Source organism: Thiomicrorhabdus sp. (genome assembly GCF_041583835.1).
Taxonomy (GTDB): Bacteria; Pseudomonadota; Gammaproteobacteria; order Thiomicrospirales; family Thiomicrospiraceae; genus Thiomicrorhabdus.
On the sequence record NZ_JBFHFC010000015.1, the window covers coordinates 1 to 52,792 of the forward strand.

Annotated in this window: 53 protein-coding genes and 2 tRNA genes; 48 read left to right on the forward strand and 7 right to left on the reverse strand. The window is 46.8% G+C overall.

What is annotated here, in order from left to right:
* Positions 1-460 precede the first annotated feature (460 nt).
* From ABY044_RS08320 to ABY044_RS08365, 10 genes are all read left to right on the forward strand, one after another.
* The gene (locus ABY044_RS08320; RefSeq protein WP_373019822.1) at positions 461-871 is read left to right on the forward strand and encodes a hypothetical protein; all 411 of its coding nucleotides are present in this window, start codon (positions 461-463) and stop codon (positions 869-871) included.
* Between the two features lie 169 nt (positions 872-1,040).
* Positions 1,041-3,083, forward strand: coding sequence for a copper resistance system multicopper oxidase (locus ABY044_RS08325; protein WP_373019823.1), 2,043 nt, complete (start codon positions 1,041-1,043; stop codon positions 3,081-3,083).
* A gap of 39 nt (positions 3,084-3,122) precedes the next feature.
* Positions 3,123-3,827 (forward strand): copper resistance protein B, encoded by a 705-nt coding sequence (locus ABY044_RS08330; protein WP_373019824.1) that lies wholly within the window; start codon positions 3,123-3,125, stop codon positions 3,825-3,827.
* A gap of 21 nt (positions 3,828-3,848) precedes the next feature.
* The gene (locus ABY044_RS08335; RefSeq protein ID WP_373019825.1) at positions 3,849-4,082 is read left to right on the forward strand and encodes an SHOCT domain-containing protein; all 234 of its coding nucleotides are present in this window, start codon (positions 3,849-3,851) and stop codon (positions 4,080-4,082) included.
* A gap of 61 nt (positions 4,083-4,143) precedes the next feature.
* The gene (locus ABY044_RS08340; RefSeq protein ID WP_373019827.1) at positions 4,144-4,527 is read left to right on the forward strand and encodes a DUF302 domain-containing protein; all 384 of its coding nucleotides are present in this window, start codon (positions 4,144-4,146) and stop codon (positions 4,525-4,527) included.
* Positions 4,528-4,584: 57 nt separating this feature from the next.
* Positions 4,585-6,612, forward strand: coding sequence for a copper-translocating P-type ATPase (locus tag ABY044_RS08345; RefSeq protein WP_373019829.1), 2,028 nt, complete (start codon positions 4,585-4,587; stop codon positions 6,610-6,612).
* Between the two features lie 619 nt (positions 6,613-7,231).
* Positions 7,232-7,597 (forward strand): bifunctional precorrin-2 dehydrogenase/sirohydrochlorin ferrochelatase, encoded by a 366-nt coding sequence (locus ABY044_RS08350; RefSeq protein WP_373019831.1) that lies wholly within the window; start codon positions 7,232-7,234, stop codon positions 7,595-7,597.
* 202 nt (positions 7,598-7,799) lie between these two features.
* Positions 7,800-8,744, forward strand: coding sequence for a PilZ domain-containing protein (locus ABY044_RS08355; protein ID WP_373019833.1), 945 nt, complete (start codon positions 7,800-7,802; stop codon positions 8,742-8,744).
* 1 nt (position 8,745) lies between these two features.
* Positions 8,746-8,961 carry a (2Fe-2S)-binding protein gene (locus tag ABY044_RS08360; RefSeq protein WP_373019835.1) on the forward strand — a complete coding sequence of 72 codons (216 nt, stop codon included), beginning with the start codon at positions 8,746-8,748 and terminating at the stop codon, positions 8,959-8,961.
* Between the two features lie 93 nt (positions 8,962-9,054).
* The gene (locus ABY044_RS08365; protein ID WP_373019906.1) at positions 9,055-9,903 is read left to right on the forward strand and encodes a Cof-type HAD-IIB family hydrolase; all 849 of its coding nucleotides are present in this window, start codon (positions 9,055-9,057) and stop codon (positions 9,901-9,903) included.
* A 35-nt stretch (positions 9,904-9,938) separates the two neighbouring features.
* On the opposite strand, the gene ABY044_RS08370 is transcribed toward ABY044_RS08365, so the two are convergent.
* The 6 genes from ABY044_RS08370 to queE all read right to left on the reverse strand — a co-directional run bounded on the left by ABY044_RS08370 (position 9,939) and on the right by queE (position 16,296).
* Complete coding sequence (locus ABY044_RS08370; RefSeq protein WP_373019836.1) at positions 9,939-10,829, reverse strand: metal ABC transporter permease; 891 nt, start codon at positions 10,827-10,829, stop codon at positions 9,939-9,941.
* Complete coding sequence (locus ABY044_RS08375; protein WP_373019837.1) at positions 10,826-12,169, reverse strand: iron chelate uptake ABC transporter family permease subunit; 1,344 nt, start codon at positions 12,167-12,169, stop codon at positions 10,826-10,828. Before ABY044_RS08375 ends, ABY044_RS08370 begins: the two co-directional genes overlap by 4 nt.
* A gap of 28 nt (positions 12,170-12,197) precedes the next feature.
* Positions 12,198-12,992 carry a metal ABC transporter ATP-binding protein gene (locus ABY044_RS08380; protein ID WP_373019839.1) on the reverse strand — a complete coding sequence of 265 codons (795 nt, stop codon included), beginning with the start codon at positions 12,990-12,992 and terminating at the stop codon, positions 12,198-12,200.
* A 94-nt stretch (positions 12,993-13,086) separates the two neighbouring features.
* Entirely contained in the window at positions 13,087-13,992 is a 906-nt protein-coding gene (locus tag ABY044_RS08385; RefSeq protein WP_373019841.1) for a metal ABC transporter solute-binding protein, Zn/Mn family, read from the reverse strand.
* 334 nt (positions 13,993-14,326) lie between these two features.
* Positions 14,327-15,571 (reverse strand): 23S rRNA (uracil(1939)-C(5))-methyltransferase RlmD, encoded by a 1,245-nt coding sequence (gene rlmD / locus ABY044_RS08390; protein WP_373019843.1) that lies wholly within the window; start codon positions 15,569-15,571, stop codon positions 14,327-14,329.
* Between the two features lie 80 nt (positions 15,572-15,651).
* Positions 15,652-16,296 (reverse strand): 7-carboxy-7-deazaguanine synthase, encoded by a 645-nt coding sequence (gene queE / locus ABY044_RS08395; protein WP_373019845.1) that lies wholly within the window; start codon positions 16,294-16,296, stop codon positions 15,652-15,654.
* A 112-nt stretch (positions 16,297-16,408) separates the two neighbouring features.
* On the opposite strand from queE, the gene leuC reads away from it, so the two are divergent.
* The 15 genes from leuC (at position 16,409) to ABY044_RS08470 (ending at position 31,209) form a co-directional block, all read left to right on the forward strand.
* A complete protein-coding gene (gene leuC / locus ABY044_RS08400; protein ID WP_373019846.1) occupies positions 16,409-17,824 on the forward strand; it encodes a 3-isopropylmalate dehydratase large subunit in 1,416 nt (471 codons plus the stop codon).
* Positions 17,825-17,845: 21 nt separating this feature from the next.
* On the forward strand, positions 17,846-18,487 hold the full coding sequence (gene leuD / locus ABY044_RS08405; RefSeq protein ID WP_373019847.1) for a 3-isopropylmalate dehydratase small subunit: 642 nt from the start codon (positions 17,846-17,848) through the stop codon (positions 18,485-18,487).
* A gap of 54 nt (positions 18,488-18,541) precedes the next feature.
* A complete protein-coding gene (gene leuB / locus ABY044_RS08410; RefSeq protein ID WP_373019849.1) occupies positions 18,542-19,615 on the forward strand; it encodes a 3-isopropylmalate dehydrogenase in 1,074 nt (357 codons plus the stop codon).
* A 153-nt stretch (positions 19,616-19,768) separates the two neighbouring features.
* The gene (locus ABY044_RS08415) at positions 19,769-20,620 is read left to right on the forward strand and encodes a M23 family metallopeptidase (RefSeq protein ID WP_373019851.1); all 852 of its coding nucleotides are present in this window, start codon (positions 19,769-19,771) and stop codon (positions 20,618-20,620) included.
* Positions 20,521-20,979, forward strand: coding sequence for a polymer-forming cytoskeletal protein (locus ABY044_RS08420; RefSeq protein WP_373019853.1), 459 nt, complete (start codon positions 20,521-20,523; stop codon positions 20,977-20,979). The genes ABY044_RS08415 and ABY044_RS08420 overlap by 100 nt, the downstream gene beginning before the upstream one ends.
* Before the next feature lie 126 nt (positions 20,980-21,105).
* Positions 21,106-22,128, forward strand: a complete 1,023-nt coding sequence (locus ABY044_RS08425; protein ID WP_373019855.1) for an aspartate-semialdehyde dehydrogenase — start codon at positions 21,106-21,108, stop codon at positions 22,126-22,128.
* A gap of 38 nt (positions 22,129-22,166) precedes the next feature.
* Positions 22,167-22,955 (forward strand): tRNA pseudouridine(38-40) synthase TruA, encoded by a 789-nt coding sequence (truA, locus tag ABY044_RS08430; RefSeq protein ID WP_373019856.1) that lies wholly within the window; start codon positions 22,167-22,169, stop codon positions 22,953-22,955.
* Entirely contained in the window at positions 22,946-23,587 is a 642-nt protein-coding gene (locus ABY044_RS08435; RefSeq protein WP_373019858.1) for a phosphoribosylanthranilate isomerase, read from the forward strand. The genes truA and ABY044_RS08435 overlap by 10 nt, the downstream gene beginning before the upstream one ends.
* A complete protein-coding gene (gene trpB, locus ABY044_RS08440) occupies positions 23,584-24,789 on the forward strand; it encodes a tryptophan synthase subunit beta (protein ID WP_373019860.1) in 1,206 nt (401 codons plus the stop codon). Before ABY044_RS08435 ends, trpB begins: the two co-directional genes overlap by 4 nt.
* 9 nt (positions 24,790-24,798) lie before the next feature.
* Positions 24,799-25,629, forward strand: a complete 831-nt coding sequence (gene trpA, locus ABY044_RS08445) for a tryptophan synthase subunit alpha (RefSeq protein ID WP_373019862.1) — start codon at positions 24,799-24,801, stop codon at positions 25,627-25,629.
* Positions 25,630-25,634: 5 nt separating this feature from the next.
* Entirely contained in the window at positions 25,635-26,489 is an 855-nt protein-coding gene (accD, locus tag ABY044_RS08450; RefSeq protein WP_373019863.1) for an acetyl-CoA carboxylase, carboxyltransferase subunit beta, read from the forward strand.
* The gene (gene folC / locus ABY044_RS08455) at positions 26,489-27,829 is read left to right on the forward strand and encodes a bifunctional tetrahydrofolate synthase/dihydrofolate synthase (RefSeq protein WP_373019864.1); all 1,341 of its coding nucleotides are present in this window, start codon (positions 26,489-26,491) and stop codon (positions 27,827-27,829) included. Before accD ends, folC begins: the two co-directional genes overlap by 1 nt.
* A gap of 7 nt (positions 27,830-27,836) precedes the next feature.
* Complete coding sequence (locus ABY044_RS08460) at positions 27,837-28,403, forward strand: SPOR domain-containing protein (protein ID WP_373019866.1); 567 nt, start codon at positions 27,837-27,839, stop codon at positions 28,401-28,403.
* Between the two features lie 79 nt (positions 28,404-28,482).
* On the forward strand, positions 28,483-30,000 hold the full coding sequence (purF, locus tag ABY044_RS08465) for an amidophosphoribosyltransferase (protein WP_373019868.1): 1,518 nt from the start codon (positions 28,483-28,485) through the stop codon (positions 29,998-30,000).
* 30 nt (positions 30,001-30,030) lie between these two features.
* Positions 30,031-31,209 (forward strand): O-succinylhomoserine sulfhydrylase, encoded by a 1,179-nt coding sequence (locus ABY044_RS08470; protein ID WP_373019870.1) that lies wholly within the window; start codon positions 30,031-30,033, stop codon positions 31,207-31,209.
* A 40-nt stretch (positions 31,210-31,249) separates the two neighbouring features.
* Here the strand turns inward: ABY044_RS08470 and yhbY are convergent, their stop codons facing one another.
* Complete coding sequence (yhbY, locus tag ABY044_RS08475; RefSeq protein ID WP_373019871.1) at positions 31,250-31,558, reverse strand: ribosome assembly RNA-binding protein YhbY; 309 nt, start codon at positions 31,556-31,558, stop codon at positions 31,250-31,252.
* Positions 31,559-31,622: 64 nt separating this feature from the next.
* Between yhbY and rlmE the strand changes: the two genes are divergently transcribed.
* The 23 genes from rlmE to ABY044_RS08590 all read left to right on the forward strand — a co-directional run bounded on the left by rlmE (position 31,623) and on the right by ABY044_RS08590 (position 52,696).
* On the forward strand, positions 31,623-32,240 hold the full coding sequence (rlmE, locus tag ABY044_RS08480) for a 23S rRNA (uridine(2552)-2'-O)-methyltransferase RlmE (RefSeq protein ID WP_373019872.1): 618 nt from the start codon (positions 31,623-31,625) through the stop codon (positions 32,238-32,240).
* A gap of 109 nt (positions 32,241-32,349) precedes the next feature.
* A complete protein-coding gene (ftsH, locus tag ABY044_RS08485; protein WP_373019873.1) occupies positions 32,350-34,314 on the forward strand; it encodes an ATP-dependent zinc metalloprotease FtsH in 1,965 nt (654 codons plus the stop codon).
* Between the two features lie 63 nt (positions 34,315-34,377).
* Positions 34,378-35,217, forward strand: coding sequence for a dihydropteroate synthase (gene folP, locus ABY044_RS08490; RefSeq protein WP_373019874.1), 840 nt, complete (start codon positions 34,378-34,380; stop codon positions 35,215-35,217).
* A 43-nt stretch (positions 35,218-35,260) separates the two neighbouring features.
* Positions 35,261-36,586: a phosphoglucosamine mutase gene (glmM, locus tag ABY044_RS08495; protein ID WP_373019876.1), complete on the forward strand. Its 1,326-nt coding sequence runs from the start codon at positions 35,261-35,263 to the stop codon at positions 36,584-36,586.
* A gap of 68 nt (positions 36,587-36,654) precedes the next feature.
* Complete coding sequence (gene tpiA / locus ABY044_RS08500) at positions 36,655-37,410, forward strand: triose-phosphate isomerase (RefSeq protein WP_373019878.1); 756 nt, start codon at positions 36,655-36,657, stop codon at positions 37,408-37,410.
* A 2-nt stretch (positions 37,411-37,412) separates the two neighbouring features.
* The gene (gene secG, locus ABY044_RS08505; RefSeq protein ID WP_373019880.1) at positions 37,413-37,733 is read left to right on the forward strand and encodes a preprotein translocase subunit SecG; all 321 of its coding nucleotides are present in this window, start codon (positions 37,413-37,415) and stop codon (positions 37,731-37,733) included.
* 11 nt (positions 37,734-37,744) lie between these two features.
* Positions 37,745-37,829 (forward strand) — tRNA-Leu (locus ABY044_RS08510).
* Positions 37,830-37,893: 64 nt separating this feature from the next.
* A complete protein-coding gene (locus tag ABY044_RS08515) occupies positions 37,894-38,250 on the forward strand; it encodes an NADH-quinone oxidoreductase subunit A (RefSeq protein ID WP_373019882.1) in 357 nt (118 codons plus the stop codon).
* Entirely contained in the window at positions 38,241-38,717 is a 477-nt protein-coding gene (locus ABY044_RS08520) for an NADH-quinone oxidoreductase subunit B family protein (RefSeq protein ID WP_178861732.1), read from the forward strand. The genes ABY044_RS08515 and ABY044_RS08520 overlap by 10 nt, the downstream gene beginning before the upstream one ends.
* 19 nt (positions 38,718-38,736) lie before the next feature.
* A complete protein-coding gene (locus ABY044_RS08525; protein ID WP_373019884.1) occupies positions 38,737-39,411 on the forward strand; it encodes an NADH-quinone oxidoreductase subunit C in 675 nt (224 codons plus the stop codon).
* Between the two features lie 14 nt (positions 39,412-39,425).
* The gene (locus ABY044_RS08530; RefSeq protein WP_373019886.1) at positions 39,426-40,679 is read left to right on the forward strand and encodes an NADH-quinone oxidoreductase subunit D; all 1,254 of its coding nucleotides are present in this window, start codon (positions 39,426-39,428) and stop codon (positions 40,677-40,679) included.
* A complete protein-coding gene (nuoE, locus tag ABY044_RS08535) occupies positions 40,676-41,176 on the forward strand; it encodes an NADH-quinone oxidoreductase subunit NuoE (protein ID WP_373019887.1) in 501 nt (166 codons plus the stop codon). Before ABY044_RS08530 ends, nuoE begins: the two co-directional genes overlap by 4 nt.
* A 5-nt stretch (positions 41,177-41,181) precedes the next feature.
* The gene (gene nuoF, locus ABY044_RS08540) at positions 41,182-42,462 is read left to right on the forward strand and encodes an NADH-quinone oxidoreductase subunit NuoF (RefSeq protein ID WP_373019888.1); all 1,281 of its coding nucleotides are present in this window, start codon (positions 41,182-41,184) and stop codon (positions 42,460-42,462) included.
* A 46-nt stretch (positions 42,463-42,508) separates the two neighbouring features.
* Complete coding sequence (gene nuoG, locus ABY044_RS08545) at positions 42,509-44,620, forward strand: NADH-quinone oxidoreductase subunit NuoG (RefSeq protein ID WP_373019890.1); 2,112 nt, start codon at positions 42,509-42,511, stop codon at positions 44,618-44,620.
* 5 nt (positions 44,621-44,625) lie between these two features.
* Positions 44,626-45,687: an NADH-quinone oxidoreductase subunit NuoH gene (nuoH, locus tag ABY044_RS08550; protein ID WP_373019892.1), complete on the forward strand. Its 1,062-nt coding sequence runs from the start codon at positions 44,626-44,628 to the stop codon at positions 45,685-45,687.
* Positions 45,688-45,699: 12 nt separating this feature from the next.
* Positions 45,700-46,191 carry an NADH-quinone oxidoreductase subunit NuoI gene (nuoI, locus tag ABY044_RS08555; RefSeq protein ID WP_373019894.1) on the forward strand — a complete coding sequence of 164 codons (492 nt, stop codon included), beginning with the start codon at positions 45,700-45,702 and terminating at the stop codon, positions 46,189-46,191.
* 16 nt (positions 46,192-46,207) lie between these two features.
* Positions 46,208-46,849 carry an NADH-quinone oxidoreductase subunit J gene (locus ABY044_RS08560; RefSeq protein ID WP_373019895.1) on the forward strand — a complete coding sequence of 214 codons (642 nt, stop codon included), beginning with the start codon at positions 46,208-46,210 and terminating at the stop codon, positions 46,847-46,849.
* Positions 46,846-47,151, forward strand: coding sequence for an NADH-quinone oxidoreductase subunit NuoK (nuoK, locus tag ABY044_RS08565; RefSeq protein ID WP_373019896.1), 306 nt, complete (start codon positions 46,846-46,848; stop codon positions 47,149-47,151). Before ABY044_RS08560 ends, nuoK begins: the two co-directional genes overlap by 4 nt.
* 6 nt (positions 47,152-47,157) lie before the next feature.
* Positions 47,158-49,131 (forward strand): NADH-quinone oxidoreductase subunit L, encoded by a 1,974-nt coding sequence (nuoL, locus tag ABY044_RS08570; RefSeq protein ID WP_373019898.1) that lies wholly within the window; start codon positions 47,158-47,160, stop codon positions 49,129-49,131.
* Between the two features lie 34 nt (positions 49,132-49,165).
* Positions 49,166-50,680 (forward strand): NADH-quinone oxidoreductase subunit M, encoded by a 1,515-nt coding sequence (locus ABY044_RS08575; RefSeq protein WP_373019900.1) that lies wholly within the window; start codon positions 49,166-49,168, stop codon positions 50,678-50,680.
* 23 nt (positions 50,681-50,703) lie between these two features.
* The gene (gene nuoN, locus ABY044_RS08580; RefSeq protein WP_373019902.1) at positions 50,704-52,149 is read left to right on the forward strand and encodes an NADH-quinone oxidoreductase subunit NuoN; all 1,446 of its coding nucleotides are present in this window, start codon (positions 50,704-50,706) and stop codon (positions 52,147-52,149) included.
* Positions 52,150-52,212: 63 nt separating this feature from the next.
* A complete protein-coding gene (locus tag ABY044_RS08585; RefSeq protein ID WP_373019904.1) occupies positions 52,213-52,533 on the forward strand; it encodes a DUF2818 family protein in 321 nt (106 codons plus the stop codon).
* Between the two features lie 86 nt (positions 52,534-52,619).
* A tRNA-Met gene (locus ABY044_RS08590) sits at positions 52,620-52,696 on the forward strand.
* Positions 52,697-52,792: the final 96 nt, after the last annotated feature.

The window sequence follows — 52,792 nt, forward strand, 5'->3', positions numbered from 1 at the left end:
CCGGTCCGTAGCCGCCCATCATGCCAGGCCCGTAACCACCCATCATGCCTGGTCCATAGCCCATCATTGGAGGGTAATCATCATCTGCTTGAGCCGCGGTTAAGGGCATGATTAATGTTGCAGAAAGTAGTAATGCTTTTATTCCTGTTTTCATTTTGAGTACCTCTCTTCTTTCTAAAGTTGAATAGATGAAAATAACTTACCTTGTTGGCTAACCTCCCTTTGCCGCATGTGAAATAAAAACTAAAGAATATGTAATTGCGTTCTTAATGGACCTCATCTAGTGATGGGTTGTTTCAGAACTTAGTCATTGATTCTGAAACTTTTTTTGGATCAAGTCAAAAAGATTATGTTCTATCAAACATTTAGTCATACTTCGTTTTTTATATATTTCTTTTTTTTATATAAAAAAAGAGTAGAATTTTTAAATTAGAGAATATTGCTTATAGAGATGCGGCACATGTTTAAAAAGCTATTTCTAATTTTGTTCCTTTTTCAAACCTTGTCTTCGGCAGCATGGGGAGCGATGAGTGTGCCTTTCTATAGTTCATCAGAACAGATTGAAATGAAGATTATGCATCAGATGATGCATATGGATTCGAACTCCATGGCAGGTGAGAACCTAGCATCGGTAAATATGAGTGAGTGTAATGATAATCAGGAAATTATGTCCTGCGATCAGTGCGATTCTCCGCAGTGTCATAGTCTCCTATGCGCGTCAGTACATGTTGCACCAGTCTTTGGGTTAACAGATTCTTTTCAATTGGATATACAACCACTCGTAACAGCGCCTTTTGTTACTTATGCAGAAGTGCTAGTAACAACTCCTGCACAGCCAGAACTTCCTCCTCCAACCTCAGCATCAATTTAACGAATGTTAAATTGATGCCTCCTTTTTTAATGGTATTCGTAGTATTTGCAGCTTCATTGCGTGACCGTTATTACAATTAGAACATTCGTTAGTTTCACTCCCAAAAAACACTAAAAAGTATTTTTTTAGAAATTATTCGACCGGTAAAAGGGTCACTAGGAGTTCAAAGATGAAAGCTAACTCACAAAATAATTCTCATATGAATCGCAGACATTTTGTAAAAGGCATGGCCTTAAGCAGTTTGTCAGCAGCGATCGCAACACACTTGCCCTTAGCTCATGCCGGATATATGGCAATGGGTTCAATGGATTCTTCAGAACAAAACAGAATGCCCGAAACGGCATCAGGACGTCCACTTCTATCAGGAACGGAATTTGATTTAACCATCTCGGAAAAAACCGTAAATATTACCGGAACCCCCTCTAAAGCAACACTCGTAAACGGTTCATTGCCTGCTCCCACCCTTGTTTGGCGTGAAGGGGATGATATTACCATTCGCGTAAAGAACGAGATGGATGTAGACACTTCCATCCATTGGCACGGAATTGTTTTGCCGACCGGGATGGACGGCGTTCCGGAGTTGAGTTATCCCGGTATTAAACCTGGTGAAACCTTCGAGTATCGTTTTACCGTCAAACAACATGGCACCTATTGGTATCACAGTCATTCCGGCTTTCAAGAGCAGACCGGATTATACGGCGTCATCGTAATTCTTCCAAAAGTCGCAGATCCGGTGGAATACGAACATGACTATGTTGTCCAGCTGTCAGACTGGTCCGATACAAATCCTGAAACCATCTATAGGAACCTGAGAAAAATGGGGGACTACTACAATTACAACAAGCGTACGGTCGGCGACTTCCTTTCCGAAGTTAAAAAGTATGGCTTCATGAATGCATGGAACAAGCGCAAGATGTGGAATGAGATGGTTATGAGTGACCGAGACTTATCTGATGTAACCGGAGCGGACTATACCTTTTTGATGAATGGCATGTCTCCGAATGCACACTGGAGAATTGTTACCGAGCCGAACAAAAAAATACGTCTAAGAATTGTTAATAGCTCGTCTATGACTTTCTTTGACGTACGTATTCCCGGGTTAAAAATGACCGTAATCACCGCTGATGGGAATTTGGTGCAACCAGTGACCGTTGATGAGTTTCGCATAGGCGTTGCAGAGACTTACGACATCATTGTCGAGCCGGATGGAAAACAGCCTGCTTATGCCATTTTTGCACAGGCGATAGATCGCTCCGGTTATGCAATCGGATCTATTACCAGTGATCCTGAAGTGTTGGCCAGTGCTCCAGAAATGGACCCTCTTCCGGTTCTCAGTATGACGGATATGGGTATGTCCATGAATATGTCGGGCATGGACATGGGGTCAGGGTCAAGCACGAACGGTATGGATATGAGCACCAACAATAATGGTTCCAATATGAACATGGGATCGGATTCAGGAACTATGAATATGGACTCAAGCAGTTCCAGCGTGGATATGAACTCAAATAGTTCTAGCATGGATATGAGTTCAAGTAGCTCTAGCGTGGATATGAATTCAAGCAGTACCGGCACGAATATGAGTTCCCCGAAAACGGCAATGGATATGGCATCTAAATCCAGTATGCAAGGTGGGATGGGCTCTGGTAATCAGGTCATTCCGATGGATATGAATCCCGAATTGCCGCAGATGCATGTGCCTTCCAAGGATGGCCCTCAAATTGAGATGAGGGCGCAAGAGCCTAAGTACCGGCTTGATGACCCTGGGGTTGGCTTACGAAATAACGGCCGCAAAGTTTTGACCTATGCGGATCTGAAAAACAGATTTCCCACCATGAAAGAACCTAAACCCACCAAGGAAGTGGTTCTTCACCTTACCGGTAATATGGAACGGTACATGTGGTCAATTAACGGTATTCCTTATCCGGATGCAGAGCCATTGCGGTTTGAATATGGAGAGCGAGTACGTATTACTTTCATTAACGACACTATGATGAATCATCCAATGCATTTACATGGCATGTGGAGCGATTTGGAAACAGGGGATGAAAACCACATCCCAAGAAAGCACACGGTGATCGTCCAACCCGGCGCCAAAATCAGTTATCGCGTCACGATGGACGCCGAAGGAAACTGGGCTTATCACTGTCATATGCTTTACCACATGCTGGGTATGTTCAGAAAAGTCGAAGTACGCAAAACAATGGCGTGATTTTATTGACGAAACTGAACCATCATAGGAGAAAAGAAAATGAAACGTTTTAATCAGAAAATTAAATTGCCTCTATTTTTGTTGTTGTCTACTCCTGGAATGGCATTGGCCAGCGGCACTTACGATCCGGTTATTTCCTCGCTTTGGGTAGATCAGCTCGAATTTTCGACTCAATCGGAAACACCCCTATCATGGGATGCTCAGGCATGGGTTGGGACTAACTGGAACAAGGTGTATATCAATACAGAAGGTGAAAGTGCCTCCGGAAATACTGAATCGGAAAACCAGTTGCTTTACAGCCGACCGGTATCAAGGCTGTGGGATATTCAAGTAGGTGCAGGCTATGACCAGAACCCGGACAACTCTCAGGGGTGGGGAGTGATAGGCCTCCAAGGGCTTGCTCCATATTTCTTTGAAGTGCGAGCTTTCTTAATGGCCAATGACCATAACGTCGGAGCTCGTTTAGATGCGGAGTACGATGCGTTGATTACGCAAAAACTCATTCTTGTGCCCAGCATTAAGCTCAACGCATATACCAGCGATGATGAAAAAATGGGGCAAGGAAGTGGCATATCGTCCACAGAGCTGGGCTTGAGGCTGAGGTATGAAATAAGTCGCAAGCTTACACCCTACATCGGCGTCAAATGGAATGAAACCTATGGCAAAACTGCTGACTATATCAAAGCTGAAGGCGGCCAACGTTCCGAGTTAAGCGCGGTTGCCGGTTTGCGTTTTTGGTTTTGATTTTCAAAAAGGAGAAGTGAAATGAACTGGGATTATATGGGAATGCATGGATACTATGGAGGCGGGTTTATGTGGCTCTGGTTTTTCATAATCATATTGGTGGTGGCCCTGGTGCTCGTACCTTTTTTTAAGAACAGCACGACCCAAGCACGACCCAAGGAAAGTGCGTTGGAAATCTTAGAAAAAAGATTTGCTCGAGGTGAAATCAATGAAGATGAATACAAACGCATGAAACAGACTTTAGAGAACGACTAGATTGAATGTCACTTTAGCTTCAAGGCTAAAGTGACATCCCCTTAAAGAAAGGAATAAGGAAATGTATTATCAAGTAGAAAGTAATAAACCATTTGATCAAGCGGTTATGGACCTTGACACATCTGTAAAAACTCATGGATTTGGTGTGTTACATATTCATGATTTGGGTGTTACCTTGCGAAGCAAAGGGATGGATTTCGATGAAGAATGTAAAATTTTTGAAGTTTGTAACCCTGCGAAAGCCGCAAAGGTCCTGGCATCAGATATGCGATTAAATATGGCATTACCGTGTCGAATTTCAGTTTACACGGAAAAAGGTCAAACGAAGATCGGCATGATTGAACCTGCAAAGATGTTAGGCCTCTTATCAGAAGATGAATCACTGAAAGAGACTGCACATGAAGTCGAAACAAAAACGATGAAAATGATTGACGATGCCAAATAAGATTAAAGCCTAGCTAAGAAGACGCTTCAATTAGCTACTAGCTACAAGGAGTTGGACATGGATGTAATAAAACATGCTTCACATCATTCTCATGGTGCAATGGCTTCTAAAGGAGGTATGCATCATGATCATCATAATCACCACCAACATATGATTGAAGATTTTAGAAAGCGATTTTGGATATCCTTATTTCTTACATTACCGATTCTAGTTTTATCTCCAATGCTTCAAACGATTCTGGGGTTAGAAAAGTCTTTAAGTTTTGAGGGGGATAAATATCTACTACTAATTTTCTCAACTGCCATTTATCTATATGGAGGTGCTCCATTTTTAAAAGGGTTTTGGAGTGAATTAAGCAATAAAATGCCAGGCATGATGACCCTGATTGCTGTAGCGATTAGTACCGCATATTTTTATAGTTCAGTCGTTGTTCTGGGTCTGCCCGGTAAAATATTCTTTTGGGAGTTGGCTACATTGATTGATTTAATGTTGCTCGGCCACTGGATAGAAATGAAATCTGTGGTCGGTGCATCTCAAGCACTTCAAAAGTTAGCGGCTCTCATGCCTAGCACGGCACATAAAATTTCCGAAGGAAATAACTTGGTTGAAGTCGAGCTCGCCGACTTAAAGCCTGGGGATTTGGTTATGGTAAAACCAGGCGAAAAAATACCCTCTGACGGTATTGTTATTGACGGCGGAAGTTCTGTTAATCAAGCAATGCTAACGGGTGAAAGCCAGCCCATTTCAAAACAGTTAAACGATTCAGTGATTGGTGGAACAGTCAATGGTGAAGGTTCGCTTACAATAAAAGTTCAGAAGACAGGAAAAGATTCCTTTTTGTCTCAAGTCATACAATTAGTCGAACAAGCTCAAGAAAGCAAATCCAAAACTCAGAATTTAGCTAACCGAGCTGCCATGTGGTTAACGATTATTGCTTTATCTGGAGGGGTAATTACCTTCTTTGCATGGTCGGTCATCATGTCTCATGATATTGCGTTTGCTTTGGAAAGAACTGTAACTGTTATGGTGATTACTTGTCCTCACGCGTTAGGCCTAGCCATCCCTCTTGTTGTTGCTGTTTCCACCGCACTCGCTGCACGTAACGGGTTAATGATTAGAAATCGAACGGCATTTGAAAATGCCAGAAATCTTCAAGCGGTGGTATTTGATAAGACCGGAACTCTAACTAAAGGTGAATTCGGTATTACCGATATAATCAGTTTGGATGATTCACTAGATAATGCAACATTATTAAAATTTGCGGCTTCCATAGAGCAAAATTCTGAGCACCCAATTGCAAAATCTATTGCGAACGCATCGGGTGAATTCTTTAAGGTCAGTAATTTTAGAGCTATTCCCGGTAAGGGGGCTGAAGGTCAGATTGAGCAGAAGTTTGTTCAGGTCGTCAGTCCGGGATATTTAACTGATAAAGGTATTTCATTCCAGTCTGATCAGGTCGACCATGCATTTAAGTCAGGAAAAACGGTTGTGTTTATTCTGATTGAGAATGAACTTAAAGGAGCAATTGCTTTAGCTGATATGGTTAGAGAAGAGTCCATTCAAAGTATCAAAGAACTACAAGCAATGGGCATTAAGTGCATGATGCTTACAGGAGATAACAGACAAGTAGCCAAAGCTGTAGCAGAAGAAATTGGTTTGGATGATTATTTTGCAGAAGTTTTACCGCAAGAAAAGGCCCAGAAAATACAAGAAGTTCAAAATCGTGGCTTCCTAGTAAGTATGGTCGGGGACGGTGTTAATGATGCGCCCGCACTAGCACAGGCCAATGTTGGAATTGCAATAGGAGCTGGAACAGAAGTTGCCATAGAGTCCGCTGATATTATTTTGGTTCATAATGATCCAAGGGATGTGGTCGCCACTATTGGGCTTGCAAAGGCAACCTATGCAAAAATGATACAAAATCTGTGGTGGGCTGCTGGTTATAACATCATTGCTTTGCCTTTGGCAGCCGGCGTTCTGTACAGCGCTGGTATTTTGCTTAGTCCAGCTGTCGGTGCAGTGCTAATGTCATTGAGCACAATTGTTGTAGCACTTAATGCTCAATTATTAAGATATAGAAAGTAAGCCTTAGTGCACAATACATGATAAGTGATGGGGAGAATGAAATGACAACAACTGGGGAAGTTGGTGTGGCAATATTATGGTTCTTTGAACAGTAATACTCACAGGATCGATGTTTCCAAGTATTGATGGCGTATGTGAAGAATTAAGAGAGTTAAATTTTTGAAAGAATGTGATTGGTTTTGGTGCGATTCTCATAAAAATCAATGGCTTAATTTAGATGGCATTAAAGTCTTTTTAAACTAAATTGTTGAAATTATTAGCTAAATTGTTTTTGGACTGATCTAGGCTTATAAGTAAATACAATTAGAATAATCAGAGTGGAGAGGCCCGCCCGGTCGTGATGACCGGGTGGGCTTTTTTTATTTTCACTTTGGAAGCTTGCACGTTTTAGAGGGCAAGTGAGAGAGATCAAGTTTATAGATGATTTGGTTTCAAAAAGCAGCAAGTCTCAGGGTATGGACTTTGCACCAAATTGATTCCATATTAAGGCATTATCTCGGTCAATAAATCCCTAGTATTTTACTAAGGTAATGATTTTAAAGCTTTATTGGTTTGTGGTTCTGGGTTTGTTCTATTGTCTGTTAAATAACCAAATTTAAGTGGTTAATGGGGAGGCAAAGTGGAGCATTTACCGGTATCGATCAACATCAAAGACAAACACTGCCTGGTCATCGGAGGGGGGGAGATAGCCGCGCGCAAGGCGGGGCTGTTTATTAAAGCGGGTGCGATTGTGACCGTAATCGCCCCTAAAATTGAAGCCGAAATGAAGCATCACCTGTCACACTGTAATGTGGTTTGGGATGTTGATACCTTTTCTGCCGAGGCGATGTCTCATATTCCCACTCCTAAGTATGTTGTGTCTGCGGCGGGTGACGATGCGGTCAATCAGGCGGTTTACCGTTATTGTCAGCAGCACAATATCCCCGTGAATGTGGTCGAACGGACTGAAACCGAATACGGCGATTTTATATTCTCCGATTTGTGATTTTCGAAAACCGATTGTGCTTTCTTTCGACGGAATTAATTCTGGGATTCAAACGATTACGAATAGACCTTGAGAAACGTGTGTTGGGGCGTGCTAATACGTTGGTTCTTGTGCGTTGTAGCGCTTTCTCGTATAGTAACTGCAAACATTCAATGTCTTAATGATTGTTATCGCTGTTGCTAACGTCGCCAGGAGGTTTGGTTTGGAGCAGAATAAACGCGAGTTTTTTCGTATCAATGTCGAATTGCCGATCTATATTCACCCTTTGGATGAAACGGTCGGCGGCGAGCATGTTTCTAAATCTTTTATTTTGCCAGCGACACAGCTTCAACGAGTCGAACAGGCTGATAGCGAAATTCAACGTTTGTTTACCGATCCACACCATATCGAAAACGGTGCGGTAGAACTGTTCAGTGAAATCAACCAACGTATCAATTTTTTGGCTTACATGCTCGATGAATTGATGGAAGGGCGCGATCCGCGTCACCACGAAGATTTTTACGTGCGTTTGGATAATGACCATCGAATTTGTCCTCCCGAAACGTTTCATACATCCAAAGTCTTTCCGTTAATTGAAGCGTTTTATCAACGTATCGACGAGATTGTGCGCGAGTTGTTGGAGATGATGAACCGCAGTGCCGAAGGCGAAATCGTTTTCTATTCCGCATCGACACGCGGCTTGTTCAGCGGCGAAGAATATTTGCATAACCTTTCCGCTTTAGCCGAACAGGGCAACTGGTTGGCGTTGGTGTTTGTCGATCTGATCGCCAAGTTGAATGTGTACGAAAGTGCTTACGCCAATCTTAAAGCGGTGAGTCACGTGGTGCCGCATCCGGACGATTGGTTGGTGCTTCCGGTCAATTTGAGCGCGGGCGGGATTGCACTTGAATCAACTCAACCGTTTAGCATAAACGACAGGGTGTGTGTGTTGATGAAGATCGAAAATACCGTTCTTTACGCTTATGCCGATGTCGTCAATATTAAGCCGGCCAATTTGCTGGATGCCGCGAACCAAGAGATTCCTTACCTTCAAGTCCAACGGGTTTCGTTTAAATTCGAACATCTCGGTGCGGACGATGCCGCTTTGATTACCCGCTTCGTCACCGCCCAAGAGTTGGCGTGCGCCCATCCCGACGAGTACCTTTGATTTGTCCGACACTGTGAATTCATCCGAAAACCAGGCCGAAGAAATGCAGCAGCAGGTTTGCAGCTGTTATGACGTGATGCGTTGGGAGATCGTCGAAGCGATTCAACAGGGTGCGGATTCGGTCGAAAAAGTCAGTGACATCACTTATGCTTGTCAGGGGTGTGGAGGTTGTCGTCCGAAAATCGAATCTTTGATCGAGAAGTCATCCCAAGATTGATAAGTCTTCGTTTTCAGGTACAATCCGGCATAGATTCGATAAATCAAGTGACGGATTCGCGGAAACTCAACGGAGTTTTCCGCCTTGAATATTATGAAAAATCAAAAGCCTAACACCTCGAAACCTCACGGTGCGCCTCGCATTAAATTGGTCGTTTCCGATCTGGACGGCACCTTGTTGAATCCCGACCATAAAGTCACGCCCAGAACCGTTTCCGCCGTTCGTAAGTTGTTGGAAAACGGCATTCAATTCATGATCGCCAGCGGTCGCCACTACCAGGACGTATATCTAATTGCTCAGCAATTGGGAGTGGAGATGGATTTGATCACTTCCAACGGCGCGCGCGTTCACGACCGCCACGGACATATTCTTTATGAAAACCATATTCCGCCGGAATTGGTCAAACAGGTACTGGCCTTGTCCGAAGGGTTTGAAATCCATCGTAACCTTTATCAGCAGGATTTGTGGCTTGTGGAAGAACCGCATGAGGAATTGTTGGCGATACATGACGAATCGGGTTTTGAATATCAATTGACCGAGTTTTCCGAGATCGATTTAAACCACATCGATAAAATCTACTTCACTGCCGATCACGAGATTCTGGTGCCGCTGGAAAAGGCGTTGACGGCCAGGTTTTCGCAACAGCTGAGCATTACGTTCACCTCGCCGGAATATTTGGAAATCATGAATTTCGGGGTTTCCAAAGGGCAGGCGTTACAGATGATATTGGCACAAAAAGGAATTTTACCCGAGGAGACTGTTGCCTTTGGAGACGGCATGAACGATAGGGAGATGTTGCAGCTCGTCGGTCATGGCGTGGTGATGGAGAATGCGGCGGAAACGGTTAAAGCCGCGATTCCCGAGGCTGTGTTTGCTGACGCCAATTCCGAAGAGGGTGTCGCTAAATACATCGAAGAACGGATTCTGCCGAGTTTGGCTTGAATCCGAAAGCGGCCAATCTATCCTGTCGATTCAGTCTATTGAACTTCAACCGTTTGTTGAGGCATCTTGTGGTTTCTTTTGCGAATTTCCAGCGCGACGACGGTGAGCAATAACAACACGCCGGAACTGACGGCGATGGAGGCGGAAATCGAACTGTCCAATTTGTAGGAGACTGCATAGCCGATCAATACCGAAGCCTGACCGTATGCCGCTGCCAGCCACAACATCGACTTTAACGATTTAGCGATAAGATAGGCGCTACTTGCCGGAATCACCAGCAAAGCAACCACTAGAATCGCGCCCACTGCATCAAACGAAGCCACCGTCGTCAGCGACACCAATGTCATTAAGAAGTAGTGCCAGAAGACGACGTTAATTCCTAAAGAGACCGCCAGACTTGGATGAAAGGCAACCGTTTGCAGACGATTGAATCCGATGAGAATACTGACCAACACCACAATGAAGACAGTGCCGATAGCCCACAGTGCGCGCGGCCCGAGATCGATTCCGGTATCGGGGCCGCCCCAGATGATCGTATCGAACGGTACGAATGCGATTTCCCCGTAGAGAACGCATTCCTGATCCAGATCGATTTGTCCGGCAAACAGTGAAATCAGTATCACACCCAGTGCGAAAAACAGGGTGAAGACAATTCCGATGCTGGCGTCGCTTTGCAGTTTACCGAACTTGTGCAGACTGTCGCTTAACCAGGCCGTTAAAAGTCCGATCATGACTGCACCGCTTAACATCACCGGCAAAGAGCGCGACTCGGTTGCCAAAAAGGCGATGACGATGCCCAGCAAGACTGAATGGCTGATGGCGTCGCCCATTAGCGATTGGCGGCGAAGAATCAGGAACGATCCGACCAGAGCGCATGAAATCGCCACTAAAGAGGCGGTTGCTAAAATCCATAGGTCATTGATCATTTTGTACTTTCTCCTTGCGACTCAGGAATGGGTTTGCCGTGTGGATCGGAACTTAGATTGCTCAATTCCGCTTCAAGTTGCAGTTCCTGTTCTTCACTGAGAATGTGTTCGATGCGTTCCGCTTGTGCGTGCACCTGGTCGGGAGTGAGATCCACTTGTTCGTTTAGGTAACTCTCCCATAGGCGGTGGCGTCGAGTGAGTTGCGTCGCTTGTTCTAATCCGCTTTCGGTGAGTCGGTAGCCTTTGGCCGATTCGACCACCGAACCTTTGTTACCGAGGTTGTGCAAGGTTATTTTTAGAGTGTCGATCGGGATGACGCGTAATGCCTGAATGTCCGCCAAGTTAAAATATGCGTGCTTGAAGCCGGTTTGTTCGCACAGTTTGTAGAGTGTGCGTAGGACGTTTTCTTCGCTGACTTTCCGACGCAGGCGTTTTTGTTCCAAATAACGCTTAAGAAGCCCTTTGTTGGGGGCGAACAGCATCGATAGGAAAAACAGACTGGCGAGGCTGACAACCATCCACGGCCCGGTCGGCATAGCGGGTGCCAAATAGGAAATTTGTGTGCTGATGACCGCGCTGAGTGCGCCCAAGGTGCCGGCAATCATGAGAATGCGGGAAAGTTGGTCGCTCCAGAAACGCGCGGCCGCAACCGGCGTCAGCAGTACCGCCGCCATCAATACCACACCGACTAATTGCAGGCCGACCACGACCGACATGACGATGAGCAAAGCCAACAACAGTTCATAGAATTTGACCGGAATGCCGAGGCTACGGGCATAGTTGGTGTTGAAGGCGATTAGGCGTAGTTTTTGGAAAAACAGCAGCACGCTGATCAATACAAACAGGGTGACGTAGGTCAGTAAAGTAATGTCTTGTTGGGTCATGGCCGCCGACTGTCCGAACAGGATTTTATCCAGACCGCTTTTGTTCTCGACCTGTAAGCCTTGAATATAGGAAAGCAGCATTAACCCCAAGGCAAAGAAAAAGGAGAGGGTGATCGCCAGTGCGGCATCCGGTTTGATTTTGGTGTTTTTCGGTAACCAGTCGATAATGAAAAAGCCGAGAAAACTGCTGGTTAAGGCGCCGAAGAACATCACCACGGGATCACGGGTTTCAAATAGAAGAAAGGCGACCATGACACCGGGCAGGGCGGCATGCGCCAGAGCGTCGCCGACCAATGAGCGTTTGCGAAGAAAGGCAAAACCGCCGATCACCGAAGCGCTGATGCCCAGTAAAATGCTGCCCATCAATACCCATAGCGCATTCATGTCTTCAAAGCGCCAAAATTCAAGTAACAATTCCCAGCTTGAGGGTTGTGTCACGACGGTCCAATCTTGCATAGTTGCGTGCTGCCTTATTCCTAATTCTTTAGTCGTTTTCGTGCGCTTGGTTCAAGCGGGTGCGGTACATGGTTTCCGTCAGGTCGTTTAATAACGACAGGCGGCCGCCGTACGTTTTATTGAGGTTCTCTTTGGTCAGTACGGATTCAACCGGGCCGGCGGCAACCAGGCGTGCGTTGATGAAGATGATCCAGTCAAAATATTCGCCGACGGTGTTCAAGTCATGGTGCACGCAGACAATGGTTTTGCCTTGAGACTTCAGGGTTTTGAACAGTTCGATAATCGCTTTTTCGGTGGCGACGTCGACACCGGCGAACGGTTCGTCCATTAGATAGAGGCTGGCCTGCTGCGCCAACGCCCGTGCCAGAAACACACGCTGTTGCTGTCCGCCGGAAAGCTGACTGATCTGGCGATCTTTAAAGTCCCACATTTGCAGATCTTTAAGCGCCTGCTCGGCGATTTCGTAATCCAGTTTACTCGGTCTTTGCCACAGCTTCAGCTGGCCGTGGCGCCCCATCAGGACGACGTCCATAACGTCGATCGGAAAGTCCCAATCAATCTCTTCGCGTTGAGGAACGTAGGCGGTGGCAAGACGTTTTTTGGCCAAAGGTTCGCCGAAGAACTTCACTTCACCTTCGATCAGCGGTTCCAATCCCATGATGCCTTTAAGCAGGGTGGATTTACCCGCACCGTTCGGCCCGACGATGGCAATGGTTTTGCCTTCCGGGATTTCGAAACTGACATCGGTCAGCACCGGCTTATATTGGTAGCGCATATTAAGGTTGTTGACCGTAATCGGGGATTTGCGCGAGTCTGATTTCATATGTTGTTTCCTGGTTGCTCTTTTGTGCTTTATGTACGTTATGTGTCTATGCGGTGTTTTTACGTTGTTTATGCACTGTTTATGCGCTTTTGTTTTATAGCCCTTTCAAGGCGTGAGTAATGGTTTCCACATTGTGTTTGACCATGCCCAGATAATCGCCTTCCGGCGTGTCGGGCAGTCCCATGGCATCGGAAAACAATTCGCCGCCGATGTGCAGTTGATGGCCTTCCGCTTCAACGCCTTTGACCAAGGATTCGATAAAGCGAGGCGATACGCTGGATTCGACAAACACCGCCTTGATGCCATTGGCGACAATGATTTGTTTGAGTTGCTTGATGTCTTGCAGGCCGAATTCGGAAGCGGTACTGATGCCTTGCAAGCCCATTACCTTAATGCCATAGGCTTGACCGAAGTAACCGAAAGCGTCGTGTGCGGTAATCAACACGCGTTGTGCCTGCGGGATGCTCTGAATCTGTTGCTTAATCCAATCGTCGAGTTGGCGAAGTTGTGCGAAATAACGTTGTGCATTAGCTTGGAAAAGGGCTTTTTGCTCAGGTGCGGTTTCGTTTAATACTTTGAGTACGTATTCGCCGGCGTGCAGCCAAAGTTCGACGTCAAACCAGATATGTGGATCGGGATGTTGATGGTGTTGGATAATTCGATTCTGCGGCAATTCGGCGGATACGGCGTAAACCGCTTTTTTACGCGCCATCTTTTCAAAGATGTCCTGCATCTTTCCTTCCAGATGCAGTCCGTTATAGAAAATTACGTCGGCTCTTAAGAGCTTGCGAAGATCGCCTTGAGTGGCTTTATATAGATGGGGATCAACCCCCGAGCCCATTAGCGGCGTGACTTTGACCTGATCTCCGCCGATGTTTTTCACTAGATCGGCGATCATTCCCGTCGTGGTGACGACATTGAGCTGGGCGTGTGCATTCAAACTGCCTAACGTCAGTATTAAAGTCATTAGAAAGCGTTTTAAAAGAGAATTTATCTTCATGTTCTTATTCTGTTTTTGGTTTGTATGAAGTCTTGTCTAGGTTAGGCTAATTTAAAAATTAGTCATGGCTAAAAATATATTTAGATTGAACTATATCATTGATGTGACGGTTTTAAAATAGCGGGAAGGGTGTGACGGTAAATTAAAAGAAAGGCAGTCGGCTGATAAACGCTTGGAAAGTCGATATTAATGATTGATTTGGTTGGTCTGTTTGAGCGGAATTGGTGATTGGCCGGGGTTGTAATCACCGCTTAAGGTGGCTTATTCGAGTTTAATTCGTATCCAGTTCTTAAGCGGCAATTTATCGTTGTGCTGCCGGAGTAGCTTAGGTTGTTTAAAACTTGAACGGAGCGCGTTTTTTCGGCTGGCCTTTGCTCTGTTTGAACTTTTTGAGTTGCACCATTACTTCGGTGTGCGTGGTGTGCGGAAACATGTCGATCAGGTTGGCTTTGGTCAAACGATAGCCCTGTTTTTCCAGTTCCTTAATGTCGCGGATCAAAGTTGCGGCATTGCAGGAGACATAAACGATCACATCCGCTTTAAGTTCGTGCAGGACTTTGCTGATTTCAAAAGCGCCTTGGCGGCCCGGGTCGAGTAACAGGCGATGATATTTCTGTTTTTTAAACCAGGTTGCATCGGTGCAGTCCTCAAACAGGTTGGCCTTTTGGAATGAAACATTGTCCAATTGGTTTTTAAGGGCATTCGCGTTGGCGGTTTCAACCAGTTCCGCTAAGCCCTCGATGCCGATGACCTGTTTGGCTTTTTGGGCGATCGGTAAGGTAAAGTTACCAACTCCGCAAAATAGGTCGAGCACCTTGTGCTTTTCTTCAAGTTCAAGCCAGTCGATCGCTTGGCGAACCATTTTCTGGTTTAGTTCCGAATTCACCTGAATGAAGCCGTCCTGAGGGAATTCCAGATTCAGGTTCTCCAGCGAGTAGTAGGGCGTTTCCTGCGATGGCTCCGGTGATTCTTTCAGACCGAAGATGCCGTTATCGGCTTCTACGACCGTCAGTTCCTTATATGCTCGGCTAGCTTTTTCCAGTAGAGCCGGGCGGTGTTTTTCAATTGCTTCATTCAGGCCGTCGGTCAAAACCGGACAGTATTCGATGTCGACCAGTTCGTTGGATTCTTTCTGTCTGAAACCGAGTTTAGCCACCTTGTCTTTTTTCCCGATCGCCAATCCGAAACGGGCGCGACGGCGATATCCTCGGTCGTTGCCGGTAATGGCTTCGTGAATCTGGCAGTTGTCCGAATTGACCGCCTGGGTCAAGCGGGTCAGAAAGTTTTCGGTTTTCCAGAAACGTTGCGCCGTGATTGATAGGTGTTGTAACTGACAGCCGCCGCACTCTTCATATTTAGGGCAGAACGGTTCGACACGGTCGGTAGACGGGGTTTCGATTTCAAGCAGCTTTGCCTCATCGAATTTGGCTTGTTGTAGGGTGATTTTGGCGGTAACGATGTCGCCGGGAACGCTGTCGGCGATAAAAATTGCCTTGCCGTCGACGCGGGCAACGCCGCGCCCGTCATGGGTTAAGCCTTCGATTTTCAGTTGGGTAAGAATGTTTGCGTTCGTTGTCATAAGCTACTTTTGGAATTTAGGCAGGCCTGTTCGGTTTTCAGGTGCTGATGTTAGGTCTTGTTTCGAATTGGGTTTTCTATTTAGTCGATTCCGAGCAGTTTGTGTGTCTGTAAGCTGAGCTTCCACTGCGGATGTCGCAAGCAGTATTGAACGGCTTGTTTGATATTGGCTTCGGTGACTTTCGGGTCGGCATCATCCATCGGTTGCAGGTAGAAATGCTCGAAATTTAATTCCGCTACTTTTTCCGGCATCAAGTCCGGTTGAGGATAGACCAGTTTGAGTTCGTTGCCGCTGTCTAAAATCAATGGTGCATTGGCCTTTGGGCTGACGCAGATCCAGTCGATTTCTTCCGGTGCGGATTTTGTGCCGTTGGTTTCGATGGCGATTTCGAAATTATGGCGGTGTAGGGCATCGACCAGCTGTTGGTCTACTTGCAGCAACGGTTCGCCGCCGGTCAGTACTACAAAAGGCGGTTCCAGACTGTCTTGCGGCCAGAATTCCAAAAGATGCCGACAGAGTGCTTCCGCGTTTTCAAATCGTCCTCCGTTCTGGCCGTCGGTGCCGATGAAGTCGGTATCGCAAAATTGGCAGACGGCATCGGCGCGGTCTTGCTCGCGTCCGGTCCATAAGTTGCATTTGCTCATGCGGCAGAAGATGGAAGGTCTTCCGCTGTGGAAACCTTCGCCCTGGAGAGAGTAAAAAACCTCTTTGACGGAATAGCTCATAGTGTCTGGCTTTGTTGGTGAATCTTGCGTGTATTTTACTCTTTAGTAAGTGCTATGAAATGATATAATTCATAACTATTTCTTAAATTTTACGTGAGTTGGATAAAAAGCGATGTCAGGAAAGACTTTATACGACAAATTGTGGGATGCGCATGTGGTGCGTCAGGAAGAGGACGGCACGGCGTTAATTTATATTGACCGTCAGTTACTTCACGAAGTAACTTCGCCTCAGGCATTTGAAGGTCTGCGTTTGGCAAACCGTAAGCCGTGGCGAATTGATGCCAATCTGGCGACACCCGACCACAATGTTCCGACCACCGACTTGAGTGGTGGTGTGGATTCGATTGTCGATCCTATTTCGCGTATCCAGGTTCAGACTTTGGGGATGAATACCAAAGAGTTCGGTATCACCGAATTCGGTATGGGAGATCCTCGTCAGGGTATCGTGCATGTCGTCGGTCCGGAAGAAGGGGCGACCTTGCCGGGCATGACCGTTGTTTGCGGTGATTCGCACACGGCGACTCACGGTGCTTTGGGTGCTTTGGCTCACGGGATCGGAACATCGGAAGTCGAGCACGTGATGGCAACTCAGTGTTTGATTCAGAAAAAGATGAAAAACATGTTGGTTAAGGTCGATGGCGAATTGCAGCCTGGCGTTGGCCCTAAGGATGTCGTTTTGGCGATTATCGGCGTGATCGGTACGGCGGGCGGTAACGGCTGTGCGATCGAGTTCGGCGGCCAGGTTTTCCGCGATATGTCGGTCGAAGGTCGTATGACGGTTTGTAATATGGCGATCGAAGCCGGAGCGCGTGTCGGTTTGGTTGCGGTTGACGAGAAGACCATCGAGTACGTTAAGGGGCGTCCGTTTGCACCTAAGGAAGATCAGTGGGAAGCGGCGGTTGCGGCTTGGCAGGACTTGAAGTCGGATGACGACGCCGAGTTCGATAAGGTGGTTGAAATCGACGGTTCTAAAATTCTGCCTCAGGTTTCTTGGGGAACGTCGCCGGAAATGGTGTTGGACGTGAACGGCAAAGTGCCTAATCCTGCGAATGAGTCTGATCCTGTTAAGGCCGGCGGTATCGAGCGTGCATTGAAATACATGGGCTTGGAAGCGGATATGCCGGTTTCGGAAATTCCTGTGGATTATGTGTTTATCGGTTCTTGTACCAACTCGCGTATTGAAGATTTTAGAGCGGCGGCCGAAGTGTTGAAGGGCAAGAAAGTTGCCCCGACGGTTGAGCAGGCTTTAGCGGTTCCTGGCTCCGGTTTGGTTAAGTTGCAGGCCGAGAAAGAAGGGTTGGATAAAATCTTCATCGAAGCCGGTTTCGAGTGGCGTAATCCGGGTTGTTCGATGTGTTTGGCGATGAATGCCGATAAATTACCGGCTGGTAAACACTGTGCATCGACTTCGAACCGTAATTTCGAAGGGCGTCAAGGTGCCGGCGGACGTACTCACTTGGTGAGCCCGCAAATGGCGGCTGCGGCGGCTGTGGCTGGTCATTTTGTTGATGTGCGCGACTATTTGTAAGCGCGGGAGTGGAGAATAAAGATGGATAAGTTTATTAAAATGACCGCGATTGTTGCACCGATGGATCGTGCCAACGTGGATACCGATGCGATTATTCCTAAGCAGTTTTTGAAGTCGATCAAGCGTAGCGGGTTCGGTCCGAACCTGTTTGACGAGTGGCGTTACGAAGATGTGGGTGAGCCGGGTCAGGATTGTACTAACCGTCCTTTGCGCAAGGAATTCGTTTTGAATCAGTCGCGTTATCAGGGCGCTAAAATCCTGTTGGCGCGTGAGAACTTCGGTTGTGGTTCGAGTCGCGAACACGCACCGTGGGCGTTGAAAGATTACGGTTTTGATGTGGTAATCGCTCCGAGTTTTGCGGATATCTTTTTCAATAACTCGTTCAAGAACGGAATTTTACCGATCGTTTTGGACGAGAAGACGGTTGATGATCTATTCAAAGAGGTGTTTGCGGAAGAAGGTTATGAATTGACCGTTGATTTGGAAGCGCAGAAGCTGGTCAAACCAAACGGCGAGAGTATCGATTTCGAAGTGGATAGTTTTAGACGTCACTGCCTATTGAACGGGTTGGACGATATCGGTCTGACATTACAACATGAAGATGAAATTAAGGCGTATGAAGCGAACCGCAAGAAAACCGCGCCTTGGTTGTTTGGCGCTTAATGCCCGCCGACTATTAAACAGATTATTCAAGATTAAAAAGTAGAGAACAGAAAAATGACAAAACAAGTATTGGTATTGCCAGGTGATGGAATTGGTCCGGAAATTACAGCTGAAGCGGTTAAGGTGTTAGAAACGCTGAAAAAAACGGACGGTCTGGATATTAATATGACTGAAGACCTTGTGGGTGGTGCGGCTTATGACGTTCACGGTGTACCTTTAGCGGATGAAACCATGGCTGCGGCTAAAGCGGCTGATGCGGTTTTGTTGGGTGCTGTTGGTGGTTATAAGTGGGAATCTTTGGATATTTCCGTACGCCCTGAAAAAGGTCTGTTGCGTTTGCGTTCTGAAATGGAATTGTTCGCTAACCTGCGTCCTGCTTTCCTTTACCCTCAGTTGGCGTCTGCTTCGACTTTGAAGCCTGAAGTGGTTGCCGGTTTGGATATTTTGATCGTACGCGAGTTGACGGGCGGTATTTACTTCGGTCAGCCTCGTGGTATCCGTACTTTGGAAAACGGTGAGCGCCAAGGTTTTAACACTTATGTTTATTCTGAATCGGAGATCAAGCGTATCGCTCACGTGGCTTTCCAGGCTGCAATGAAACGTAACAAGAAGTTGACTTCGGTGGATAAGGCGAACGTATTGGAAGTAACCGAATTATGGCGTGAAATCGTTGATGACGTTGCTAAAGAGTACCCGGAAGTCGAAGTGAAGCACATGTATGTGGATAACGCCGCAATGCAGCTGGTATTGAATCCTAAGCAGTTTGACGTCATGGTGACCGGTAACATGTTCGGTGATATTTTGTCTGACGAAGCGTCCATGTTGACCGGTTCTATCGGAATGTTGGCTTCGGCTTCTTTGGATGCCAATAATAAAGGTATGTACGAGCCGAGCCACGGTTCTGCACCGGATATCGCCGGACAAAACAAAGCAAACCCATTGGCGACGATCCTGTCTGCGGCAATGATGTTGCGTTATTCTTTAGGGCGTGAAGACTTGGCCGAGAAGATCGAAGATGCGGTCGGTAAAGTATTGGATCAGGGGCTGCGTACCGGCGACATCTATTCTGAGGGTTGTCAGCTTGTTACCTGTAGCGAAATGGGAGATGCTGTCGTTGCAGCGCTTTAAGCTGTAACTTGCTGTTTCGCCGGGATGAGAAATCACTTTACGATTACCGTTAGTGATGTGCATGGAGCACGTGATTATTCGTTTAAACAGATTTTTAAGCGATTCGCGTGGTTTTTCCTGCTCGTTTTTTTGTTGATTTGGGTGGGTGGCGCTTTGACTATTTGGTGGTTGAGCGATCAAGCCGATCGAATTGAAAGTCAGCATATGCAAGCGGTTCAAAGCTACGAAAAAGTGTTGAATGAGCAAAAAAACGATTTCATTCATGTCGCTTCGGAAAAACGCTTGCTGGAATCTGAGTTGTCCGAAAAGACCAAGCAGGCCGAACTGCTGGATCAAACCTTGCAAGGCTTGGAGGAGTTGATTGGTACCAGCACCAGTGCCGAAGAACCGGAAAAACCGGTCGAGGAACGGGTCAAGCTGGTACAGTTGAACACCTTAGGTAAAAGCATGATGCTGGAAATGATTCCAAACGGGCGTCCGGTTGCGAATTTCGTCGGTGTGAGCAGTTCTTACGGTTGGCGAATTCATCCGGTTAGCGGGAAAAAACAGTTTCATCACGGTATCGATTATCGTGGCGAAAAAGGCGCTTCGGTAATTGCGACCGCGGACGGTGTCGTGGAATATGCGGGTTATCATAAGAACAGCGGTTTCGGAAAGTTGATTATTCTTTCCCATGCGAATGGCTTTAAGACGCATTACGGACATTTGAGTCGATTGGATGTGAAAACCGGTCAGTTCATCCATCAAGGAGATGTGATCGGCGGTATCGGTTCAACCGGATTATCGTCTGGTAACCATTTGCATTATGAGGTTTCTTTTGTGCAGCGTAAACTCGATCCGGCAGCGTTTGTCGAGTGGAGTTTGCAGAATTACGACAGCATTTTCCAAGAGGTGAAAGGGGTACCATGGGGATCTTTAAGTCAAGCCGTAAACGAGCGCGTGGAGAAGGTGGAAAAACAATTATTGCACCGGGGTGTGTCCTTAGCGGAGAATTCAGCGCACTAGGCGGCCCCCTCCACGTTGACGGTCGTATCGACGGTGTCATTCAAAGTGATTTTGACGTGTCGATCGGTGTTCAGGGTGAAGTGAAAGGCTTTATCAAAGCGCGTTCAATCGTGTTGAGCGGTGTGTTTGAAGGCAAGGTGGCTTGCGAGCGGATTGATATCCTCAGTACCGGAAAATTCATCGGTGAGTTGATTAGCGGTGAAGTCACGATTGAAGCCGGCGGGAAATTCATTGGTGAAAGCCGTGAATTGACCGAGGGCGGTATGATTGTTAGTTTACCGGAAGAAATGAAACATTCGGGCGTTCCAGCTTCATTGAGCGACTTGTTGGAAAAAGAGAAGATTGAAGACAAGGTTTAAACAGATTAAATGTCGGGTTTAGCTAGGTTGGCAATAAGTCAGGTAAATAGAAGCTGTCAGTCAAATTTTTAGTATTGAGCGGGGCGAGTAAAGAGTCCCTAAATTAATAAGGAAAAAAGAAAGATCATGACTAAATTGTATGATATTGCGGTTGTCGGTGCTACTGGTGCAGTAGGTGAAACCATTTTGAAAGTATTGGAAGAGCGTGATTTTCCGGTAGGTAAGATTTATCCGTTGGCAAGTAGCCGTTCTGCGGGTAAAAAATTGCAATTCAAAGGCGGCTGGATCGAAGTTCAAGACTTGGAGACGTTCGATTTTTCTAAAGTTCAAATCGGATTATTCTCTCCTGGAGCGAGTGTTTCGGCTATTTACGCACCTAAAGCGGCGGAAGCGGGTTGTATTGTTGTGGATAACACATCCCAGTTCCGTTATGACGACGACATTCCGCTAGTTGTACCGGAAGTAAATCCGGAAGCGGTTGCTGGCTATAAAAACCGTGGCATCATCGCCAACCCGAACTGCTCAACTATCCAGATGCTGGTGGCTTTGAAGCCTATCTATGATGCAGTAGGGATCAAGCGTATTAACGTCGCGACTTATCAGGCGGTTTCCGGTACAGGGAAAGAAGCGATTGAAGAGTTAGCTCAGCAGACCGCCGACTTGTTGAACATGAAGCCGGTCAAGGCAAAAGTCTATCCTAAGCAGATTGCGTTTAACTGTATTCCGCAGATCGACGTCTTCATGGATAACGGTTACACCAAAGAAGAGATGAAGATGGTTTGGGAAACCAAGAAAATCATGGGTGACGAGAACATCCTGGTGAACCCGACCGCCGTTCGTGTTCCTGTGTTCTACGGACACAGTGAAGCGGTACATATCGAAACCGAGAAGAAGATCACGGCCGAAGAAGCCAAAAAACTTTACGAGGACATGGAAGGTGTCGTATTGGTTGACGAGCATGTTGACGGTGGTTATCCGACCGCTGTGACTGAAGCGGCGGATACTAATCCGGTATACGTTGGCCGTATCCGTGAGGACATCACGATCGAAAACGGTTTGAACTTGTGGGTAGTTGCGGATAACGTCCGTAAAGGTGCCGCGACCAATACGGTTCAGATCGCAGAATTGTTGATCGAAAAATATATTTAAAGCCGGGTTTGAATCGTTGATCTTGCAGGCCAAAAGTTTTGCATAGCCGAATAGCACTGGGTGTCGAATACCAAGGAACCCGCTATTGCGGTTGGCAGCGCCAATCGCATTGCGAATCCGTGCAGGGCTTAGTCGAACAAGCCTTGACGCAGATTGCCGACGAAACGATTGATTTGCATTGTGCGGGGCGTACCGACACCGGCGTTCATGCGGTCGGTCAGGTGGTGCATTTCGAAACCCGATCCGAACGTCCGCTTAAAGCGTGGGTTCAGGGTGCGAATACGAAATTACCCGGCGACATTCGAATTGCTTGGGCGAAACCGGTCGATACGGAATTTCATGCGCGGTTTTCCGCGTTTGCCCGTCAGTATCGTTATGTGATTTTTAATCGTAACGTGCATTCGGCGGTTTTGGCCGACAGAGTGACCTGGGAAGACCGTAAGTTGGACGAAGAAAAAATGCATCGAGCCGCTCAGGCGTTGATCGGTGAACAGGATTTTTCTTCTTTTCGGGCGGCGGCTTGTCAAGCGTCGCATGCGATGCGGGAAGTGCAATCGGTTGCCGTGAGTCGTAGAGGCGATTTTGTTTTTATTGATATTCAGGCGAATGCGTTTTTGCATCATATGGTGCGGAATATCAGCGGCACCTTGATGCAGATCGGTCGTGGCGATAAGCCGGAAAGCTGGGTAAAAGAAGTTCTTGAATTAAAAGATCGTACCCAGGCGGCGGCAACGGCTCCGGCAAGCGGATTGTATTTTGTGAATGCATTTTATCCGGAAGAGTATCAAATTCCCCGAGTCGAATTGAACGAGGTATTGTGGCAGTGAGTTCGGTATTGAGAACGCGTGTTAAAATTTGCGGGATTACCTCGGTTGAAAACGGTTTGATGGTGGCCGACGCAGGCGTTGATTCGATCGGTTTGGTTTTTTATGAACCGAGTCCGCGTCATGTGGAAATTGATCAGGCCCGCCTGATTGCCAAAGCGATGCCGGCGTTCGTGACCAAGACCGCTTTGTTCGTCGACCCTTCGGTCGAATATGTTCAGGCGGTTTTGAACCGGGTTCAAATTGATCTTCTGCAATTTCATGGTGATGAATCCGCGGAATTTTGCGAGCAGTTCGGCTTGCCTTATATGAAGGCCGTACGGATGCGCGAAGAGACCGATTTACACGATCTGTCCGAACAGTATGTTTCTGCCTGCGGTCTTTTGTTGGACGCATACAAGCCGGGAGTTCCGGGCGGTACCGGTGAGCAGTTCAATTGGGATTTGGTTCCGAAATCGTTTTCTAAGCCGATTATTCTTGCAGGCGGTTTGAATGCGGAGAACGTCGCGCGTGCGATTCATACGGTTCGTCCCTGGGCGGTAGACGTCAGCGGTGGGGTGGAAGCCAGTAAAGGAGTGAAATCTCCCGATTCGGTTAAATTATTTATGCAACAAGTAATGAGTACAGTTGAATGACAGTAGATTTTTCAAAGTTCCCTGATGAACACGGCCATTTTGGACCTTACGGGGGAATCTTTGCCCCCGAGACCCTGATGGCGGCACTTGAGCAGTTGAATGCCGAGTATCAAAGTCTTAAAAACGATCCGGCTTTTTTAAGCGAATTGAGCGACGACCTAAGAGATTATGTCGGTCGTCCTACTCCGCTTTATTATGCGGAACGTTGGTCGGAAAGTTTGGGTGGAGCAAAAATCTATTTGAAACGTGAAGATTTGAACCATACCGGCGCCCATAAGGTTAACAATACCATCGGCCAGGCTTTGCTTGCGAAACGCCTTGGTAAAACGCGCATTATCGCGGAAACCGGTGCGGGTCAGCACGGGGTAGCCAGTGCGACGGTTGCGGCGCGCCTGGGACTGGAGTGTGTGGTTTACATGGGTGCGGATGACGTAGTGCGTCAGGCGCCGAACGTTGCACGTATGAAGATGTTGGGTGCAACCGTAGTGGCTGTCGAATCCGGTACTCGTACATTGAAAGATGCCTTGAACGAAGCGATGCGTGATTGGGTAACCAATGTCGACGATACGTTTTATATCATCGGTACGGCGGCCGGTCCGCATCCTTATCCGGCGATGGTGCGCGATTTTCAGGCGGTGATCGGCCGTGAAGCCCGCGAACAGGTTTTGGAAAAAGAAGGCAAGTTACCGGATGCCTTGGTTGCCTGTGTGGGCGGCGGATCAAACGCAATCGGCTTGTTCCATGAGTTTTTACCGGATGAAGGTGTGGCGATTTACGGTGTGGAAGCGGCTGGACACGGTTTGGAAAGTGGCGAGCATGCGGCACCGTTGTGTGCAGGTACGCCGGGTGTGTTGCACGGCAACCGTACTTATTTGATGCAGGATAAAAACGGTCAGATCATCGGCACCCATTCGATTTCGGCTGGTCTGGATTATCCGGGCGTCGGTCCCGAACACGCATGGTTAAAAGACATTGGCCGTGCCAATTACGTGGCGATTGACGACGAAGAAGCTTTGCAAGGTTTTAGGGACTTGACTAAATACGAAGGGATCATCCCGGCATTGGAATCGAGTCACGCGATTGCTTATGCAACCAAGTTGGCACCAACCATGAATAAGGATCAAGTGATTATCGTGAATCTTTCCGGTCGCGGCGATAAGGATATGAATACCATCGCACAGATCGAAGGTTTCGAGTTTTAGGAAGAAATGATGAGTAGAATTCAACAGAAACTTGAGGCTTTAAAGGCTCAAGGAAAAACAGCCTTAATTCCTTATATCACAGCTGGTGATCCTAATCCTAATGCTACGGTTGCTCTAATGCACCTTATGGTTTCCAAGGGTGCGGACATGTTGGAATTGGGTGTGCCTTTTTCCGATCCGATGGCGGACGGTCCGGTCATTCAGAAAGCGGTTGAGCGAGCTTTAAGTCACAACGTCAGTTTGGATGACGTCTTGGAATATGTTCGCGTTTTCCGTGAGCAGGATAACGAGACTCCAATTATTTTGATGGGGTATTTGAACCCGATCGAAGCCGAAGGTTACGAGGCGTTTGCCGCAGCCGCTAGTTCGGTGGGTGTGGACGCGGTTCTTACCGTGGATATGCCGCCGGAAGAAAGTTTTGGTTATTTGGATGCGTTGAGTGCAGCCGGACTTGACCGTATTTTCTTAGTATCGCCGACTACGCCTGAATCGCGCTTGGCTGCAGTCAATCAAAAAGGCAGCGGGTTTGCCTATTACGTTTCTCTGAAAGGGGTCACGGGTTCTAAAGAATTGGATATTGCCGATGTGACGGCGCAGATTAACCGTCTACGCGGACAGTTGTCATTGCCGATCGGGATCGGTTTTGGGATTAGAGACGGTCAGATGGCCTATGAGATGGCGCAATTAGGCGATGCGGTCATTGTCGGTTCCGCACTGGTCAGTCTGATTGAAGCAAACGCCCATCATGACTTGTATGATATTGAACTTGCCATTGGCGAGAAGATGACAGAATTCCGCTCTGCGATTGATCGCGCAGATGCACTAAAAGGTCAGGAGTAATTGATATGAACTGGTTTGAAAAAATCCTTCCGAGCATTAAGCAAGTAACCGAACGTAAAAGTTCGGTGCCAGAAGGGCTTTGGACCAAGTGTCCTAAGTGTGAAAGTACTTTATACCGTTCCGAAGTAAAGCGTAATCAAGAGGTGTGTCCTAAATGTGACCATCACATGCGTTTGACCGGACGTGAGCGTTTGCATGTGTTTTTTGACGAAGGCTCTTCACGCGAGATTTCCGCGAATATTTCTCCGGTTGACCGTTTGAAATTCAGAGATTTGAAAAAATATAAAGACCGCATTACTCAGGCTCAGAAAGCGACGGGTGAAAAGGATGCGTTAATTACCGAAGTCGGTACCATTAACGGTCTGGAAGTGGTTGCGGCTGCTTTCGAATTCAAGTTTATGGGTGGTTCCATGGGATCGGTTGTCGGCGAAAAATTCGTGCGTGCCGTCAACGAAGCAATTGAACGCGAATGTCCGTTTATCTGTTTCTCAGCCAGTGGTGGTGCACGTATGCAGGAAGCGTTGTTCTCGTTGATGCAGATGGCTAAGACCAGTGCGGCTTTAGGACGTTTGCGTGCGAAAGGCTTACCTTATATTTCGGTGTTGACGGATCCGACTATGGGTGGGGTTTCAGCCAGTTTCGCGATGTTGGGGGATTTAAACGTGGCCGAGCCGAAAGCCTTAATCGGTTTTGCAGGTCCTCGTGTTATCGAACAGACGGTACGTGAAAAATTACCGGAAGGTTTCCAGCGAAGTGAGTTCTTACTAGAGCATGGTGCGATTGATCGCATTATTCATCGTCATGAATTAAGAAACGAGTTATCCAGCGTTTGTAAAATGCTGATGAACAAACCTGCTTAATGTCTGTAACTGCATCAAAAACGGGAATGGCGACGAAGTCTTTGCCTGCGCCTGACAGTGAATCCACTCTTCAGGAGTGGATCGATTGGCTGTTGGGGATGCACGCCCAGGAGATTGACTTAGGATTAGAGCGCGTCGCTTTGGTGGCCCAGCATCTCGGTGTCGCTAAACCCGCTCCGTTTGTCATTAGTGTCGCCGGCACTAACGGGAAGGGTTCGAGTGTCGCCATGCTGTCGACTATTCTCGATGCGCAAGGGTATCGAGTCGGCACCTATACCTCTCCGCATATTTTGCGTTTTAATGAGCGTATCCAATTAAACGGGCAGATGGTCGACGATCGCCAGATTATCGAGGCTTTCGTTCAAATCGAAGCGGGGCGCGGTGAAACCAAGTTGACGTACTTTGAGTTCTCTACCTTGGCCGCTTTGTTGATCTTTAAAAATAGCGCTGTCGATGTGGCTGTTTTAGAAGTGGGGCTGGGCGGACGTTTGGATGCCGTTAACCTGGTGGATGCGGATGCCGCTTTGATTACGGCGATTGATGTTGATCATGTCGATTGGCTGGGTGATGACCGTTCGGTGATTGCGACGGAAAAGGCGGGGATTATGCGTCCGCACTGTCCGGCGGTGTGCTCTGATCCTAATCCGCCTCAAAGCCTGTTTGATTACGCCGAAATGCATCGGGTTCCATTAACCGGTCTGGGGCGGGACTTCAATGTTTCCCAAACTGAATTGGGTTGGTCAATGTCCGGTTTGAGTGCTTTGGATTGTGGCGATTTACCGATTCCTGCATTGAAAGGTCAATTCCAAATACAGAATGCGGCCGGGGTGGTGGCATTATTGTCACGAATCCAGTCAGATCTTCCCGTCGGTTGCGATGCGATTAGCAAGGGATTGCATCAGGTGAAACATCCGGGTCGTTTACAAACCTTTAAGGTTGGATCACAGGATTGGTTGCTTGATGTTGCTCATAATCCCCAGTCTTCACAGGCTTTGGCCGACTATCTTGGGCTTTTGCCTGACTCCCCGCGCTTTACCGCGCTGTTTTCGGTTTTGAATGATAAAGACAGTCTGCCGATGGTCAAACTTCTCTCGCCTTGGGTGAAACGTTGGGTGATCGCCGATTTGGCGATTCCGAGATCGACCACTTTGCCGAAATTGCATCAATTATTATTGGATGCGGGGATTGCAGAGAGTGCGATACAGCAAGTCGACGCTATGAGCGAGGCGGTTGAGTTAGCTTGTGGTCAATCTCAGGATTCGATTTTAGTATGGGGTTCTTTCTTTACGGTATCTCAAGTGCTTGAGACGCTGGTAGCGACAAAACGTATGGAAGGTTAGAGTGGTAATGGATGAGGTAAGTAAGCATCGATTAATTGGCGCAGCTATTTGGTTGACGTTACTGGTGATTATCGTACCCGGTTGGTATAGCCAGCCGGTGAATTTCAAACCGGGCGGTGCGGATCAATCTGAAGTACAAAATTCCGGCCCGCTTGTGCACCAGGCCTATGTCTTGCCTTCTTCGACTTCCCAGCAGCCGGTTAGTTCTGTCGAAGCAGCGGAGAGTCAAGCTAAAGCGGCTGTTGCAGAGAATAACAACGCTTCCGTTGGCGATCAGAAAGCGGTTACGTCCACCCGCGAGAAACAAAGCGTTTCAACGCCGCCGCACACGGCTCAAAAGTCAATGGTCGGGCAGTGGTTGGTAAAAGTGGCGGCTTTTAAAGAGTTAAATGACGCCAAGCGGGTTGAGAGTTTGTTGGATAGTGACTATAAAGCGTGGATAAAAGAATTTCCCGCGAGTAAGACATTTTCTGTAAGAACCGGTCCTTATGCGACGAAGGAAGCGGCCGAGCGGGATAAGAAAAAAATAGATAAAGCTTTGCGTACCCAATCGCAAATAGTACAGGTAAAATAGTGGGATATTCACTGCGATTTTTATCTTAAGAATTTTGTTCATTTAAACGTTTAACTTTGATTAGAAAGAGAGTAACCCTATGTGTGGTATTGTTGGGATAGTTTCTGTTGGTGAGACAGCTGTTTGCCAAGAGATTTATGACGCCTTAACCATTTTGCAGCATCGCGGCCAAGATGCTGCCGGGATCGTGACGTGTGAGAACGGTCGCTTTTTCCAGCGTAAAGATAATGGAATGGTCAAGGATGTGTTTCGTACCCGCCATATGCGTGATTTGCACGGAAAAATGGGGATCGGACACGTACGCTATCCTACAGCGGGTTCTTCTTCTAGTGCAGAAGCGCAGCCGTTTTACGTAAACTCTCCGTACGGAATTGCCATGGGGCATAACGGTAACCTGACCAATACCGAACAGTTAAGTCAGGAAATCTACCGTCAGGATTTGCGTCACTTGAATACCAATTCGGATTCCGAGGTATTGTTGAACGTTTTTGCGCATGAGTTGATGCAGCAAAAGAAGCTGTTTATCGATCATGAGGATGTATTTAACGCAATCCGTAACGTGCACAAACGTGCACGAGGTGGTTATGCCGCCGTCGGTATGATTTCGAATATCGGTGTGTTCGCTTTCCGCGATCCGTTTGCTTTGCGTCCGGTCGTCGTCGGTAAGCGTGAAACTGCAGCGGGTACGGACTATATTGTTGCATCGGAATCCGTTGCTCTGGATGGTCTGGGGTTTGAATTGATGAGAGACTTGGCACCGGGCGAAGCGGTTGTAATCACAGAAGACGGCAATATTTTCTTCCAGCAGTGTGCTGAAAATCCACAGTATTCACCATGTATTTTCGAGTTTGTTTATTTTGCCCGTCCGGACTCTATGATCGACGATATTTCCGTATACAAATCCCGTTTACGTATGGGTGAAAAGTTGGCGGATAAAATTTTGCGTGAATGGCCGGAGCACGATATTGATGTGGTGATGCCGATTCCGGATACCAGCCGTACTTCGGCATTGGAATTGGCCGCGAAATTAGGCAAGCCGTATCGCGAAGGGTTCATCAAAAACCGTTATATCGGCCGTACTTTCATTATGCCGGGTCAGCAGTTACGTAAGAAATCGGTACGTCACAAATTGAATCCGATCGATTTGGAATTTGAAGGTAAGAATGTGTTGTTGGTGGACGATTCGATCGTCCGCGGTACGACTTCCGGGCAGATTGTCGAGATGGCGCGTGAAGCCGGTGCGAAAAAAGTATATTTCGCTTCCGCCGCACCCGCGGTACGTTTTCCTTACGTTTACGGAATTGATATGCCTTCGGCTTCCGAGTTGGTTGCAAATAACCGTACCACCGAAGAAATTGCGGAATTCATCGGGGCCGATAAATTGATTTATCAGGACTTGGATGATTTGATTGAAGCGGTTGGAGTGGGTAACGAACAGATCAAGCTGTTCGATACGTCTTGTTTTAGTGGCGAATATGTCACTGGCGATATTACGCCGGAGTATTTGCAGTCAATCGACGTGGCCCGTAACGATAGCGCTCAAACTTCTAAGCAAGCGACCGGACAAGAACCGGTAGGCATCTATAACGGAAGTTGATGGCCGAAAGAAGAATTTTAGAGGATTAAGATGCAAGAATTTGATATTGAAACATTGGCGGTTCGCGCCGGCTATGACCAGACTGCAGAGCAGGAAAACAGTGAAGCCATGTTTCTGACTTCAAGTTTCCGTTACGAGTCTGCGGCTCAGGCGGCGGCTCGTTTCGGGGGGCAGGAAAAGGGCAATATTTATTCGCGCTTTACGAACCCGACCGTGCGTACTTTCGAACGTCGTTTGGCGTTGATGGAAGGTGGTGAGTCCTGTGTTGGTACGGCATCCGGTATGTCGGCGATCCTGTCGACGTTCATGGGATTGTTTGAAGCCGGTGATCATGTCATTTCTTCTCAAAGCGTTTTCGGAACCACTAAAGTTTTATTCAATAAATACTTGGCTAAGTTCGGTTTGGAAGTCAGTTTTGTGTCTCAGACGGATATTTCCGAATGGCAGGCGGCGATTAAGCCGAACACCAAAGCGTTTTTTCTGGAAACGCCGTCCAATCCTTTGACTGAGATTGCCGACTTGAGTGCTATTTCCGCTTTGGCAAAAGCGAACGATTGTTTGTTGATTGTGGATAACTGCTTTTGTACGCCAGTACTTCAGCGTCCGTTGGAGCAGGGTGCCGATATTGTTATCCATTCGGCGACTAAGTTTTTGGACGGGCAGGGTCGAGGAATCGGCGGTGCAGTAGTTGGCTCTGCCGAGTTGATCGAAGAGCCTGTTCGCGGGTTTATGCGTACGGCCGGTCCGTCGATGAGTCCGTTTAATGCGTGGATGTTTTTGAAAGGTTTGGAAACCCTGCCGGTAAGAATGGCGGCGCATTGTAATAATGCAATGCAACTGGCACAGTGGTTGTCGGAACATCCGGCTGTGGAGCAGGTGTTTTATCCCGGCTTGGCGTCGCATCCCCAGTATGAGCTTGCGGTTAAGCAACAGGATGCCGGCGGCGGCTTGGTGAGTTTCCGAGTTAAGGGCGATCAGCAGGATGCCTGGTCTGTGATCGATGCTACGAAAATGCTGTCAATTACCGCTAATTTGGGTGACGTGAAAACCAGTATTACGCATCCAGCGACAACGACACACTGCCGTGTGAGTCCGGAAGATCGTTTAAAAGCCGGGATTACGGATAATTTAGTGCGGGTTTCGGTTGGTCTTGAATCGATAGACGATATCAAAAAAGATCTGGCGAGAGGGTTGGACGCCTTAATCTAATCGGTAGGTCGATTAGATTAAGAAGGCATCAAAAGCCTAATTATTTTTTAGGCAGAGGAAGTTGCGTTTCTTCGTTTTGACGGTAGATCACGCAAATCTTTCCGATGCTCTGAACCAGCAAAGCGCCGGTTTCTTTGATGATGTAATCAACGATTTTAGCCCGATCTTCGCGATCGCCGGCGGCAATCTTGATTTTTAGGATTTCATGATGGCTAAGTGTGCTTTCCAACTCAGCCATCAAACTTTCCGTTACGCCGTTCGCGCCGATGATAATCATCGGGTTTAGACCATGCGCGATGCCGCGAAGGTATTTTTTCTGGTTGATCGATAATTTTTCCGGTTGGCTCATTGAAAATTCCAGTATTCGTTATTATTTAAAAATTAATTCACATATTGTAGTAGATATTTCATAGATGGCGAGAAGTAAATCAAGTTCGGGTTGGCTAAAAGAGCACTTTGATGATCATTATGTGCTCAAAGCTAAACAAGAGGGGTGGCGTTCTCGCGCGGTTTACAAGCTGCAAGAGATTGATGAAAAGGATCATTTGTTCAAGCCGGGCATGTGTGTCGTCGACTTAGGTGCGGCGCCGGGAGGCTGGTCTCAATGGACAACGCATAAGGTCGGTGGTCAAGGTGAAGTGTTCGCCCTTGATATTCTGCCGGTGGAACCTTTTGCAGGTGTGACTTTCATTCAGGGCGACTTTCAGGAAGAGGCCGTCTATGATGCGTTGTTGAATGCTTTGGCGGGACGCGATGTGGATGTGGTTATGTCCGATATGGCGCCGAATATGAGCGGCAATAAGGCGATGGATATCCCAAGGGCGATGTATTTGGTTGAACTCTCGGTTGAGTTGGCCGATCAAGTGTTAAAGCCGGGCGGCGATTTGTTGATGAAAGTGTTTCAGGGCGAGGGTTACGATCAATTGATTAGAACCCTTAAGGATAAGTATCAAAAAGTGATTACCAGAAAGCCAAAAGCGTCTCGACCTAGAAGTAAGGAAATTTACTTGTTGGCGCGAGGCAAGAAATAAAAAACTAATTAACTTGATTAATAACATCAATCGATCATAAGTTAAGTTTATGAAGTTTTGTGTTAAAGTAGTCGGATTCGTAAAGTTTTGTGAGTCCTAAGGGTAGACCATGAAGAATGATATGTTAAAAAATGTGTTGGTTTGGACGATCGTTGCGATGATCATGATGACGGTGTTCAACCACTTCAAAGATCAGTCGCAAACCAGCTCGAGCCGTTTGGATTATTCTGATTTCATTGAACAGGTTCATCAAGGACAGGTCAGTAAGGTTTCTATTGAAGGTGCGACCATTCGTGGTGTTTATATGAGTGGCGACAGCTTCACGACTTATAATCCGGGCGATCCTGGGTTGATGGGCGACCTGTTGGATAATCACGTTAAAATCAGTGCGCATCCTCCTGAAGAGCAAAGCGTGTTGATGCAAATCTTTATCTCATGGTTCCCGATGCTGCTGTTGATTGCAGTGTGGATTTTCTTTATGCGTTCCGTCGGTGGCGGCATGGGCGGCAAGGGCGGTCCGATGTCTTTCGGTAAGAGTAAGGCGCGCATGCTGACAAGCGATCAGGTCAAAGTGACTTTGGATGACGTTGCGGGTGCAGACGAAGCAAAACAAGAAGTTGGCGAGATTGTAGATTTCTTAAGAGATCCTACTAAGTATCAGAATTTAGGTGGAAATATTCCGCGCGGTGTCTTGATGGTTGGGCCTCCGGGTACCGGTAAGACCTTGTTGGCGAAAGCCATCGCCGGTGAAGCCAAGGTACCTTTCTTTACGATTTCGGGTTCCGACTTTGTAGAAATGTTTGTCGGTGTCGGTGCTTCGCGTGTCCGTGATATGTTCGAGCAGGCCAAGGCGCATGCACCTTGTATTATCTTTATTGACGAAATCGATGCGGTCGGGCGTAGTCGCGGAACCGGTATGGGCGGCGGAAACGACGAACGCGAGCAGACTTTGAACCAGATGCTGGTTGAGATGGACGGTTTCGAAGGTAATGAGGGAATTATCGTTATCGCAGCGACTAACCGTGCGGATGTATTGGATCCTGCATTGTTGCGTCCGGGTCGATTCGACCGTCAGGTTACCGTTGGATTGCCGGATATTCGCGGCCGTGAACAGATTCTTAAAGTGCATATGCGTAAGGTGCCGTTGGCGGATGACGTTAATGCGGCGGTTATTGCCCGCGGTACGCCAGGTTTCTCTGGAGCAGATTTGGCGAATTTGGTTAACGAAGCCGCTTTGTTTGCAGCTCGCAATAACGATCGTTTGGTCAATCAAACTCATTTTGAGAAAGCCAAAGATAAGATATTGATGGGTGTTGAGCGTAAGAGCATGGTGATGAGCGAAAAAGAACGCAGAATGACCGCTTATCATGAAGCTGGACACGCCATTGTCGGTTATTTGGTGCCGGAGCACGATCCTGTTTATAAGGTGAGTATCATGCCGCGTGGACGCGCTTTGGGTGTGACGATGTACCTGCCGGAAGAAGACAGTTACAGCTACAGTAAGCGTAAGCTTGAAAGCCAGTTGTCGAGTTTGTACGGCGGACGTATTGCCGAAGAGCAGATTTACGGACCGGATGCGGTTACTACGGGCGCCAGTAACGATATCGAGCGAGCGACTATGTTGGCTCGTAATATGGTCACCAAGTGGGGCTTGTCCGACAAGTTAGGGCCGTTGATGTATGAAGAAGACGATAACGGCAGCTTTATGGGGACTTCCCGTAATGCTAATGTTTCCGGTGAGATTTCGAAAGAAATCGACATGGAGATTCGTGCCATTATCGACCGAAACTATCAGCGTGCACAGCAGATACTGAAAGATAATGCAGATAAGTTGGAAGTTATGACGGAAGCTCTGATGCATTATGAAACGATCGATTCCGAGCAGATCAAGAATATTATGGAAGGCCGTCCGGCAGGAGAGCCGAAAGGATGGACTTCCGGTGATGACGGATCGGATAATACGTCGGATGAACAGTCTGCGAAATCATCGGATGATCATGAATCTGAGGTTGTCTCCGATGATTTGAGTGGCGACACCAATGTGCCAGATAGTAGTGAGCCTAAATTGCATTGATTGCGAATAGGCTTGAGACAAAACCCCTTTAATGGGGTTTTTTTATGTCGGTAGGATGAAGTAATGAATAAATTGCGACAGTTGCTTGATGTCTGGAAGTCCGAAGAACGTTCCGTTCCTTTGGTGATGGGGATTTTAAATGTGACGCCCGATTCTTTTTCGGACGGCGGTCGTTTTTCGACAAAAGATGCAATTCAGCATCAGATTGAAGAGATGGTTTGTAGCGGGGTGAATATCATTGATATCGGCGGTGAATCAACTCGTCCCGGAGCGGCTTTTGTTTCGGTTGACGAAGAGTTGGACCGGGTTATGCCTGCGATCGAGTTGGTCAGGGCGAATAGTGATGTTGCCATATCGATTGATACTTATAAAACCGAAGTTATGGCTGAGGTTATTAATCGTCGAGTCGATTTGATTAACGATGTAAATGCGTTACTGGCTGAAGGTGCGTTGGAATTGGTCGCCCGGTCGGATATTCCGGTTTGTTTGATGCATAAGCAGGGTACGCCTGAAACCATGCAGGCGGCACCGGTTTATAATGACGTAGTTGAAGAGGTCATGGGGTTTCTGAAGGCGAGAGTGGCTGCCTGTGAGGAAGCTGGAATCCGTCGTGAGGACATTTTATTGGATCCCGGGTTTGGTTTTGGTAAGACTTTAACGCATAATACCGACCTGTTCCGAGCTTTGGAACGTTTTACGAAGTTGTCGTATCCAGTATTGGTTGGTGTTTCTAGAAAGACTATGATCGGTGCGCTGTTGGGCGACGTGCCCGTTGGCGAACGAATGGTCGGTAGTGTGGCGGCCGCTCTGGTTGCTGCTCATAAAGGCGCGGCTATAGTGCGCGTACATGATGTGAAAGAAACGGTACAGGCCTTAAAGGTTGCTCGTCAGTTATGGGATTGAGGCAGTAGTGAAGCAGCTGCTTTAACGGGGTAAGGATTTACATATGAAGAAAAGATATTTTGGTACCGACGGTATCCGTAATCGTGTCGGACAGGGAATGATTCGTCCGGACCAGATCCTTAAGTTGGGTTGGGCTACCGGAAAGGTTCTTAAAGCGCGCGGTGAGTCCAAGGTCATGATTGGTAAGGATACGCGTATCTCGGGTTATATGTTTGAGTCGGCTCTTGAGGCAGGGTTTATTTCGGCCGGCGTCGACGTCATGCTGCTTGGTCCTATGCCGACACCGGCTATCGCTTATCTGACCCAAACGTTTCATGCCGACGCAGGGATTGTAATCAGTGCTTCCCATAACCCGCATTATGATAACGGCATTAAGTTTTTTTCTTCGAAAGGTAAGAAAATTTCCGACGAAGTCGAGCTCGAGATTGAGCAGGCTTTCGAGCAGGAAATGGATGTGGTCCCGTCAGAGTTGTTAGGTAAAGCTAAACGTATCGAGGATGCGGCCGGACGTTATATCGAATTTTGTAAAAGCACTTACGAAGGTGAGCGTAAGCTTGATGGGCTAAATATCGTTTTGGATTGCTCAAACGGTGCGACTTATCATATTGCACCGAGTGTCTTTAAAGAGTTAGGGGCAAAGGTCACGACCATCGGAGACACTCCCGACGGGATTAATATAAACCAAGGTTGTGGCGCTACTCATATGGATGCGTTGTGCGAAGCCGTTGTCGATCAAGGTGCTGATTTAGGAATCGCCTTTGACGGCGACGGCGATCGTGTCATGATGGTCGATCACTTGGGTGAAGTGGTTGATGGGGACGAGATTCTGTTTATTTTGGCGACCGGACGTCCTGCTGTGCAGGGAGTGGTTGGAACGGTAATGAGTAACTTGGGACTTGAAGTGGCTTTGGAGCGAGAAGGCATCGCTTTGAAGCGTGCTTCGGTCGGTGACCGTTATGTTATGGAGCAATTGGTTGAAAGTGGTTGGGCACTGGGTGCAGAGCCTTCGGGGCATGTTTTATGTTTAGATAAAACCACCACTGGTGATGGTATTGTCGCAGCGCTTCAAGTGTTGTCGGTTTTAATTAACGCCGATAAGACGTTGAATGAAATTAAAAAGGGTATGAGTAAGTATCCTAATGTTTTGAAAAATGTCCGCGTTGAAAGTGTGGTCGGTTTACAAACAAATCAATTGATTCAGCAAAAAATTCAGGAAGTGGAAGAAAAATTAGGTGCTGACGGGCGTGTCTTGATACGAGCTTCCGGAACCGAGCCATTGATTCGAGTGATGGTTGAGGGTAAGGGATTTGAGTTGGTTGAAAGCTGCGCAAATCAGCTTGCAGAGGCGGTTGAATCAGAATTTTCATAAAATTGCAATATTGTAATTTGCAAAAGAAACCGCTAATATTGTTGAAATTTTGTGTTGGAGAATAGCAGATGAGAAAGCCATTTGTTGCAGGTAACTGGAAAATGCATGGTTCGAAAGCTTCGATCCTGACTTTGGTGTCGGATTTGAATGCAAAAATTGAAGAAGTTGGCAACGTTGATGTTGCTATCTGTCCGCCTGCTATTTACATAGATTACGTAAATCGTGCTTTAGTGGCAAATAAAATTTCTGTTGGTGCGCAAAATATTGCGGAAGAACCTGTTCAGGGCGCTTTCACTGGTGAGCAGTCTGTTGAGATGATCAAGGATTTAGGCTGTGCTTACGTTATTTTAGGGCACTCCGAGCGTCGCGCTATTTACGGTGAGACAGATGCTCAGGTTGCAAACAAGGTGGCGGTTGCACTAAAAGCCGGCGTTACACCGATTTTGTGTGTGGGCGAAACCTTGGAAGAGCGTGAGTCAGGTGTGATGGAAAACGTGATTGCCGCTCAGTTGGATGCGGTTTTGAACGTAGTTGGAATTGATGCGTTTGCTAAGGTTGTGATCGCTTACGAACCGGTATGGGCTATTGGTACCGGAAGAACGGCGTCACCGCAGCAAGCGCAAGAAGTACACGCTTTTATTCGTAATAAATTGGCCGGTTTGAGTGCCGATATTGCGGAAAAAGTGATCATTCAATACGGTGGAAGTGTGAAACCGGACAATGCAGCAGAGTTATTTGGTCAGCCAGATATCGACGGTGGATTGATTGGTGGCGCATCTCTAAATGCAGATGATTTTATCGCGATTTGTAAGGCGGCAGGCTAATCATGTTTCAAATTATTTTAGGTATTCATATTGTAATTGCGTTGGTGCTGGTTGCATTGGTGTTGTTACAGCAAGGTAAGGGCGCAGACGCTGGAGCGAACTTCGGCGGCGGGAGCTCTTCTACTTCGGTTTTCGGTAGCGGCGGATCGGCGACTTTCTTGTCTCGATTGACGGCTATTATGGCCACTTTGTTCTTTATCACCAGTTTGACGTTGGCTTACCTAGGTGGCCAGCAATCAAAAGGGTATCAAAGTGTTACTAAGCAAGTGGAACAAGCGGCGGAACAAACCACTGCTCCAGATGCGCCGGTAGTGCCAAACTAAAAAACATACAAGCCGATGTGGTGAAATTGGTAGACACGCCATCTTGAGGGGGTGGTGGCGCAAGCTGTGCCGGTTCGAGTCCGGCCATCGGCACCATATTTAACAAGTCCTTACAAAGTTGTAAGGGCCTTTATAAAACGCTAGAAGAGGTCTAAAGCCAATGCTAGAAAGTTATCTTCCTGTCCTGGTCTTTATCATATTAGGAGTGCTCTTTGGAGCCGGCCCTATTTTGCTAGGTTATTTGTTGGGTCCTCAAAAACCAGATTCCGAAAAAAACTCGCCTTATGAGTGTGGTTTTGAAGCGTTTGAAGATGCTCGTATGAAGTTCGACGTACGCTTCTATCTTGTCGCGATTCTTTTCATTATTTTCGATTTAGAAATAGCTTTCCTGTTCCCGTGGGCGATTGTGCTTGACGAAGTCGGAACTTTTGGATTGCTGGCGATGGGCGTATTTTTATCGCTACTTGTAGTCGGGTTCATCTATGAGTGGAAAAAAGGTGCACTAGAATGGGAATAGAAGGTGTTTTGAAGGAAGGGGTTGTAACCACTTCTGCAGATAAATTAATTAACTGGGCACGTACCGGTTCATTGTGGCCAATGACATTCGGTTTGGCTTGTTGCGCCGTCGAGATGATGCATGCAGGTGCTTCTCGATACGATTTAGACCGCTTCGGGATTATTTTCCGTCCAAGTCCGCGTCAGTCTGACGTTATGGTCGTTGCCGGAACGCTGGTCAATAAAATGGCTCCGGCTTTGCGTAAAGTCTATGACCAGATGGCTGAGCCTCGTTGGGTAATCTCAATGGGTTCTTGTGCAAACGGCGGCGGTTATTATCACTATTCTTATTCAGTCGTAAGAGGCTGTGACCGCATCGTTCCCGTCGATGTATATGTACCTGGGTGCCCTCCAACGGCTGAAGCGCTTTTATACGGCATCATCCAGTTGCAGAATAAGATCAAACGCACCAATACGATTGCTAGATAATCACAGTAAGAAGTCAATTATGAAACAGTCTGTATTAGATTTACAAAAGAAAGTTAATGATGTCCTGGGTGATAAGGTTGTCGATTCTAAAGTTGCGTTAAACGAACTAACGATTGAATTGAATCCTGAGACGGCCGTTAGTGCCTTCACGACACTTAGAGACGAGTTGGGGTTTGAGCAGCTTATCGACTTGTGTGGTGTGGATTATCTGGATTACGGTCAGGCCAACTGGGAAACCATGCGTGCCGCAAATACCGGTTTCAGTCGCGGTGTATTCGATTTTGCCGAAGATGAGAACGGTAATGAAGAGTTGGAAATGGAGCGCCGTTTTGCGGTTGTCTATCATTTGCTTTCCGTAGAGCATAATGCGCGTATTCGCGTTAAGGTTTTTCCGCAGTCTACCCAAATGCCTGTCGTTGATTCGGTCATAAAAGTTTGGAACTGTGCAAACTGGTTTGAGCGTGAAGCGTTCGACCTTTTCGGGATTTTGTTTAACGGACATCCCGACTTGAGAAGAATCTTGACCGACTATGGTTTTGTCGGCCACCCACTCAGAAAAGATTTTCCTCTTACTGGACACGTTGAAATGCGTTATGACGCAGAGAAAGGGCGTGTTGTTTATGAACCAGTATCAATTGAAAACCGTGTGAATGTACCTCGCGTAATTCGTGAAGATGCATCGGCAGAAGGTTAAGTAGGAGAATTATTATGCCTGAAATTCGTAACTATACACTTAACTTTGGTCCTCAGCATCCGTCTGCACACGGGGTGTTGCGTTTGGTGCTTGAGTTGGACGGTGAGACCATCGTCAGAGCGGATCCGCACATCGGTCTTTTGCACCGTGGTACAGAAAAATTAGCTGAATATAAGCCTTACAACCAGTCTATCGGTTATATGGATCGTTTGGATTACGTCTCTATGATGGCAAACGAACACGCTTACGTCATGGCGATCGAAAAGATGCTTGGCGTTGAAGTACCTGAGCGTGCTCAGTATATCCGAGTGATGTTTGACGAAATTACCCGTATCCTGAACCACTTGATGTGGCTGGGTGCGCATGCACTGGATATCGGTGCCATGACCGTATTCCTATACGCTTTCCGTGAACGTGAAGACCTTATGGATTGTTATGAAGCGGTTTCCGGTGCGCGTATGCACGCTACTTACTATCGTCCCGGCGGTGTTTACCGTGATTTGCCGGATACGATGGCGAAGTATTCCGAGTCGAAATGGCATTCCGGTAAGAAATTGGACAAATTGAACGAGACGCGTGAAGGTTCGCTGTTGGACTTCATTGAAGCGTTCACTGAACGTTTCCCGGGTTATGTGGACGAATACGAGACGTTATTGACTGACAACCGTATTTGGAAACAGCGTACCGTCGATATCGGTATCGTTTCGCCTGAACGTGCTTTACAGCTAGGGTTTACAGGTCCGATGTTGCGCGGATCCGGTATTGAATGGGATTTACGTAAGAAGCAGCCGTATGAAGTTTACGACCGAATGGACTTTGATATCCCGGTCGGTAAAACAGGCGATACTTACGATCGTTATCTGGTTCGTGTCGCTGAAATGCGTGAATCGAATAAGATCATCAAACAGTGTGTCAAGTGGTTGAAAGAGAACCCTGGCCCTGTTATTTCAGACAACCATAAAGTCACGCCTCCTTCGCGAGAAGACGCAAAATCCAACATGGAAGCGTTGATTCACCACTTTAAATTATTCACCGAAGGGTACACCATCCCAGCAAGTGAAGTTTATTCCGCTGTTGAACACCCAAAAGGTGAATTCGGAATTTACATGGTATCGGACGGAGCCAATAAGCCTTACCGCATGAAAGTCAGAGCGCCTGGATTTGCGCATTTGGCCTCTCTGGAAGAGATGACCAAAGGTCACATGATTGCGGATGTGGTTTCGATTATTGGAACACAGGATATTGTATTTGGAGAAGTTGACCGATGAGTTCAACCGAAAATAACAGCAAAATGATTACAGGGGACGTTAAGGCCCGTATCGATCGTTGGATTTCGCATTATCCGGCGGATCAAAGACAATCTGCGGTCATGCCGGCATTGCGCATTGTGCAGGAAGTAAACGGCGGTCATCTTACAACTGAGTTGATGGATGAAATTGCCGATTATCTTGGCATGCCTCCGATTGCAGTCTATGAAGTAGCAACTTTCTACGGAAACTATGAACATGAGCCGGTCGGTGAGTTCAAGTTCTGTGTCTGTAATAGTATTTCATGCATGTTACGTGGTAAAGACGACATTATTGCCTACCTTGAAAAACGCTTGGGTATCAAGGTCGGTGAAGTCACTCCGGACGGTAAGTTCTCTATCAAAAAAGTAGAGTGCTTGGGCGCTTGTGGTGGCGCTCCAATGATGCAGTTAGGTAAGGAATATCATGAAAACCTGACTGAAGAATATCTAGACAAACTGATTACTGAACTGGAGTAAGCGTTATGATGCCTCAAAATGAATGCTGCTACCGTTTAAATCACTTAGACCGTTCATGGGACATTGATGTCTACATGGCGAACGGTGGCTATGAAATTTGGAAGAAAGTACTGGCCGGCGACTTGGATCCGCAAGAAATCATTGAAGAAGTCAAAACTTCAGGAATTCGCGGACGTGGCGGTGCCGGTTTCCCGACTGGTTTGAAGTGGAGCTTCATGAACCGCATGGCTCCGGGTGACAAGTACATCCTGTGTAACTCCGATGAAGGTGAGCCGGGTACGTTTAAAGACCGTGACATTATGCGTTACAACCCTCATCAATTGATTGAAGGGATGATGATTGCAGGTTACGTAATCGGTGCGACAGCGGGTTATAACTACATTCGCGGCGAGTTCTGGGAGCCTTATAAGCGTTTTGATAATGCGGTTAACCAGGCTCGTGAAGCAGGGCTATTAGGGAAGAACATCCTGGGTTCCGGTTTTGATTTCGATCTTTACACGCATTTGGGTGCGGGTGCTTATATCTGTGGTGAAGAGACCGCTTTGATCGAGTCGATCGAAGGTAAAAAAGGTCAGCCGCGATTCAAGCCGCCTTTCCCTGCAAGTTACGGTTTATACGGTAAGCCGACTACGATTAACAACACCGAAACTTTGGCATCGATTCCAATGATTCTGGCTAAAGGCGGACAGTGGTTTGCCGACCTTGGTGTTGAAAACGCAGGTGGAACCAAATTGTATGCAGTTTCCGGGCACGTAGAAAAGCCGGGTAACTTTGAAGTTCGTATGGGAACCCCATTTAAAGACTTGTTGGAAGCCGCCGGCGGCATCTGGAAAGGACGTCAATTGAAGTGCGTTATTCCGGGTGGTGCATCAACGGCGATCCTACCGGCTGAAAAAGCGATGGCGATGAATATGGATTACGATTCTATCGCCAAAGCCGGTTCGTTCCTGGGCGCCGGATCGGTCATCATCATGGATGATCAGACTGACATCGTTAAGGTGATCGAGAATCTGAGTCATTTTTATTGGGATGAATCCTGCGGTCAGTGTACGCCTTGTCGTGAAGGTACCGGTTGGTTGTACCGCGTTGTTAAGCGAATTCGCGAAGGTAAGGGCCGTCCTGAGGATATCGAAAGCTTGAAAAACGTATCCGGCAAAATCATGGGTAATGTTATCTGTGGTTTAGGGGATGCGGCAACGATTGCTCTGACCAGTGCGCTTGAACACTATGAGCATGAATTCAGACATTATATTGATCACGGTTGTAGTATTTACGACCGTCAATAATCGAATCCTTAGATTACTAAGCTAAGTTTAATTAGGTTAAAGAATTATGGTAAAAGTAGAAATTAACGGACAAGTTGTCGAAGCGCGTGAGGGTGACATGCTGATTGATGTCGCTGATAAAGCGCAGATCTCAATCCCCCGTTTTTGTTACCACAAAAAGCTCTCAATTGCTGCGAACTGCCGTATGTGTTTGGTAGAAGTCGAAGGGGCTTGGAAGCCTCTTCCGGCTTGTGCGACGCCTGTTACGGACGGTATGAAGGTTCATACCAAGTCGGCTAAGGCAATTGCGGCACAAAAATCGGTGATGGAGTTTCTACTGATCAACCATCCGCTGGATTGTCCTATCTGTGACCAGGGTGGTGAGTGTGAATTGCAAGACGTGGCAATGGATTACGGTGACGATGTTTCCCGTTATACCGAAGCCAAACGTATCGTCGGTGACCGCGAAGCCGGTTCATTGATTCAAACGGATATGACTCGTTGTATCCACTGTACCCGTTGTGTGCGTTTCGGTCAGGAAGTGGCCGGTATGATGGAACTGGGTGCAACCGGCCGTAGTGAATGGATGGAAATCGGTACTTATATCGAGAAGTCGATCACTTCGGAAATGTCGGGGAATATGATCGATCTTTGTCCGGTAGGTGCTTTAACCTCAAAACCGTTCCGTTATTCTGCACGTGCATGGGAATTGAAAGCCCATAACGGAATCGCTCCGCATGACAGTATCGGTTCAAACATCATTCTTCACTCTAAAAACGGTGAAATCAAACGTGTCGTTCCTCGTGAAAACGAATCGATCAACGAAGTTTGGCTTTCTGACAGAGACCGTTTCGCTTATGAAGGGATCAATGCCGCGGATCGTTTAACACAGCCGAAGATCAAAAAGAACGGCCAATGGCTGACGGTTGATTGGGAAACTGCACTGCAGTTTGTTGTTGACGGTCTAAAGGCTAAATTGTCCGATGCTTCTAAGGTTGGTGTTTTGGCCTCTGCGAGCGCGACTGTTGAAGAGTTGCATTTATTGCAGAAACTGGCACGCGGATTAGGGGTTGAAAACATAGATCACCGTTTACGTCAGTCTGATTTCAGCTTGGATGCTAACGGCTTCCATACGCCAGCTTTAGTACCTGCGATTGAAGCGGTTGATGATTTACAGGCGGTATTGCTTGTCGGTACTTATTTACGTAAAGAATTACCAATTCTTAACCATCGTATTCGTAAAGCGGTTTTAGCGGGTGCGAAAGCGCACGTTGTTAATCCGCTTGAATTGGATTTCAACTATCCGTTATCCGGTAAGATCATCGCGGATCAAGATAATTTGGTGGCGCAGTTAGCCGGTATCGCAAAAGCGGCTGTTGAAATGGCGGATCAAAACGATCAGACATGGTTGGCTTCTGTAGAAGTAACTAATGAACATCGTCAAATTGCAGAATCGCTGAAAGCGGCTGAAAATGCTGCGATCATGCTAGGGCAGATCAGTCAGAACCACTCAAGTTATGCGAAATTGCAGAAATTGGCGGCATTGATTGCTGATGCGACCGGTGCAAGTTTGAATATTCTGCCTATTGCGGCTAACGAAGTCGGTGCACACCTTGTAAACGTACTCCCTCAAAACGGTAAGAACGTTTCGGATATGTTGAAAGGCAATATGAACTGCTTCATCAACTTCGGTGTCGAGCCGGAATTGGATTGCATTGAATCAGAAATCGCTTTGAAAGCAATGCAGCAAGCCGGTTTCGTGGTCAATATGACTGCTTTCGATAGCGAAGCACAGCGTGAATACGCCGATGTATTGCTACCATTGGCGACGTTTGCCGAAACGGCGGGTACGTATGTGAACGCCAACGGTTTGAAACAATCGTTCAAGATGGCGGTCGAGCCAAAAGGTGATTCAAAAGCCGGTTGGAAAGTGTTACGTGTTTTAGGTAACTTGTTCGATCTTGAAGGTTTCGAGCAGACGCATTCGAACCAAGTTTTGACAGAAGTAATGGATAACCAAGCATCGAATATCGATTTCGGTAAGGTTGAAATGACTCTGGATAATGCAACTGAAACTTTCAGCGTGCTTTCGCCGTATGTGATCGACAGTATTGTCAGACGTTCACCGTCTTTACAGGCGACTCCTGATGCCAACGCTCAACTAACGAAAAGAGGATAATCTAGATGTTTGATGCGATCCAAGCCTTTTTATCTACCTTCTTATTCGATTGGTTGGCTGTTGTTATTACTTTAGTCATTCAAGCGCTGTTCGTGATTCTTCCAATCATGATTGTGGTCATGTTGTTGACTTACGCTGAACGTAAGGTAATCGGGTACATGCAGGTACGTATGGGACCTAACCGTGTCGGTCCGGGCGGTTGGTTACAGCCGATTGCCGATGCGATCAAATTGATGACCAAAGAGGTAATCTTCCCTCAACAATCCAATAAATTCTTGTTTATTGTGGCACCGGTATTGTCTATCGCACCTGCGGTTGCGGTATGGGCGGTTGTACCGTTTTCTCCGGAAGTCGTCGTTTCCGATATCAACGCCGGTATTCTTTATATCCTGGCGGTTTCATCGATTTTGGTATACGGAACGATCATTGCCGGTTGGGCTTCCAACTCAAAGTATGCTTTCTTGGGTGCTCTACGTGGATCGGCGCAGAAAATCTCTTACGAAATCGCTATGGGCTTCGCTCTGGTAACCGTATTGATGATTGCCGGCAGCATGAACCTGTCTGAAATCGTAAAAGGCCAGCAGGGCGGTATTCTGCACTGGTATCTATTACCGTTGTTGCCTATGTTCGTCGTTTATTTTCTGTCAGGTTTGGCGGAAACCAACCGTACGCCTTTCGATATCGTCGAAGGGGAAGCTGAAATCGTTGCCGGTTTCCACGTTGAATATTCCGGTATGACATTCGGTGTTTTCATGTTGGCTGAATACGCGATGATGATCCTGATCTCGTTCATGACCGCCATCATGTTCTTGGGTGGATGGTTGTCTCCGTTTGAAGGTATTCCTGGATTGGAAACGCTATTTGCATGGGTACCGGCATTTGGTTGGTTAGCCTTTAAGGTTAGTTTCTTATTGTTTGTATTCCTATGGCTTCGTGCCACTTTCCCAAGATACCGTTATGACCAGTTGATGCGTCTAGGTTGGAAAGTGTTAATTCCTGTGACAATCGTTTGGGTATTCGTTGTTGGTGCAATGCAATACTTCAAGTTCGGTCCTTGGTTTAATTAATTAGAGGTAAAAATGGTTAAATTCATCAAACATCAAGTTAAGACCTTTGGATTGACTGAACTATTCAAAGGGCTTGCGTTAACCGGAAAATACCTTTTTAAAAAGAAAATTACGGTTCGTTATCCGGAAGAGAAGACTCCGCTTTCTCCTCGTTTTAGAGGACATCACGCGTTGCGTCGTTATGAAAACGGTGAAGAGCGTTGTATCGCTTGTAAATTGTGTGAAGCGGTTTGTCCTGCAAACGCAATCACGATCGAGTCCGAAGAGCGCGATGATGGTTCGCGTAGAACGACTCGTTACGATATTGATATGTTCAAGTGCATCTACTGCGGTTTCTGTGAAGAAGCTTGTCCGGTTGATGCCGTTGTTGAAACTCGTATCTTTGAATATGAATTCCAAGAGCGCGGTCCGCACATTATGACCAAAGACAAGTTATTGGAATTTGGTGATAAACACGAACAACAAATTGCTGCGGATCGTGCGGCAGACGCTAAATATCGTTAATTAAAGAGAATTCAACATGACATTTGAGCAATTTATTTTTTATGTACTTGCTGCAATGGCCGTCGTCTCTGGTTTGATGGTGATTACGGTTAAAAACCCTGTTAAGGCCGCTTTATGGTTGGTATTAGCGTTTATTTCAACGGCTGGCGTTTGGATTATGGCGCAAGCTGAATTCCTCGGCTTGGTATTGATTCTGGTCTATGTCGGAGCGGTTATGGTGCTGTTCCTGTTCGTGGTCATGATGTTGGACATCAACCTGGCGAAACTGAAAGAAGGCTTTACCCGTTACTTGTCATTGGGTGCGATTGCTGCAGTCGCGACTTTCGGTATGATGTATATGGTTCTAGGGCCTGCACATTTCGGTTTGGAAGTAACCGGTGCGCCGGTCGTTCACGATGCGGACTTTAATAACACCGCCGCCATCGCCGTACCTCTTTATACAACACATGCGTACGCCTTTGTTTTGGCTGCAGTTCTTCTGTTGGTCGGTATTGTCGCGGCTATCGCTTTAACGCTACGTCGTCGTGCGCCTAAAGAAGTGCTTTATCAGAACATTGATAAGCAGGTTAAAACACAGGCGTCCGACCGTCTGAGAATGGTGAAAATGGATGCGGTAGTCGAAAAAGAGCTACCGGCAAAAGAGGAGGAGAGCAAGTGATCGCTTTATCGGATTACCTTATTTTTAGCGCCATTCTTTTTACGATCAGTATGGCGGGGATTTTCCTGAATCGTAAGAACATCATTATTTTGTTGATGTCTATCGAATTGCTTTTGTTAGCCGTTAATACGAATCTTGTTGCGTTTTCATACTATTTGAATGATGTTACGGGCCAGATTTTTGTTTTCTTCATTCTTACGGTTGCTGCTGCGGAAGCGGCGATTGGTTTGGCTCTTATTGTACTAGTGTTCCGTAATCGCAAGAGCATCAATGTTGATGATCTTGGATCGCTGAAGGGGTAGTTGTTGATGTTACACTTTATTCTTACCGTTATTTTATTGTCGCCGTTATTCGGCTCAATGATTGCCGGTTTATTCGGTCGACAGGTTGGGCGCAAAGGTGCGCATACTGCAACGATTATCGGTGTGGCGATTTCAACTGTATTGTCTTTCTATGTCTTCATGCTATTTGTATTGCAAGGCAACGATCCATACAACGCCAGCCTTTACACGTGGATGGTAACGGACGGTATCCGTTTTGAAATCGGTTATATGATCGACGAGCTGTCCGCCACGATGATGTTGGTGGTAACCTTCGTATCCTTGATGGTACATATCTATACCATCGGTTATATGGATCATGATGAAGATTACGACCACCATAATCCTTACTATCAGCGTTTCTTCAGTTACATCTCGTTGTTTACGTTCTCAATGCTTTCATTGGTTATGGCAAACAACTTCCTACAGCTGTTCTTCGGTTGGGAAGCGGTAGGTTTGGTTTCTTACCTATTGATCGGTTTCTACATGAAGCGCGAGTCGGCGATTCAGGCAAACTTGAAAGCCTTCTTGGTTAACCGTGTGGGTGACTTCGGTTTCATCCTGGGTATTGCGATGGTATTCGTTTACTTCAATACCATGGACTATCAAGAATTCTTCGCTCAGCTGACCTCTCAGCGTGATGTGATGATTGAGATCGTACCGGGCGTTGAATGGTCGATGATTACATTGATGTTAATTCTATTGTTCATCGGTGCCATGGGTAAATCGGCTCAGATGCCGTTGCACGTTTGGCTTCCTGAATCGATGGAAGGTCCGACGCCTATTTCCGCTTTGATCCACGCTGCAACCATGGTTACCGCGGGTATCTTCATGGTGGCGCGTCTGTCTCCTGCATTTGAATTGTCGGAAGCGGCATTGAGTTTCGTCTTGGTTGTCGGTGCTTTGACGGCATTCATGATGGGGTTGCTAGGTTTAATCCAGAACGATATCAAACGCGTAGTTGCTTACTCGACGCTTTCCCAGTTGGGTTATATGACTGCGGCATTGGGTGCTTCGGCTTATGCGGCAGGTATGTTCCACGTATTGACGCACGCGTTCTTCAAGGCTTTATTGTTCTTGGCGGCCGGTTCGGTCATTATCGCGATGCATCATAAACAAGACATCCGTGATATGGGTGGCTTAAGAAAGTATATGCCTATTACATATATGGCGATGTTGATCGGTTCTTTGGCTTTGATCGGATTCCCAGGATTCTCAGGTTTCTTCTCTAAAGACAGCATTTTGTTGGCTTTAGGTGAAAGTGATCGTTTCGGCGCTACTTTCGCTTATGTGTTGCTGATGGCAGGTGTATTCGTGACCGCTTTCTATAGCTTCCGTATGTTCTTTATCGTTTTCCACGGTGAAGAGAGCGAGTACGTGCGTACTCACGAAATGAAAGAATCGCCTTGGGTCGTTACATTGCCGTTGATTCTATTGTCTATTCCGGCTGTGTTGATGGGGCTACCTATGATCGAGCCGATGTTGAACGGAACGTATTTCAACGAGTCGATTTTCGTTACGGCTCAGAACGACACCATGATGGCGGTTTACAACAATTATTATCACGGCGTGTTGGATATGATCGTGCATTCATTCATGACATTGCCGGTTGCTTTGGCTCTGTCCGGTGTGTTGTTGGCGTGGATCCTATACATCAAGCGTCCTGATATCCCAGGTAAGTTGAAGTCAATGTGTCCTCGCGGTTACTACATGTTGGATAACGCCTATGGGTTCGACCGTTTGAATGAAATCGTTTTCGTCAACGGAACTCGTAAGTTGGGTCAATTCTTCACCAAGTCGGTAGATATCAAGTTGATCGATACCGGTGTGATCATGAATACCTGTTATGCAATCTTGAATTCTGCAAACAGTTTACGCGAAGCACAGACAGGGTATTTATACCACTATGCGTTTGTGATGATTTTCGGCCTACTAGCGATGCTGGTTTGGGTACTTTGGTAATTTAGAAGAATAATAAGAGAAGGGAATAGACTACATGTTATCAAGCTATCCTATATTAAGTACTCTAATTTGGCTGCCGATTATCGGTGGCTTGTTAGTTCTTTTTGCAGGCCGTAATAATGCTTCTGCCGCCAAATGGCTTTCTTTGGCGACCGTAATGTTGACCTTCGTTTTATCGTTACCGCTTTGGTTCGGTTTCGATACAACGACGGCTTCCATGCAATTTGTCGAAAAAGTTGAATGGATTCCATCGTTCAATATTTACTATCACTTAGGTGTGGACGGTTTATCCATGCCATTGGTATTGTTGACCACTTTTACTCAAGTATTGGTTGTGGCCTCTGCGTGGGACGTTATTAAAGAACGTGTCGAACAATACATGGGTGCCTTCCTGATCATGGGCGGGATGATGACCGGTGTATTCGTTGCTCTGGATTCGATTCTGTTCTATGTGTTCTGGGAAGCGTTGTTGATTCCGATGTTTATCGTTATCGGTAAATGGGGTGGACCTCGCCGTGTTTACGCGACCTTGAAGTTCTTCCTGTATACGTTCTTCGGTTCGGTATTCATGTTGGTTAGCTTCCTGTATATGTTCTATCAGTCAGGCAGCTTCTCAATCCTTGATATGCACACAATGCACTTGGGAATGACGGCTCAGACCTTGATTTTCTTGGCGTTCCTGATTGCCTTCGCGGTTAAGATTCCGATGTTCCCGGTACACACTTGGTTGCCGGATGCGCACGTTGAAGCACCAACTGCCGGTTCTGTCGTACTGGCGGCGATCATGCTTAAGATGGGTGGTTACGGTTTCGTCCGTTTCAGCTTGCCGATCACGCCTGACGCGTCAATGGCACTTGATTGGTTAGTCATTGGTTTGTCTTTGATCGCGATCGTCTATATCGGTGTAATCGCATTGGTTCAGAACGATATGAAGAAGCTGGTTGCTTATTCTTCGATCTCTCACATGGGCTTCGTGACGTTGGGTATGTTCGTGTTGTACGACATCCTTCAGAATACCGGTACGCTTCAAGGTGCTCAATTGGGTATGGAAGGGGCCATGGTTCAGATGGTTTCTCACGGTTTCATCTCGGGTGCGATGTTCTTGGCGATCGGTGTACTTTACGACCGTATGCACACGCGTGAAATTTCAGCCTATAGTGGTGTTGTGAACAAGATGCCTTGGTTTGTCATGTTCGCCGTATTGTTTGCGATGGCGAACGTCGGTCTTCCAGGTACTTCCGGCTTCGTGGGTGAGTTTATGGTTATTCTTAGCTCGTTCAAAGCGAACCTATGGTACGGAACGATTGCTGCGTTGACTTTGATTATCGGTGCCGCTTATACGCTATGGATGGTTAAGCGTGTATTCTTCGGTCCGATTACCAATGAGAACGTTGAAAACTTACAAGACCTTAACAAGCGCGAGTTTGCCATTATGGCAACCTTGGCCGTTGCGGTTGTTGCTCTGGGTGTTTACCCAGGACCATTGATGGAAGTGATGCATACTTCCGTTGAAAACTTGCTTATTCAAGCAACAACTTCAAAACTTTAATTGGATATAGGTGAATTAACAGTATGAATTTTGTAATACCTGCTTTTGCACCCGCAATACCAGAAATGGTTCTTTTGGCGATGGCTTCATTTATTTTGGTCGCCGATACTTTCTGGTCTAAGCGTTATCAATTTGCGACTTACTATGCAGTACAGGCTACCTTGTTGGTGGTTGCGTATTTTATTATGACAAGCTTCGCTACCAGTCAAGTTATTACGTTTGACGGTAGTTTTGTACGCGATAGTTTTGCCGATATCCTTAAACTTTTCATTATCCTGGTTTCTTTGGGTATCTTCCTGTTCTCTAAAGAATACTTGCTGCAGCAGAAATTCTTCAGCGGCGAATACTTTGTATTAGGATTGTTCGGTGTTCTAGGTATGTTCGTTATGGTTTCGGCTCATAACTTCATTACGTTGTACCTAGGTTTGGAAATCATGTCGCTTTCCATGTACGCCATGATCGCTCTAAGACGCGATTCGTCCGATGCGATCGAGTCGGCGATGAAATATTTCGTTTTGGGTGCTTTGGCAACCGGTATTCTGTTGTACGGTTTCTCAATGATTTACGGCGCAACCGGTTCAATCACTCTGCCTGAAATCGCTAAGATCATCGATTCAGGTAAAGCGGATTCAGTCGTACTTTCATTCGGTGTGGTCTTCATCGTTATCGGTTTGGCGTTCAAACTGGGTGCGGTACCTTTCCATATGTGGATGCCGGACGTTTACCATGGTGCGCCGACTGCCGTTACCCTTTATTTAGGTACGGCTCCTAAGATCGCCGGTTTCGCGATCCTTTACCGTTTGTTGGCGGAAGGGATGCCTGGCTTGGTTGGCGATTGGCAAACACTGATCATCATCCTGTCGATTCTTTCGATGATTGTCAGTGCATTTGTAGCGATCGTTCAGGAAAACCTAAAGCGTATGTTGGCTTACTCCGGTATCGGTCACGTCGGTTTCCTATTATTGGGTATCCTTGCCGCTAATCCGGACGGTTACGCCAGTGCCATGTTCTATAGTATTGTTTATGCAATTACGGGTGTGGCCGGTTTCGGTATGATCATTGCCTTGTCGCGTACCGGTAATGAATTCGACAAGATTGCCGACTTTAAAGGCTTGAATGCGCGTAACCCTTGGTTGGCGTTCATGATGTTGATCGTCATGTTCTCTATGGCGGGTATTCCTCCGTTCATTGGCTTCTTCGCTAAAGTGGTTGTTATTGAAGAAGTGGTTAAGGCCGGATTTACCTGGATCGCGATCATTGCCGTGATTACGGCCGTTATCAGTGCGTTCTACTATCTACGTGTGGTCAAAGCCATGTACTTTGATAAAACCGAAGATGAAACGCCATTGGCACCGGTTAGCTCACAATTGAACTGGGCGGTAAGTCTGGTTTCAATCGCGCTGCTAGTGCTAGGTTTGATGCCTTCATCGTTGATTGAATTGAGTTACCAAAGCATTGGTATTCAATAATCAATATATGCAATAATTAAAAGCCCGTCCTAACGGGCTTTTTTTATACAAAGAGAGATTCTTATGAGTTTAGATCAGGCTGTTTGGTTACTATTAATTACCGCTATCGTTTTAGCGAATGTTCCATGGATTCTTTCTAACCGGATTTTCGTGTTTATCAAAGTCCCTAACAAGTCTTTCATGATCAATTTATTGGAATGGCTGCTGTATTTCATTCTGACGGGAATCTTGGCTTACCTGCTTGAAAATAAGAGCATGGGGCATGTTCAGGCACAAGGTTGGGAGTTCTATACGGTCACGTTCTTTATGTTCGTAATTTTCGCTTTTCCAGGCTTTATTTACCGCTATAACCTTAAGAATTTTCTTAATTCCAAAAAAGTTTAAGTTTATACGGAATAGGGGTTGTAATAATTCTGTAAGCCCCTATAATACGCCACATCGAAACGGAAACGTTACGAACTACAAATTGACGCGGGGTGGAGCAGCTTGGTAGCTCGTCGGGCTCATAACCCGAAGGTCGTTGGTTCAAATCCAGCCCCCGCTACCAAATTCAAATACAATTTAAGTATTGAAATCAATGGGTTAAGTGTTGCAGCACTAGCCCATTTTTTTTGTCTGTAATTCAAGTTGCACCGATTTTGCA

Coding starts and splice junctions, on each gene's coding strand:
- ABY044_RS08320 (WP_373019822.1), top strand. CDS start 461: ATGTTTAAAAAGCTATTTCTAATTTTGTTCCTTTTTCAAACCTTGTCT.
- ABY044_RS08325 (WP_373019823.1), top strand. CDS start 1,041: ATGAAAGCTAACTCACAAAATAATTCTCATATGAATCGCAGACATTTT.
- ABY044_RS08330 (WP_373019824.1), top strand. CDS start 3,123: ATGAAACGTTTTAATCAGAAAATTAAATTGCCTCTATTTTTGTTGTTG.
- ABY044_RS08335 (WP_373019825.1), top strand. CDS start 3,849: ATGAACTGGGATTATATGGGAATGCATGGATACTATGGAGGCGGGTTT.
- ABY044_RS08340 (WP_373019827.1), top strand. CDS start 4,144: ATGTATTATCAAGTAGAAAGTAATAAACCATTTGATCAAGCGGTTATG.
- ABY044_RS08345 (WP_373019829.1), top strand. CDS start 4,585: ATGGATGTAATAAAACATGCTTCACATCATTCTCATGGTGCAATGGCT.
- ABY044_RS08365 (WP_373019906.1), top strand. CDS start 9,055: ATGAAAAATCAAAAGCCTAACACCTCGAAACCTCACGGTGCGCCTCGC.
- ABY044_RS08370 (WP_373019836.1), bottom strand. CDS start 10,829: ATGATCAATGACCTATGGATTTTAGCAACCGCCTCTTTAGTGGCGATT.
- ABY044_RS08375 (WP_373019837.1), bottom strand. CDS start 12,169: ATGCAAGATTGGACCGTCGTGACACAACCCTCAAGCTGGGAATTGTTA.
- ABY044_RS08380 (WP_373019839.1), bottom strand. CDS start 12,992: ATGAAATCAGACTCGCGCAAATCCCCGATTACGGTCAACAACCTTAAT.
- ABY044_RS08385 (WP_373019841.1), bottom strand. CDS start 13,992: ATGAAGATAAATTCTCTTTTAAAACGCTTTCTAATGACTTTAATACTG.
- rlmD (WP_373019843.1), bottom strand. CDS start 15,571: ATGACAACGAACGCAAACATTCTTACCCAACTGAAAATCGAAGGCTTA.
- queE (WP_373019845.1), bottom strand. CDS start 16,296: ATGAGCTATTCCGTCAAAGAGGTTTTTTACTCTCTCCAGGGCGAAGGT.
- leuC (WP_373019846.1), top strand. CDS start 16,409: ATGTCAGGAAAGACTTTATACGACAAATTGTGGGATGCGCATGTGGTG.
- leuD (WP_373019847.1), top strand. CDS start 17,846: ATGGATAAGTTTATTAAAATGACCGCGATTGTTGCACCGATGGATCGT.
- leuB (WP_373019849.1), top strand. CDS start 18,542: ATGACAAAACAAGTATTGGTATTGCCAGGTGATGGAATTGGTCCGGAA.
- ABY044_RS08420 (WP_373019853.1), top strand. CDS start 20,521: ATGGGGATCTTTAAGTCAAGCCGTAAACGAGCGCGTGGAGAAGGTGGA.
- ABY044_RS08425 (WP_373019855.1), top strand. CDS start 21,106: ATGACTAAATTGTATGATATTGCGGTTGTCGGTGCTACTGGTGCAGTA.
- trpB (WP_373019860.1), top strand. CDS start 23,584: ATGACAGTAGATTTTTCAAAGTTCCCTGATGAACACGGCCATTTTGGA.
- trpA (WP_373019862.1), top strand. CDS start 24,799: ATGAGTAGAATTCAACAGAAACTTGAGGCTTTAAAGGCTCAAGGAAAA.
- accD (WP_373019863.1), top strand. CDS start 25,635: ATGAACTGGTTTGAAAAAATCCTTCCGAGCATTAAGCAAGTAACCGAA.
- folC (WP_373019864.1), top strand. CDS start 26,489: ATGTCTGTAACTGCATCAAAAACGGGAATGGCGACGAAGTCTTTGCCT.
- ABY044_RS08460 (WP_373019866.1), top strand. CDS start 27,837: ATGGATGAGGTAAGTAAGCATCGATTAATTGGCGCAGCTATTTGGTTG.
- purF (WP_373019868.1), top strand. CDS start 28,483: ATGTGTGGTATTGTTGGGATAGTTTCTGTTGGTGAGACAGCTGTTTGC.
- ABY044_RS08470 (WP_373019870.1), top strand. CDS start 30,031: ATGCAAGAATTTGATATTGAAACATTGGCGGTTCGCGCCGGCTATGAC.
- yhbY (WP_373019871.1), bottom strand. CDS start 31,558: ATGAGCCAACCGGAAAAATTATCGATCAACCAGAAAAAATACCTTCGC.
- rlmE (WP_373019872.1), top strand. CDS start 31,623: ATGGCGAGAAGTAAATCAAGTTCGGGTTGGCTAAAAGAGCACTTTGAT.
- ftsH (WP_373019873.1), top strand. CDS start 32,350: ATGAAGAATGATATGTTAAAAAATGTGTTGGTTTGGACGATCGTTGCG.
- folP (WP_373019874.1), top strand. CDS start 34,378: ATGAATAAATTGCGACAGTTGCTTGATGTCTGGAAGTCCGAAGAACGT.
- glmM (WP_373019876.1), top strand. CDS start 35,261: ATGAAGAAAAGATATTTTGGTACCGACGGTATCCGTAATCGTGTCGGA.
- tpiA (WP_373019878.1), top strand. CDS start 36,655: ATGAGAAAGCCATTTGTTGCAGGTAACTGGAAAATGCATGGTTCGAAA.
- secG (WP_373019880.1), top strand. CDS start 37,413: ATGTTTCAAATTATTTTAGGTATTCATATTGTAATTGCGTTGGTGCTG.
- ABY044_RS08515 (WP_373019882.1), top strand. CDS start 37,894: ATGCTAGAAAGTTATCTTCCTGTCCTGGTCTTTATCATATTAGGAGTG.
- ABY044_RS08520 (WP_178861732.1), top strand. CDS start 38,241: ATGGGAATAGAAGGTGTTTTGAAGGAAGGGGTTGTAACCACTTCTGCA.
- ABY044_RS08525 (WP_373019884.1), top strand. CDS start 38,737: ATGAAACAGTCTGTATTAGATTTACAAAAGAAAGTTAATGATGTCCTG.
- ABY044_RS08530 (WP_373019886.1), top strand. CDS start 39,426: ATGCCTGAAATTCGTAACTATACACTTAACTTTGGTCCTCAGCATCCG.
- nuoE (WP_373019887.1), top strand. CDS start 40,676: ATGAGTTCAACCGAAAATAACAGCAAAATGATTACAGGGGACGTTAAG.
- nuoF (WP_373019888.1), top strand. CDS start 41,182: ATGATGCCTCAAAATGAATGCTGCTACCGTTTAAATCACTTAGACCGT.
- nuoG (WP_373019890.1), top strand. CDS start 42,509: ATGGTAAAAGTAGAAATTAACGGACAAGTTGTCGAAGCGCGTGAGGGT.
- nuoH (WP_373019892.1), top strand. CDS start 44,626: ATGTTTGATGCGATCCAAGCCTTTTTATCTACCTTCTTATTCGATTGG.
- nuoI (WP_373019894.1), top strand. CDS start 45,700: ATGGTTAAATTCATCAAACATCAAGTTAAGACCTTTGGATTGACTGAA.
- ABY044_RS08560 (WP_373019895.1), top strand. CDS start 46,208: ATGACATTTGAGCAATTTATTTTTTATGTACTTGCTGCAATGGCCGTC.
- nuoL (WP_373019898.1), top strand. CDS start 47,158: ATGTTACACTTTATTCTTACCGTTATTTTATTGTCGCCGTTATTCGGC.
- ABY044_RS08575 (WP_373019900.1), top strand. CDS start 49,166: ATGTTATCAAGCTATCCTATATTAAGTACTCTAATTTGGCTGCCGATT.
- nuoN (WP_373019902.1), top strand. CDS start 50,704: ATGAATTTTGTAATACCTGCTTTTGCACCCGCAATACCAGAAATGGTT.
- ABY044_RS08585 (WP_373019904.1), top strand. CDS start 52,213: ATGAGTTTAGATCAGGCTGTTTGGTTACTATTAATTACCGCTATCGTT.